Annotated in this window: 50 protein-coding genes, 5 tRNA genes and 1 pseudogene (1 of these 56 cut by a window edge); 28 read left to right on the top strand and 28 right to left on the bottom strand. The window is 56.0% G+C overall.

Annotated elements, in window-relative coordinates:
• The 7 genes from P349_RS03855 to yiaK all read right to left on the bottom strand — a co-directional run.
• Nucleotides 1-90, bottom strand: the start of a protein-coding gene (locus tag P349_RS03855; RefSeq protein ID WP_032650781.1) for an L-ribulose-5-phosphate 3-epimerase. Its footprint begins 771 nt before the window's first position; 90 of the gene's 861 nt are visible here — the first part of the coding sequence; it begins with the start codon at nucleotides 88-90; its stop codon lies off the left edge, out of view.
• A gap of 2 nt (nucleotides 91-92) precedes the next feature.
• A complete protein-coding gene (gene ulaD, locus P349_RS03860) occupies nucleotides 93-746 on the bottom strand; it encodes a 3-keto-L-gulonate-6-phosphate decarboxylase UlaD (RefSeq protein WP_032650782.1) in 654 nt (217 codons plus the stop codon).
• On the bottom strand, nucleotides 743-2248 hold the full coding sequence (locus P349_RS03865; protein WP_032650813.1) for an FGGY-family carbohydrate kinase: 1506 nt from the start codon (nucleotides 2246-2248) through the stop codon (nucleotides 743-745). The genes ulaD and P349_RS03865 overlap by 4 nt, the downstream gene beginning before the upstream one ends.
• A 95-nt stretch (nucleotides 2249-2343) precedes the next feature.
• Nucleotides 2344-3663 carry an MFS transporter gene (locus P349_RS03870; RefSeq protein ID WP_024909052.1) on the bottom strand — a complete coding sequence of 440 codons (1320 nt, stop codon included), beginning with the start codon at nucleotides 3661-3663 and terminating at the stop codon, nucleotides 2344-2346.
• 43 nt (nucleotides 3664-3706) lie between these two features.
• Nucleotides 3707-4633 (bottom strand): DUF4862 family protein, encoded by a 927-nt coding sequence (locus P349_RS03875; protein WP_032650783.1) that lies wholly within the window; start codon nucleotides 4631-4633, stop codon nucleotides 3707-3709.
• 26 nt (nucleotides 4634-4659) lie between these two features.
• Nucleotides 4660-5127 (bottom strand): YhcH/YjgK/YiaL family protein, encoded by a 468-nt coding sequence (locus tag P349_RS03880; protein ID WP_032650784.1) that lies wholly within the window; start codon nucleotides 5125-5127, stop codon nucleotides 4660-4662.
• 10 nt (nucleotides 5128-5137) lie between these two features.
• Entirely contained in the window at nucleotides 5138-6136 is a 999-nt protein-coding gene (yiaK, locus tag P349_RS03885) for a 3-dehydro-L-gulonate 2-dehydrogenase (protein ID WP_032650785.1), read from the bottom strand.
• Nucleotides 6137-6360: 224 nt separating this feature from the next.
• On the opposite strand from yiaK, the gene yiaJ reads away from it, so the two are divergent.
• The gene (yiaJ, locus tag P349_RS03890) at nucleotides 6361-7179 is read left to right on the top strand and encodes an IclR family transcriptional regulator YiaJ (RefSeq protein ID WP_021242452.1); all 819 of its coding nucleotides are present in this window, start codon (nucleotides 6361-6363) and stop codon (nucleotides 7177-7179) included.
• Between the two features lie 3 nt (nucleotides 7180-7182).
• Nucleotides 7183-7638, top strand: a complete 456-nt coding sequence (locus tag P349_RS03895) for a 4Fe-4S dicluster domain-containing protein (protein WP_032650786.1) — start codon at nucleotides 7183-7185, stop codon at nucleotides 7636-7638.
• Here P349_RS03895 and P349_RS03900 read toward each other — a convergent pair.
• From P349_RS03900 to P349_RS03915, 4 genes are all read right to left on the bottom strand, one after another.
• Nucleotides 7622-9340, bottom strand: a complete 1719-nt coding sequence (locus tag P349_RS03900; protein ID WP_032650787.1) for a ShlB/FhaC/HecB family hemolysin secretion/activation protein — start codon at nucleotides 9338-9340, stop codon at nucleotides 7622-7624. The two genes, P349_RS03895 and P349_RS03900, sit on opposite strands and share 17 nt — an antisense overlap.
• Before the next feature lie 90 nt (nucleotides 9341-9430).
• The gene (locus tag P349_RS25025) at nucleotides 9431-10645 is read right to left on the bottom strand and encodes a collagen-like triple helix repeat-containing protein (RefSeq protein ID WP_071995330.1); all 1215 of its coding nucleotides are present in this window, start codon (nucleotides 10643-10645) and stop codon (nucleotides 9431-9433) included.
• A 305-nt stretch (nucleotides 10646-10950) separates the two neighbouring features.
• The gene (gene avtA, locus P349_RS03910; RefSeq protein WP_032650788.1) at nucleotides 10951-12207 is read right to left on the bottom strand and encodes a valine--pyruvate transaminase; all 1257 of its coding nucleotides are present in this window, start codon (nucleotides 12205-12207) and stop codon (nucleotides 10951-10953) included.
• 241 nt (nucleotides 12208-12448) lie between these two features.
• Nucleotides 12449-14479: an alpha-amylase gene (locus tag P349_RS03915; protein ID WP_032650789.1), complete on the bottom strand. Its 2031-nt coding sequence runs from the start codon at nucleotides 14477-14479 to the stop codon at nucleotides 12449-12451.
• Nucleotides 14480-14793: 314 nt separating this feature from the next.
• On the opposite strand from P349_RS03915, the gene P349_RS0124625 reads away from it, so the two are divergent.
• Nucleotides 14794-15618: a protein bax gene (locus P349_RS0124625; RefSeq protein ID WP_032645431.1), complete on the top strand. Its 825-nt coding sequence runs from the start codon at nucleotides 14794-14796 to the stop codon at nucleotides 15616-15618.
• Between the two features lie 39 nt (nucleotides 15619-15657).
• Here P349_RS0124625 and xylR read toward each other — a convergent pair whose 3' ends face one another.
• The 4 genes from xylR to xylF form a co-directional block, all read right to left on the bottom strand.
• Nucleotides 15658-16836, bottom strand: coding sequence for a D-xylose utilization transcriptional activator XylR (xylR, locus tag P349_RS03920; RefSeq protein ID WP_021242460.1), 1179 nt, complete (start codon nucleotides 16834-16836; stop codon nucleotides 15658-15660).
• Between the two features lie 33 nt (nucleotides 16837-16869).
• A complete protein-coding gene (gene xylH, locus P349_RS03925; protein WP_024909063.1) occupies nucleotides 16870-18051 on the bottom strand; it encodes a xylose ABC transporter permease XylH in 1182 nt (393 codons plus the stop codon).
• Entirely contained in the window at nucleotides 18029-19570 is a 1542-nt protein-coding gene (locus P349_RS03930) for a xylose ABC transporter ATP-binding protein (RefSeq protein ID WP_032650790.1), read from the bottom strand. The genes xylH and P349_RS03930 overlap by 23 nt, the downstream gene beginning before the upstream one ends.
• 72 nt (nucleotides 19571-19642) lie before the next feature.
• Nucleotides 19643-20635 (bottom strand): D-xylose ABC transporter substrate-binding protein, encoded by a 993-nt coding sequence (gene xylF / locus P349_RS03935; protein WP_032650791.1) that lies wholly within the window; start codon nucleotides 20633-20635, stop codon nucleotides 19643-19645.
• Nucleotides 20636-21006: 371 nt separating this feature from the next.
• On the opposite strand from xylF, the gene xylA reads away from it, so the two are divergent.
• The 4 genes from xylA to P349_RS03955 all read left to right on the top strand — a co-directional run bounded on the left by xylA (nucleotide 21007) and on the right by P349_RS03955 (nucleotide 25407).
• Nucleotides 21007-22329: a xylose isomerase gene (xylA, locus tag P349_RS03940; protein ID WP_090420479.1), complete on the top strand. Its 1323-nt coding sequence runs from the start codon at nucleotides 21007-21009 to the stop codon at nucleotides 22327-22329.
• 60 nt (nucleotides 22330-22389) lie between these two features.
• Nucleotides 22390-23844, top strand: a complete 1455-nt coding sequence (gene xylB / locus P349_RS03945) for a xylulokinase (protein WP_032650792.1) — start codon at nucleotides 22390-22392, stop codon at nucleotides 23842-23844.
• Between the two features lie 103 nt (nucleotides 23845-23947).
• A complete protein-coding gene (locus P349_RS03950) occupies nucleotides 23948-24487 on the top strand; it encodes an isochorismatase family protein (protein ID WP_032650793.1) in 540 nt (179 codons plus the stop codon).
• Nucleotides 24487-25407 carry a GlxA family transcriptional regulator gene (locus P349_RS03955; protein ID WP_032650794.1) on the top strand — a complete coding sequence of 307 codons (921 nt, stop codon included), beginning with the start codon at nucleotides 24487-24489 and terminating at the stop codon, nucleotides 25405-25407. The genes P349_RS03950 and P349_RS03955 overlap by 1 nt, the downstream gene beginning before the upstream one ends.
• On the opposite strand, the gene P349_RS03960 is transcribed toward P349_RS03955, so the two are convergent.
• Nucleotides 25400-26395, bottom strand: coding sequence for an acyltransferase (locus P349_RS03960; RefSeq protein WP_032650796.1), 996 nt, complete (start codon nucleotides 26393-26395; stop codon nucleotides 25400-25402). The two genes, P349_RS03955 and P349_RS03960, sit on opposite strands and share 8 nt — an antisense overlap.
• A gap of 183 nt (nucleotides 26396-26578) precedes the next feature.
• Between P349_RS03960 and P349_RS03965 the strand changes: the two genes are divergently transcribed.
• The 3 genes from P349_RS03965 (at nucleotide 26579) to glyS (ending at nucleotide 30035) form a co-directional block, all read left to right on the top strand.
• Nucleotides 26579-26884: a YsaB family lipoprotein gene (locus P349_RS03965; protein WP_032650797.1), complete on the top strand. Its 306-nt coding sequence runs from the start codon at nucleotides 26579-26581 to the stop codon at nucleotides 26882-26884.
• A 160-nt stretch (nucleotides 26885-27044) separates the two neighbouring features.
• Entirely contained in the window at nucleotides 27045-27956 is a 912-nt protein-coding gene (gene glyQ / locus P349_RS03970) for a glycine--tRNA ligase subunit alpha (RefSeq protein WP_003860141.1), read from the top strand.
• Between the two features lie 9 nt (nucleotides 27957-27965).
• A complete protein-coding gene (gene glyS, locus P349_RS03975) occupies nucleotides 27966-30035 on the top strand; it encodes a glycine--tRNA ligase subunit beta (RefSeq protein WP_032650798.1) in 2070 nt (689 codons plus the stop codon).
• A gap of 93 nt (nucleotides 30036-30128) precedes the next feature.
• Here glyS and P349_RS03980 read toward each other — a convergent pair whose 3' ends face one another.
• Nucleotides 30129-30506: a hypothetical protein gene (locus P349_RS03980; protein WP_338010673.1), complete on the bottom strand. Its 378-nt coding sequence runs from the start codon at nucleotides 30504-30506 to the stop codon at nucleotides 30129-30131.
• Nucleotides 30467-30646: pseudogene (locus tag P349_RS26980) on the bottom strand (hypothetical protein); the annotation flags it as partial. The gene P349_RS03980 and the pseudogene P349_RS26980, both read right to left, overlap by 40 nt.
• An 842-nt stretch (nucleotides 30647-31488) precedes the next feature.
• Here P349_RS26980 and P349_RS03985 point away from each other — a divergent pair.
• Nucleotides 31489-33108 (top strand): ABC-F family ATP-binding cassette domain-containing protein, encoded by a 1620-nt coding sequence (locus P349_RS03985; RefSeq protein ID WP_032650799.1) that lies wholly within the window; start codon nucleotides 31489-31491, stop codon nucleotides 33106-33108.
• Nucleotides 33109-33147: 39 nt separating this feature from the next.
• Here P349_RS03985 and P349_RS03990 read toward each other — a convergent pair whose 3' ends face one another.
• Nucleotides 33148-33435 carry an HTH-type transcriptional regulator gene (locus P349_RS03990; RefSeq protein ID WP_008502755.1) on the bottom strand — a complete coding sequence of 96 codons (288 nt, stop codon included), beginning with the start codon at nucleotides 33433-33435 and terminating at the stop codon, nucleotides 33148-33150.
• Between the two features lie 331 nt (nucleotides 33436-33766).
• Here P349_RS03990 and P349_RS03995 point away from each other — a divergent pair, with 331 nt between their 5' ends.
• A complete protein-coding gene (locus tag P349_RS03995; protein ID WP_024909075.1) occupies nucleotides 33767-34477 on the top strand; it encodes a DUF3053 domain-containing protein in 711 nt (236 codons plus the stop codon).
• Between the two features lie 245 nt (nucleotides 34478-34722).
• The gene (gene cspE, locus P349_RS04000; RefSeq protein ID WP_003860775.1) at nucleotides 34723-34935 is read left to right on the top strand and encodes a transcription antiterminator/RNA stability regulator CspE; all 213 of its coding nucleotides are present in this window, start codon (nucleotides 34723-34725) and stop codon (nucleotides 34933-34935) included.
• 58 nt (nucleotides 34936-34993) lie between these two features.
• Here cspE and ghrB read toward each other — a convergent pair whose 3' ends face one another.
• From ghrB to P349_RS04030, 6 genes are all read right to left on the bottom strand, one after another.
• Nucleotides 34994-35968 (bottom strand): glyoxylate/hydroxypyruvate reductase GhrB, encoded by a 975-nt coding sequence (gene ghrB, locus P349_RS04005; RefSeq protein WP_032650800.1) that lies wholly within the window; start codon nucleotides 35966-35968, stop codon nucleotides 34994-34996.
• A 26-nt stretch (nucleotides 35969-35994) separates the two neighbouring features.
• Complete coding sequence (locus P349_RS04010; RefSeq protein ID WP_024909077.1) at nucleotides 35995-37275, bottom strand: MFS transporter; 1281 nt, start codon at nucleotides 37273-37275, stop codon at nucleotides 35995-35997.
• Nucleotides 37276-37392: 117 nt separating this feature from the next.
• Nucleotides 37393-38331, bottom strand: coding sequence for a sugar kinase (locus P349_RS04015; RefSeq protein ID WP_032650801.1), 939 nt, complete (start codon nucleotides 38329-38331; stop codon nucleotides 37393-37395).
• A gap of 3 nt (nucleotides 38332-38334) precedes the next feature.
• Nucleotides 38335-39084: a sugar phosphate isomerase/epimerase family protein gene (locus P349_RS04020; RefSeq protein ID WP_032650802.1), complete on the bottom strand. Its 750-nt coding sequence runs from the start codon at nucleotides 39082-39084 to the stop codon at nucleotides 38335-38337.
• Nucleotides 39085-39187: 103 nt separating this feature from the next.
• Nucleotides 39188-40204: a LacI family DNA-binding transcriptional regulator gene (locus tag P349_RS04025; RefSeq protein WP_008502761.1), complete on the bottom strand. Its 1017-nt coding sequence runs from the start codon at nucleotides 40202-40204 to the stop codon at nucleotides 39188-39190.
• A gap of 150 nt (nucleotides 40205-40354) precedes the next feature.
• On the bottom strand, nucleotides 40355-41017 hold the full coding sequence (locus tag P349_RS04030; protein ID WP_032650803.1) for an OmpA family lipoprotein: 663 nt from the start codon (nucleotides 41015-41017) through the stop codon (nucleotides 40355-40357).
• Between the two features lie 212 nt (nucleotides 41018-41229).
• Here P349_RS04030 and P349_RS04035 point away from each other — a divergent pair, with 212 nt between their 5' ends.
• Nucleotides 41230-43509, top strand: a complete 2280-nt coding sequence (locus P349_RS04035) for a molybdopterin guanine dinucleotide-containing S/N-oxide reductase (RefSeq protein WP_050597521.1) — start codon at nucleotides 41230-41232, stop codon at nucleotides 43507-43509.
• Here P349_RS04035 and P349_RS04040 read toward each other — a convergent pair.
• Both P349_RS04040 and tag read right to left on the bottom strand, forming a co-directional pair.
• Complete coding sequence (locus P349_RS04040; RefSeq protein ID WP_032650806.1) at nucleotides 43472-43918, bottom strand: N-acetyltransferase; 447 nt, start codon at nucleotides 43916-43918, stop codon at nucleotides 43472-43474. The two genes, P349_RS04035 and P349_RS04040, sit on opposite strands and share 38 nt — an antisense overlap.
• Nucleotides 43896-44477 carry a DNA-3-methyladenine glycosylase I gene (gene tag, locus P349_RS04045; RefSeq protein WP_032650807.1) on the bottom strand — a complete coding sequence of 194 codons (582 nt, stop codon included), beginning with the start codon at nucleotides 44475-44477 and terminating at the stop codon, nucleotides 43896-43898. The genes P349_RS04040 and tag overlap by 23 nt, the downstream gene beginning before the upstream one ends.
• A gap of 162 nt (nucleotides 44478-44639) precedes the next feature.
• Here tag and P349_RS04050 point away from each other — a divergent pair, with 162 nt between their 5' ends.
• The 9 genes from P349_RS04050 to dppF all read left to right on the top strand — a co-directional run bounded on the left by P349_RS04050 (nucleotide 44640) and on the right by dppF (nucleotide 55219).
• Nucleotides 44640-45338, top strand: a complete 699-nt coding sequence (locus P349_RS04050; protein WP_032650808.1) for an autotransporter domain-containing protein — start codon at nucleotides 44640-44642, stop codon at nucleotides 45336-45338.
• A 238-nt stretch (nucleotides 45339-45576) separates the two neighbouring features.
• A complete protein-coding gene (locus P349_RS04055; RefSeq protein WP_032650809.1) occupies nucleotides 45577-46779 on the top strand; it encodes an L-lactate MFS transporter in 1203 nt (400 codons plus the stop codon).
• A gap of 236 nt (nucleotides 46780-47015) precedes the next feature.
• Nucleotides 47016-48710: a kdo(2)-lipid A phosphoethanolamine 7''-transferase gene (gene eptB, locus P349_RS04060; protein WP_032650810.1), complete on the top strand. Its 1695-nt coding sequence runs from the start codon at nucleotides 47016-47018 to the stop codon at nucleotides 48708-48710.
• Between the two features lie 91 nt (nucleotides 48711-48801).
• Nucleotides 48802-48878 (top strand) — tRNA-Pro (locus tag P349_RS04065).
• 620 nt (nucleotides 48879-49498) lie between these two features.
• Nucleotides 49499-51106 (top strand): dipeptide ABC transporter periplasmic-binding protein DppA, encoded by a 1608-nt coding sequence (gene dppA / locus P349_RS04070; protein ID WP_023334096.1) that lies wholly within the window; start codon nucleotides 49499-49501, stop codon nucleotides 51104-51106.
• A gap of 177 nt (nucleotides 51107-51283) precedes the next feature.
• The gene (gene dppB / locus P349_RS04075; RefSeq protein ID WP_024909087.1) at nucleotides 51284-52303 is read left to right on the top strand and encodes a dipeptide ABC transporter permease DppB; all 1020 of its coding nucleotides are present in this window, start codon (nucleotides 51284-51286) and stop codon (nucleotides 52301-52303) included.
• 9 nt (nucleotides 52304-52312) lie between these two features.
• Entirely contained in the window at nucleotides 52313-53215 is a 903-nt protein-coding gene (dppC, locus tag P349_RS04080; protein WP_024909088.1) for a dipeptide ABC transporter permease DppC, read from the top strand.
• Nucleotides 53216-53225: 10 nt separating this feature from the next.
• Nucleotides 53226-54209, top strand: coding sequence for a dipeptide ABC transporter ATP-binding protein (gene dppD / locus P349_RS04085; protein WP_008502772.1), 984 nt, complete (start codon nucleotides 53226-53228; stop codon nucleotides 54207-54209).
• Complete coding sequence (gene dppF / locus P349_RS04090) at nucleotides 54206-55219, top strand: dipeptide ABC transporter ATP-binding subunit DppF (RefSeq protein WP_023309965.1); 1014 nt, start codon at nucleotides 54206-54208, stop codon at nucleotides 55217-55219. Before dppD ends, dppF begins: the two co-directional genes overlap by 4 nt.
• 42 nt (nucleotides 55220-55261) lie before the next feature.
• On the opposite strand, the gene coaA is transcribed toward dppF, so the two are convergent.
• Entirely contained in the window at nucleotides 55262-56212 is a 951-nt protein-coding gene (gene coaA, locus P349_RS04095; protein ID WP_021242480.1) for a type I pantothenate kinase, read from the bottom strand.
• 317 nt (nucleotides 56213-56529) lie between these two features.
• Here coaA and P349_RS04100 point away from each other — a divergent pair.
• From P349_RS04100 to P349_RS25015, 5 genes are all read left to right on the top strand, one after another.
• A tRNA-Thr gene (locus tag P349_RS04100) sits at nucleotides 56530-56605 on the top strand.
• A gap of 8 nt (nucleotides 56606-56613) precedes the next feature.
• Nucleotides 56614-56698 (top strand) — tRNA-Tyr (locus P349_RS04105).
• Between the two features lie 117 nt (nucleotides 56699-56815).
• Nucleotides 56816-56890, top strand: a tRNA-Gly gene (locus P349_RS04110).
• A 6-nt stretch (nucleotides 56891-56896) separates the two neighbouring features.
• Nucleotides 56897-56972: transfer RNA gene (locus P349_RS04115), tRNA-Thr, on the top strand.
• A 118-nt stretch (nucleotides 56973-57090) separates the two neighbouring features.
• The coding region (locus tag P349_RS25015) for a GTP-binding protein (RefSeq protein WP_019725119.1) at nucleotides 57091-57427 on the top strand (337 nt) is incomplete at its 3' end.

The following is a 57427-nucleotide window of genomic DNA, read 5'->3' as shown; positions in this document are numbered from 1 at the left end:
CCCGCAGCTTTTCGCCAGTACCAGCCGCTCGGGCCAGGAGAGATCTTTTGGCAGCGCTTTTTCGTAAATTCCTAACGGATGCTGACGCATGGTTACGCTCCCCAAATGTCGCGAATGTGCGAATGAAATGCCTGCGCCACCTGCGGCGGATTGACGGCGCCTGCCAGCGCGCGCCCGGCAATAAAGGCTTTAACGTTGATCTGCTTAAACAGCGGCAGGTCGGCGGGGGTGATACCGCCGGTAATCGAAAGTTGTAAACCGATGTCGGAGAGCGCTTTCATTTTCGCGAGATCCGCTTCACCCCACTGCTGACCGCTCGCCTGTGCGTCGCGCCCGCGGTGATAGATTGCCTGCTTCACGCCGACGCGATGCCACGCGCGCGCATCGTCCAGCGTCCAGTTGCCAAAGAGCTCCATCTGGATTTCACCGCCGCGGCGCAGGGCCACCTCGTGGCCTCGTTCAACAGTTGCCAGCGGGGCGGCGCAGATGATGGTCATCCAGTTCGCACCCGCGCCAAACGCCTGCTCTGCCAGCGTTTCTCCGGCGTCGGCCACTTTCCAGTCCGCAACGATGATTTTATCCGGGCACTGCTGACGCAGGGCGCGCACGGCGTTCAGTCCTTCGGTCAGGCACAAAATGGTGCCCGCTTCGACGATATCGACGTGATCGGCAAGCGTCGCGGCATCACGCTGCGCGGCCTGAAGAGAGGTATGGTCGAGCGCCAGCTGCAGTAATGGTCGGCTCATAGGTTGTTCTCCTTGACTCGGGCGTGATAGCCCTGTAGTGCTGAAATCAGTAGCTGATAGCGGTGATACTTGCGCTGATAGGCCGCATGGGCGCGCATGTCGGGCTCGATGACCCGGATGTCATGTTTGAGTGCGCGCTGCGCTGAGTGGAAGTCGGTGAACACACCGGTACCCACCATCGCCGCCAGCGCCGCGCCAGAACACCCTGTCTCTTCCACCTGCGGCAGCTCAATCGCCAGCCCGCTGACGTCCGCGAGCATTTGCATCCACACGTCCGAATGGGTTGGGCCACCCGTCACGCGCAGCGCCTGCACCTGAGTAAAGCGCTCAAGCATGCGGTTGAGGTGGGTCATGTGGCAGAACACCACGCCCTCATAAACCGCCTGTAGCAGGTGCGCGCGGGTGTGTAGCGCCTGCATCCCGTAGAAGCCGCTGGTCATCTCCAGCCCGGCGTTGCTGCCGTAGAGGAACGGCAGGAAGTACACATCGCTTTCGGCTTTCGGCAGGCTGGCGACGGCGTGGTTGATCTCGCTAAACGACATGTCGCCCCACTGTGCGGTGAGCCACTCAAGGTTGCCGGACGAGGTGGGGCTGGCTTCGTGAACGATATACTGCTGCGGGTGCACGTAGCGGCCATAGACGTACGGGAAGGGTTCGTTGTCGCGAAGCGCACTGGCGATCCCGCTGGTGACGGCCCAGGTGCCCAGCACGGCGTTCAGCGTGTGCTCGTCCTGCAGTCCGGCGCAGAGCGCGGTGGAAACCACATCAAACAGTCCACCCACGACGGGCGTGCCCGCCGCGAGACCGGTAAGGGCGGCTGCCTGAGCGGTGATTTCCCCGCAGATTTCTGCTGAACCGACAATCGGCGGCAGGGCGCCGTCAATCTCGCTGATACCGAGCCAGCGCGTAAGCTGTGGGTCGTATTTCCCGGTATTCATGTTGTAGAGATTGGACTCGGAGATGTTGCTCTCTTCACAGCCCTTCACGCCGGTCAGGCACCAGCGCAGATAGTCGTGCGCCATCATTACGCTACCAATCTGCTGATAGCGCTGCGGCTCATTCTCTTTGACCCAGCGCAGAAGCGAGGCCGGGTGCCCGGTCCACAGCGTCTGGCGCGTATGCGGGTAGAGTTTTTCGGGAATGCCATCCTGCTGCCAGCGCTGCACAATCTCCAGCGCACGGCGATCGGAGGAGAGTATGGCGTTACCCAGCGGTTGGTCCTGTTTATCGAGCAGAAACAGTCCCTTGCCTTGAGCAGAAATGCCGACGCCTTTAATCTGGTTGCCGTTTACGCCTGAATGTTTGAGCAACGCGGTGACGGTTGCATGGCAGTGCTGCCACAACTCATGCATATCCCGCTCGGCGTAGCCCGCTCGCGGGCTGAGCGTGGCAACGGAGCGACGTTCGATACAGACTTCCTTGCCCTGGCTGTTGTATAAACCGGCTTTCAGATAAGTACCGCCACAATCGATACCCAGCCAGAAGGGCTCTTTTTCACTCATCTTCATCTCACTTATTCGCCGGGCGACGCTTCGCTTACCCGGCCTACGGTTCGGTTTTCTCCCTCTCCCTGTGGGAGAGGGCTGGGGTGAGGGCATCAGGCCGCACGTTTATGCGGAGTCACCGTGGGATTAGGCTCTGCGCCGGCATCGCATTTCGCCGGTAACAGCAGAGCCAGCAGCGACGCCAGGGCGAGTGAAACGGCCAGGCAGTAGACGCCCGCATCTTTGCTGTACAGGGTGATAAGCACCCCAACCGCATACGGGCCACAGAAGCCACCGAGGTTGCCCAGGGCGTTGATCACGCCTCGCGCGCCGCCCGCCATCTCTGCGCTGAACAGTCGCGCCGGAATGGTCCAGAACACGCCCGCGGCGGATTGCAGGAAGAACCCGCAGCCCACCAGTGCGGCATAGGCCAGCCAGGTACTCTCTTTCAGCGCCACGGAGAGGAACATGCAGAGCGCGAAGCCAATCAACGGCAGGGAGACAAACAGCTTGCGCTTGCCGGTGCGGTCAGAGAGCGTGGAGAACAGGAACATGCCCGCAATGGCCCCGATGTAAGGCAGGATGGCGAGCATGCCCACCTGACCGATGCTGGTGTGCGTCAGCTCTTTCAGGATGGTCGGCAGCCAGAGCGTGTAGCCATAAATCCCGGTCTGATAGAAGAAGTTCAGGGCGATCAGTTGCCACATGGTTTTGTCGGACAGCACTGCGCCGAGCGACGCGTTTTTCACCTCTTTGCCAGCGATGGCCTGCTGCTCCGCCGCCAGCGTTTGCACCAGATAGTTTTTCTCCGCCTCTGAAATCCAGCGGGCTTCCTGCGGCCGGTCGTACACGGTGAACGCCCACAGCACCAGCACAACGACGGACATTAAACCTTCAATGATGAACAGCCAGCGCCAGTCGAGCGCGGTGATGATCCAGCCCGACAGCGGGGCGGTGATGATCCCGGCGATGGGCACGAACATGATCACAATCGCGTTGGCGCGACCGCGCTCGGCGTCCGGGAACCAGTTGCTGATCATGGTGAGCACAACGGGTAGCATCCCGCCTTCCGCCACGCCGAGTAAGAAGCGCAGCACCAGCAGCTGGTACTGATTCGTCACGAGACCCGTGAGCACCGAGATCACCGCCCAGGCGACCAGCGACCAGCCGATAAATTTCTTGCCGCTACCGTGCACCGCAATCTTGCCGCCGGGTACCTGCAGGAACAGATAGCCGATAAAGAATATACCGCCCGCGAGGCCTGCCATGGTGGCGGTAATACCTAATTCTTCGTCCATACCTCCCGGCATTGCAAACGCGATATTCACGCGGTCCATATATGAAATAATACAGGCGATAAGAATAGGAGGAATGATTCTTAGCCAGCGCTGGCGCGGAATGTCCGCATGTAGAGCATGAGTAGAAATATTCATAGTTAATCTCTCAGTAGGTAACCGGAATAAACTTTTCTTATTGTTATTGCGTTGCTTTATTCATTGCGCTAATACCGTCGCGTAAAATGGCGATGCGATGGCTGACATCAGCATTAGCATTTATTTCCAGTAATTTAATACCGGAGAATTTCAACGTTGCGGCGCTCGCCGCAGTAAAGAGTGATTTTGCGTGTTCAGTTGTCATCAAACTGTCGGCACAGAATGAGGAAAACGGCGCGTGCAGATCCTGCCATTCTCCGTACTCCCCGTGGGTGGTCGTGCCCGAAAACATCAATGCACCCAGTTTCCCGGCATTGAGCGCGGCCTGAACATGATCAAGCGGAAGGGTGGTGTTACGGCCTTCGATGGCCGAACGCGCCCAGTTGATGCAGACGCTGATATCCGTCTCTTTCACCACCTCTAGCACCTGCGCTAAGGGCAGGAAGCCTTTACGTGGTGCGGGGCCAGTCATGGCATCGCAGTGTTCCAGCACCAGATCGCAGTCCCAGTCCCAGCTCGCGATTTCCCGGATCGAGCGTGAAAACGCCTCGGTTGCCTGCTCGACGGAAGCATTACCCGCCTGCGGGGCTGCCTGCATCTCCAGGGCAATGACTTTCCCGGGAAAACGGGCGTGAACGGCAGCAATCTTCTGATGCAGATGGCGGTAAAATTCGACGCTGGCTTTACGCTGATCTTCATCGGCGGAGGCCAGGCCAAACGCACCGTTTGTGCCGCGGCGGCGCATGGTTTCCATCACGGCGGTCACCACGATTTGCCATTCACCCGGCGTATGGCTGAACAGCCATTCATCCCCATAAGGATGGAGATGCTCAAGGCAGGGTTGTTCCAGCCCGCGAATGTTGGGTGTGTCGGAAAGTTCCCGCCAGAAGGTTTGTTCTTCTTGTTCTCCTTTCTGGTGAAACGAGGGTGCGCAGGGGTACGCACCAATAATAAAACTGGTGTTGGACATTTTGCGTTCCTGTATTTATCAGTAAATTAATCTAATTCGCTGACGGCCACTTTCACCACAATTTTACGAATTGCGGCTTCCTTGTTCTTAATACAGGCAGGACGATGCACATCCTGCGGGAAAAATATGGCATAGCTGCCGGGTGTCATTTCGATAAAGGATTCATTTTCGCTGCCGTGATAAAAAATAATATCCCGCTGTTCCAGCAATGATTCGCTTATTTCGTTATTACCGGTATCAATGGCAATACCGATTTTTTCTTCACCCCATGCTAAAAACTGAATATCCAGATAGCGGCGGTGCACTTCCGGGCGGTTCTCGTGCTGTTCCCGGGTGGTGAGATCCAGCACCTGGGCAAAGATGTTGCGTCCCTCAATTTCAACCACACCCGGCTTTAGCATGCTGAAATCCGTGGTACGCAGAAAATCTAACGCTTTTTCAATCGCCCGCGGCAGGCGGCACGGATTTGGCTGAGAAATATGTCCGAATATCATGGCCCACTCCTTACAGAGACTGGATTTTCGCCCACACGCTGTCGTCGATGGTGATGCCGTCGCGGCGGTTCTCTTCCAGCAGGCGCGTGAATTCATGCCCCGGAAGGCGGACGGCAACGTTTTCATCTGACCGCTGCGCGGTGGTGATGAAGTCCATAATGCGCTGCAGTTTGGCATCGCGGGTTGGGCCGTCGATCAGGCGATCCACCTCAATGGCGATAAAGATCTGCGACACGCCATACTCGTCGCTGTTGTCCTGGGTCACTTCCGCGACGGAAGATCCGTTGGAGAGCAGGGTGGCGATCATGTCGAGCACGATGGATAAGCCGGACCCTTTCCAGTAGCCCATCGGCAGAATACGGCGGTTTTTCTCGATCACGCCCGGCTCTCGGGTGAGGTTACCTTCGTCGTCAAAGCCACCGTCGACCGGCAGCTCGCGCCCGGCCAGGCGATTCACCTCCAGCATGCCGTAGGAGAACATTGACATCGACATGTCGACCATGGTGATCGGGTTAGAGGGAATAGCCACGATCAGCGGGTTGGTGCCGATACAGCACTCTTTTGATCCCCACGCGGGCATCACGGCAATCGAGTTGGTCCAGCAAATGCCGATATAGCCCTTCTCCGCCGCCTGCCAGCCGTAGCTGCCGCCGCGCATCCAGTGGTTCGCGTTACGCAGTGCCACCAGACCAATGCCGTGATCGGACGCCAGCTCGGTGGCGCGATCCATCATCTTTTTCGCCGTCAGGTTGCCAATGGAGCGCTGGGCATCCCACTGTTCGATGGCGCCTAATGTCATCACCCGTTTGGGCTGGGCGTCGGGAATGATATCGCCTGCATCAAGCTGCTGAATAAAGCGCGGGAAGCGGTTCACACCATGCGAATAGACGCCGGACTCCGTGGTGCGAGCGAACATGTCGGCGCAGGCGTCTGCGGTTTCCGCTTTCACGCCGCGATCGAGCAGAACCCGATTAAACGCCGCTTTCAACTTTTCGAAGGTCACTTTCATCCCTGTTCTCCTGTTCTTTTAAGGGCAAGTGCGAGTGCTTTTTTATCGCTAAATTTCACTATGCGAAATCTGATTTCAAATATAGCGATCAAATTTTGTCAGATCAACGACATTCATGTTTTTCAAAATCGATTAAAATCAACTGGTTGTGTTTTTTCTGTTGAGATCGTGAACTGACCCACACTTTGCGCTACCATCAGGACGCGCTAAACAGGAGCCATGTAATGAGCATGAAAGAGAGCGAAATGACGCAAGAGAAAGAGAGGCCAGCAGGCAGCCAGAGCTTGTTTCGCGGCCTGATGCTGATTGAGATCCTCAGCAACTATCCGAACGGGTGTCCACTTGCGCATTTATCGGAACTGGCGGGGCTGAATAAGAGCACCGTGCACCGCTTGCTGCAGGGGCTACAGTCGTGCGGGTACGTGACCCCGGCACCCGCAGCGGGCAGCTATCGTCTGACCACCAAATTTATCGCCGTCGGGCAAAAGGCGCTGTCGTCGCTGAATATCATTCACGTGGCCGCTCCGCACCTCGAAGCGCTGAACATTGCCACCGGCGAGACGGTGAATTTCTCCAGCCGGGAAGACGACCACGCGATCCTGATTTACAAGCTCGAACCGACAACCGGTATGCTGCGCACGCGCGCCTATATCGGCCAGCATATGCCGCTCTACTGCTCCGCAATGGGCAAGATCTACATGGCGTTTGGCCATCAGGATTACGTGGCGAGCTACTGGGAAAGCCATCAGGAACAGATCCAACCTTTGACGCGCAACACCATCACTGAGCTGAGCGCGATGTATGATGAGCTGGCGGAAATTCGCGATCGCAGCATGGCGATGGACAAAGAAGAGAACGAGCTGGGCGTTTCCTGTATTGCCGTGCCGGTGTTTGATATCCACGGCCGTGTCCCGTATGCGATCTCTATCTCGCTGTCGACGTCGCGCATGAAGCAGGTGGGTGAGAAGAACTTGCTCAAGCCGCTGCGCGAAACGGCAGAGGCTATCTCAAAAGAGCTGGGTTTTAACGTGCGCGAGGCGTAACAGATGAACCGATTTATCATGGCGGATGCGGAAAAATGCATCGGGTGCCGCACCTGTGAAGTGGCCTGCGCGGTCGCGCATCAGGACGACTTCACCGCACAGGCTTTCACCTCCCGCCTTCGGGTGGTGAAAGGGGACGCCTGCACTACGGCGGTGGGGTGTCATCAGTGCGAGGACGCGCCCTGTGCTAACGTCTGCCCAACCCATGCCATCCGCCGTACGGCGGGCGCCTGGCTTGTTGATCAGACGCGCTGTATTGGCTGCAAAAGCTGTATGGTCGCCTGTCCGTTCGGGGCGATGCAGGTACGGCTGGTGGGAAACAGGGCACAAGCCCTGAAATGCGATTTATGTCTGCATCGCGAAGGCGGACCGGCCTGCGTGGAGGCCTGTCCAACCCACGCGCTGCGCTGCGTTGACCCTGTCAGTATTCGGGCTGAAAGGCTTACTGCATTTTATTGAAATTCCACGTGAACGTCAGACTGTAGCGCCAGTCTCTGTTGCGACTGTCTGTCGGAACATCCCCGACGGGTTTTGCCGCCTCCACCGTGACGCTATAGTGGCGCGTATCGCCTATCATCACCCCTGTCGCCACTGACCCGAGCCGTTGATGAGGCAAACCGGAGGTGTTAAACCAGGTTTGCGCGGTATCGGCCAGGATGTAGGGCTGGATTGTGGCAAGCCAGGTGCTCTCTTTTCGCATCTGGATATAGCGCAGTTCTACCTGCCCGCCATAGCCGTAATCACCGCTTGCCTCACTGTCCTGGTATCCACGGCCAAAGCGCTGGGCACCGAAGCTAACGCGTTCGGGCTCTGGCAAGGTGTTATTTGACCAGTCTCCCTCCCAGGATGTTGATAGCCGCCATTTGTCGGCAAACAGCCAGGCTGCGTCCAGATAGCTTTTCGTGAGCGTAAAATTCATATCGGGTTTAGGGGCTGAGACGATATCGGCACCCATCGCATCAATACCCTGACGGACGTTGAGTCGGCCGCTGATGCTGGCGGTTGTGAATTGATGTGCACCATTAATGCCCACTTCCAGCGCAGGATAACGCGCGTGTTGGTTGACGGAGTCCAGACGATAGGTTTTGCCCTGCAGTCTGGCCTGCAGGGCATAATCATCCTGGCGGTCGGTGTAATCAAAACCGCCGGTCAGATTGATTTGTGATTTTTGCGTCAGCAGCAGAGGATAGCCAAACGTCACGCCCCCGTTGTATTGCGTTGTTTTTTGCTTCGAATCGACGTTGATATTGTTCGGCAAAGAAAGCAGGGGAGAAAAATCTCGCGGATCTTCACGGTAATAGCTGCCTTTTAGCTGCATGGTCAGCCCTTCATCGTTTAAAAACTGCTGCCAGTTGAGACCGACATAGTTTTTTCGCGTGTTGCTATCTAACGGTACAAGCGTGGCCACACCAAGCTGATCGCCATAGCTTGTCATGTTGCTGAGCGTGCCGTTCAGCATCATTAAATCTTGCCCTTTACGGGTATCGATGGTGGAGGCGATATTCCAGCTCCGCTCCTGATTACCGGTAATCTGCATCGCCGCCGCGCCATAGATATTGGTTGGCAGCTGCGCGTTAGCCGTGACCGGAACGTTCGGGGTACGTGTCATCAGCTGGCTATAGCGATCGAACGTATCCTGAGACAGCGGTTTTTCCGCCATGATTTTTTCTGACAATCGTTTAAGACGTTCGGCGACGTGAGGGTTATTACTGGTGATGTCGCTGTGAGCGACATACCCTTCAACCAGAACAATTTTAATATTGCCCTGCTGGAAATTATTATCGGGCAGCCAGGCATAGGAGAGCGGAAAACCGTCGGCCTTATAGCGCGCCGTAATATCATTTACCAGCCCCGTAAGCGTTTTTAGCGGCACGGTTTTTCCGGCGTACGGCCTGAAGGGCTGAAGTAATTCCTGCAAGGGATAACGCGTGCCGCCAATAAACTGAATGTGATGAATGGTAATGGGCGTTTCAGGCGTCAGCGTTGACTGCGGTTTTTCTATTTTGACTTTCGGCTGTGGGACGGCCTCAGTTTGTTCTGGGGCAACGTTACGCGAAACTTGCGCCGGGTTATCAGGGTTAATAATAGAGGGCAGTGTATCGGCGCGGGCCATGCTCAGCACAACCAGCCCCGTCAGCGAAAAAAGGAAGTGGTGTTTCATCGCGCTATCCCTGTTCGTCATCCCCGGTTGGGGTAAGTGTCGCTGTATAAAGCGCCCCTGAACCAGGGGCGCAGAATGACAATAAGCAGGTTACTGTTTTGGCGTCAGCAGACCGCTGGTTAACGTGTTGAGACCGTTGACCGGGTTAGTTGTCGACGTGTTTTGACTTGATGTTGTTGCTGCGTTGGCCGTAACGCCCGCAGTCAGGGTATTGAGGGTCGTATTGACCGTTGCACCCAGATTGTTGTTCGTGGCCGCCACGTTTGCATTAGCTGTGAGAGCGCCTGATCCTCCTCCGGTCGTCGAGGTGGCGGGTTTAACCAGCGTGCCGCTATCCGTCACCGTCTGGCCGACGTTCTGGACGACCTGACCCGCGCCGTTAAGCCCGCTATTACTGTTGCTGACGTTGGCCCCCACGCCGCTCACGGTGTTACCCACCTGAGTCAGCAGACCGTTGACCGGTGTGCCGAGACCCGTCGTGGTGCCCACGCTTTGCGTCACGCCCTGTACTCCGCCCAGCGTCTTATTAGCCACGGTCGTGGTATCGGTTGTTACCTGAGTGACCGCAGGGCTGCTTACCGTGTTGGTGAGACCCGTGCCGGTGTTACTGACCAGTTGCCCGGTACTGTTGACCACGCTGCCCGTCAGGCCGGTTACGCCGCTGACCGGTGTTCCGGAAGTGGAACTCGCAAGGCCCGTGCCTACCGTTGAGACGGTATTGCCAAGGGAGGTGACCGACGTGGTCACGCCTTTAACGGTTGTACCCACACCGTTCGCGTTGTTTGGATCGCCAACGCCAGTCGTGACGCCTGTCCCCACGGTGGACACGGCACTGCCAACACCGCTGACGGTTGTTGAAACGGTTGACGTGACGGGATTATTTGTCGGAAGCTGGCTTCCAAGACCATCCACCGTAGAGCCGACGCTGGTTACTGTTTTACCGGCATCACCCAGTATGGTATTTGCGCCTGCGGTAGTGGTTCCGCCACCGCCCGTGTTGCCTGTTCCGGTTCCTCCGCTGCCATTGCCTCCTGAGCCCGATCCTGAACCAGAACCCGTTCCGCCGCCAGCGCCTGTCCCGGTACCTGAACCCGTCCCGGTACCCGAGCCGTTGCTGCCCGAACCGCCATTGCTCGCGGTCGAGCCACTTCCATCACCTGAGCCGCTGCTGCTTCCCGTCGCAGGGTTATTTTTGGCCGTTGAGTGATGAGAGCCGCCACCGCTTCCACTACAGGCAGAAAGAGAGAACGCGAGCAGTACCGCAACAGCAATAGCGCTGATGCGACTAACATTATTAGGTAGCATATGAATACTCCACGCAAAAGAACGCCGAGCGGCGTATTAGTGAGTATATGTCCTATTTTTAAATATGCATGAAAGTGACTCTGGAAGGTATTTCCCTGCGTTACGGAGGGTTATTTCAAAATAACAATAAGTTAAGATCTTTAATCGATGCTTAATTATTGAGGGGAAAGTTAGTGAGCGTAAATTAAAGGAATATTCCTAAGGAAACTCAAGGGAGATGATAAATTAAACGCTACAGGATATATCCTTAATATAAGATTCAGATCACGGAAAAATAAAGCTCTTCATTTGAAGAGCCTTATTATTTAACAATTGCCTTCGCGCCAGGCCTTTTCGATCTCTTCGGCGAGAATTTTAACACCCGCTTCGATTTTTTCCGGATCGGGGACATAGTTCATGCGCATGCACTGATGGGTATGCGGCCACGGCTTATCCAGACCTGGGAAGAAATAATCGCCCGGCACCATCAGTACGCCGCGCTTTTTCAGGCGCTGGTAAAGCAGTTCGGTGGTGATAGGCAAATCCTTAAACCAGAGCCAGAGAAAAATCGCTCCTTCCGGTTTGTGGATTAGGCAGCGTTCTTCCGGCAAATAGCGGCGAATTGTCGCAATCGTCTCCTGAACGCGCTGGTAATAGAAAGGCTTGATCACGTCATTCGACAGGCGCAGAAGGTCCTTGCGTTTGATCATTTCGCACATCATTGCCGGGCCAATGCCGCCCGGTGAAAGGCTGATAATGCCGTTCATATTGGTGATGGCGGTGATGATTTTCTCATTGGCAATGATGATGCCGCAGCGGCTGCCCGGCAGACCCAGCTTAGAAAGGCTCATGCACAGGACGATGTTCGGGTTCCACAGCGGGCGTGCTTCGCTGAAGATAATGCCCGGGAACGGTACGCCGTAGGCGTTATCGATCACCAGCGGGATGCCGTGCTGATTTGCCAGTACATCCAGCTTCATCAGTTCGTCGTCGGTGATCACGTTGCCCGTTGGGTTAGTCGGGCGCGATACGCAGATCATGCCCGTCTCTTCACCAATATGCAGGTGTTCAAAATCGACGTGATATTTGAACTGGCCTTCCGGCAGCAGCTCAATGTTCGGGCGCGCGGAGACGAACAGATCCTCTTCCAGGCCGGAATCAGCGTAGCCGATATACTCCGGTGCCAGCGGGAACAGCACTTTTTTGGTGGTGCCGTCGGCGCGACGCCCTGCGAACAGGTTAAACAAGTAGAAAAACGCGCTCTGGCTGCCGTTTGTCAGTGCAATATTCTGTGGTTCGATATCCCAACCCCGCTCGTCACGCAGCATTTCGGCGAGGAGTGCCAGCAGCTCGGTTTTACCCTGCGGGCCGTCGTAATTGCAAAGCGCATCGGTTGCTTTGCCGCTTTCCAGCATCTGAGCGAGCAGCGTCTGGAAATAGGTCGTCATCTCCGGGATTTGAGCCGGGTTTCCGCCGCCGAGCATGATTGCGCCCGGTGTGCGCAGCCCGTCGTTGAGGTCCTCCATCAGGCGAGTAATGCCTGAATGGCGGGTAAATTTGTCGCCGAAAAGTGAAAACGTCATAGCAGGTGATCTGTCGAGCTTATTTTGAAAGTGGGTAACCATAACGCTAGCACCGTGCTGGTGCAAATCGGGTGATGTGGTCGGATTTGTTGTTTTATAGGGCGGGAGTGGATTTGGGTAGTGAATAGTTCTGGTGGGTTTCCCCTCACCCCGGCCCTCTCCCCAAAGGGGCGAGGGGGAAAAGACGGCGCCGTACGGTTCCCTCTCCCCTGCGGGGAGAGGGTTAGGGTGAGGGGGATAATTATTGATTACCCGCCCATACCACCATCACCTTATCGCCCTTGTGCTCGCGCACGAAGCCGTACCCCTCTTTCAGCGACAGCGTGGTTTGTTTGCCTTCACCGATCGCCGGATGGCGGGCGCGGAACTGCCCCAGCGTTTGCCAGTGGGCGACGGTTAGGATCTGCTTGCCCGTGACGTCCTGCCAGTTCATATCTGACCGGGTACCCTGCAGCGGGTCGGAGCCTGTCGGCCCGAACGGACGTTCAGATTCATCGCCGTAGTAAATCTGCACGCTGCCCGGTGCCAGCAGGAGCAGCTCTGCCGCGCGCTGGCCTCCTTCGCGGAACAGACGCGTATCGTGGGATGAGAGATAGCTCAGCACGTTGAAGCTTTGCAGCTTCTCCGCCATCTGCTGCCACGTCATATCGATATCAGCCAGACAGTTCACTGCTTTCGCCGCCTGCTCCTGATAGTCAAAGTTAATCATCGCGTCAAAACCGTGGCGGTAATAATCGCTCTGCATGACGCCGTGGCCCCAGGATTCCCCGGTCATCCAGAACGGTGCGTTGTCGAGCTTTTTATTCGGGTTCGCGCCTTTCCAGGCGGCCAGCGCCTGGCTTGCCTGGTCTTTCAACTGTTGCCAGGCCGCAAGCTCAACGTGTTTCGCCGTATCCACCCTGAAACCGTCAATGCCATAGTCACGTACCCACTGGCTGAGCCAGTGGGTCAGGTAGTCGCGCGGGGTATAGCCCGGAATAGATTTCGCGTGGGTATCGGGTTTGTGTTGATAAAAGTTTGGCAATCCAGAAGGCGTCGTGGATTCCGTTTTCAGATCCGGCAGAAATGCCAGCGACATGGTTAAATCATCGAAGCCAGGGTTGTCGTAATCGCCAATATCGGTGCGGATCCACTTTTTACCCCACCATTTTTCCCATGCGGCTTTGTCGCTAAAGTTGATGTAGTCGTTAAAGCTGTGCCAGGTCTGGCCTGCGCCCGGCTTCCAGTCCGTCCAGCGTTCTCCCAGCGTCTTTTTCAGCTCATCACCCTGCAGGTACAGGGCACCAAACTGATATTCCTGCATGTCTGCCAGCGTGGCATAACCAACGTGGTTCATGACGATATCGAAAAGAACGCGGATCCCGCGCTTGTGCGCTTCGTCGACAAGCTGGCGTAAATCATCTTCAGTTCCCATATTGGCGTCGAGCGTTGTCCAGTCCTGGGTGTAGTAGCCGTGATAGGCGTAATGCGGGAAATCACCTTTGGTGCCACCGCCTACCCAGCCGTGGATCTGCTCAAGCGGGGAGCTTATCCAGAGCGCATTTACCCCCAGCTGCTGTAAATAATCGAGCTTGCCGGCGAGCCCCTTGAGATCGCCGCCGTGGAACGTGCCAATCTCCTGCATGCCGTCTTTATGGCGGCCGTAGCTGTTGTCGTTGCTCGGATCGCCATTCACATAGCGATCGGTTAGTACAAAATAGACGGTGGCATTTTGCCAGCTAAACGGTGCAGGCCTGTCGGTTTCGGCGCGCTCAAGCAGCAGCAGGCCGTTACTGTTGGCGGCTGGCTGCAGGGTGATTTTTCCATCTTGTACGGTCGCCGTCTGTTTACTGTAGTAGTCGCGCACGACGGAGCCTTCCGGGAAGGTATGGCTGACGTCCAGCGTCAGCGGCTTACCGTCCCACTTCGGACACTGGCGGATGACGTTGGCCACCGGCTGTTCTGCGGCACTCTGAATCGTCAGCAGCAGGGTGGGCGTGCCGGAGCGGGTATCAATCCGCATCTGGTAGTCACCGTCGCGGAAAAGTCGCCACTGCGGCGGTGTGCCGTCACAGGGCTTGAGCGACAGCATCTCATTGAGTTTTATCGCGCCTGTGGGCTGCCAGCACGTCTTGTCAAAACTCAGCGTAAGAGGACGCGTACCCTTCGCAAGCTTTGCCTGGCTGGTGAAGACTCCGGTGCCTTCGGCGCTAAATGCGCTAAACCCCGGCGATGACCAGTCGGCATGTGCCAGTGCGGGTAACATCAGAAAGGCTAATGCGGTGCGTTTCATTCCTTTTTCCTGTCGCGGCATTTTTGACCAGTGTGCCAGCAGGCAGAGGGGAAAAACTCATCCCCTGTCGCTTTCTGCCGGGAGGATGCGTGAGGATGAGTGATCTTGCGCAAAATTAGGCAGTTATCTGCGAGAACACACACATATTTTCGGAAATGATGTTTTTATGAGCAAGTTTCAGGTGACATAGTTTCGGAATTGGACTATTTCTATACGTGCTCTTGAAGTCTATTTTTGATATGATTTGAGATTCCGCTCTCAAATTTGTGAAAAAAATAAGGTGTTGGGATGATTACATCCGACCAGGAGACCTAATGATATCGACTCCCATTCGACGATATGGGGCTGCGATACTCATGTTACTCACCACGGCATTTTCGGGTGAGGTGCTTGCGAAGACGCACACGGATACAACGAGTAAGAAAGCCCACGTAATAAAGACGACAAGTAGTAAGGTTAGCAGTAAACAAGAGTATTCTCGCAATAGTGCAAAGAGTAGTTCACTTCCTGATTTGCGAAAATACCCTTCCGGAACACCAAGGAAAAAAGCGTTTCTCCGGACGGTAATGCCTTACATCACGAGTCAAAATGCCGCGATTACTGCGGATCGTAACTGGCTGATCTCCAAACAGTACGATAGCCGCTGGTCGCCGTCAGAGCGCGCGCGTCTGAAAGATATCACGCAGCGCTACAAGCTGAGCTGGAACGGTAACACGCGTCGTGTGCCGTGGAATGCTCTCCTTGAGCGTGTGGATATCATCCCGGGCAGCATGGTTGCGACCATGGCTGCTGCCGAAAGCGGCTGGGGGACTTCTAAGCTTGCGCGTAGCAACAACAACCTTTTCGGCATGAAGTGCGTGAAAGGTCGTTGTAACAATGCCCCTGGCAAGGTGAAAGGCTATTCGCAGTTTGAATCTGTGAAGGATTCCGTCAGCGCCTACGTGGTGAATCTGAATACGCACCCGGCCTACTCATCGTTCCGTAAATCACGCGCTCAGCTGCGTAAAGCGGACCAGGAAGTGACGGCCAGTACGATGATCCACAAGCTGAAAGGTTATTCGACGAAGGGACAGAGCTATAACAACTATCTGTTCGCCATGTACCAGGATAACCAGCGCTTAATCGCCGCCCATATGTAATCTCAAAAAAACGCCTTCCACTGGAAGGCGTTTTCTTTTCTAAATCAGCACCTCGCTGTGGCGATCCCGATACTCTTTCGGCGTGGTGTCATACTCTTTGCGGAACACCGAATAGAAATATTGCAGGGACGGGTAACCGCACATCTGCGAGATTTCGTTGATCGACAGTGACGTGGAGATGAGCAGGCTGCGTGCTTTCTCCAGCTTTTCAGCATGGATAACGGCATGAATGGTTTCGCCCACCTCTTCTTTGAACCGCTTCTCCAGATTCGAACGCGAAATGCCCACCGAATCCAGCACCTGATCGACTTTAATTCCTTTGCAGGCGTGGTTGCGAATATAGTGCATGGCCTGAATGACGGCCGGGTCGCTTAAGGAGCGATAATCGGTTGAGCGACGTTCTACGACGCGAACAGGAGGTACCAGCAGGCGCTGAAGCGGCAGAGATTCTTTATCCAGCAGGCGATGCAGAAGCTTCGCCGCCTGATAGCCCATCTGACGCGTGCCCTGGGCAACGGAGGAGAGCGCCACGCGGGACAGGTAGCGGGTCAGTTCTTCGTTATCAATGCCAATCACGCACAGTTTTTCGGGCACCGGAATGTGTAAATGTTCGCAGACCTGCAGCACGTGGCGGGCGCGGGCGTCCGTTACGGCAATGATACCGGTTTGCGGCGGCAGCGTTTGCAGCCAGTCCGCCAGGCGGTTTTGCGCGTGCTGCCAGTTTTCCGGCGCGGTCTCCAGCCCCTGATACACCACGCCGCGATACTTCTCCTGCGCGACCAGCTGGCAAAACGCGTGTTCGCGTTCAACGGCCCAGCGCTTGCCGCTGGTGGCGGGTAAACCATAAAACGCGAAGCGATGGACGCCTTTCTCTTTTAAATGGAGAAAGGCGGCCTCGACCAGGGCATGGTTATCGGTGGCAATATAGTGGACCGGCGGATAGTGTTCGGGCGAATGGTAGGAGCCGCCGACGCCCACTATCGGGACGTCGACGTCGGTCAGCAGCTGCTCGATGACGGGATCGTCATAGTCTGCGATGACGCCATCGCCCAGCCAGTCTTTGATGTTCTCCAGACGGGTGCGAAAATCTTCTTCAATAAAAATATCCCATTCGGATTGCGACGCCTGCAAATATTCACCCACGCCTTCCACCACCTGACGGTCGTAGGCTTTGTTGGCATTGAATAACAACGTAATGCGGTGACGCTTTTCAAACATGGCTCACTTCCCAATTAAGTCACAATACGGTTATCAGGCCCGTCGCTTGGTGGCCGAGTCCATCCAGACTGCCAGTAAAAGAATGGCCCCCTTGACGATATACTGCCAAAACGTCGGGACGTCCATCATACTCATCCCGTTATCCAACGACGCCATGATAAATGCCCCCATGACCGCACCTGCCACGCTACCGATACCCCCTGCGAGGCTGGTGCCGCCAATAACGCAGGCGGCGATAGCATCCAGCTCGGCGATGTTACCGGCGGAGGGAGAGCCGGCTCCGAGACGCGAGCTGAGGATCAATCCGGCGATAGCGACCATCAGGCCGTTAATGGCGAAGACCGCCAGCTTGGTGCGCTCGACATTGATACCCGAGAGGCGGGCCGCTTCAAGGTTGCCGCCAATGGCATAAATACGGCGGCCAAACGCGGTGCGCGTGGCCATAAACATGCCGCCCAGCAGTAAAAGCGCCAGCAGCAGGACAGGGGTCGGGACACCGCGATAGTCGTTTAAAAGCCAGATGGCGCCCAGCACAATGACCGCCGTGAGCGCCTGACGTCCCACTACCGACGTGGATGCTGGCGAAGCCAGCCCCAGCGCCTGACGGCGCATACGTCCACGCCACTGCCACGCGACAAAGGCCAGTAACCCAATCACACCGAGGGTAAAGCCCACGCTATCTGAGAGATAACTCTGGCCGATCTGCGACATGGCTGCACTGGTCGGGGAGACGGTAGTGCCGTTGGTGATGCCGATTAAGATCCCGCGGAAGGCCAGCATCCCTGCCAGGGTGACGATGAACGACGGCACTTTACGGTAGGCTACCCACCAGCCGTTCCAGGCTCCCAGTACCAGCCCCAATACCAGCGTGACCGCCACGGTCAGCGGCAGCGGCCAGCCTAGCCAGACGTCAAAAATCGCCGCCACGCCGCCGAGGAGCCCCATCATCGAACCAACCGACAGGTCGATTTCCGCGGAGATAATCACGAACACCATGCCCACGGCGAGAATGCCGGTGATGGCGGTCTGGCGGAGCAGGTTGGAGACGTTACGTGCGCTTAAGTACGAGCCATCGGTCATCCAGGTAAAGAACAGCATGATGACGATAATCGCCGCGATCATCACGAAAACCTGCAGGTTAAGCGCTTTTAGCCCCGCGAACGCACCGGGCGTCGGAACGGCGACTTTGATATCAGACGGATTGCTTTTCGACATGACGTTCGCTCCTTAAAGCGGCTTCCATCACCTGCTCCTGCGTCAGGTTCTGGTTAATCAGGTTGGCTTTCAGTTTTCCCTCGTGCATGACCAGCACGCGGTCGCTCAGGCCGAGCACTTCGGGTAACTCAGACGAAATGACAATGACGGCAATCCCTTGCTGTACAAGCTGATTAATCAGTTTGTAGATTTCATATTTGGCACCGATATCAATTCCGCGCGTGGGCTCATCAAGGATTAGAATGCGTGGATTGAGAAGCAGGCAGCGCGCCAGAATCGCCTTCTGCTGGTTGCCGCCGCTCAGACGGCCAATGGCCAGTTCTGGTGAGGAGGTTTTGACCTTCAGCCGGGCAAGTGACTGGAGAATGCACTGCTGCTCGGCGGCATCGTCCAGGCTGCTCAACGCGCCGGAGAACCGATCGAGCGCCGCAAGCGTAATATTTTTCCCCACCGCCATGACCGGCACGATACCGTCTTTTTTGCGGTCTTCAGGCACCATGGCAATGCCGCGGGCAATCGCCTGCTGGCAGTTGTCGATTTTCACCGGCTGGCCGTCGATATAAATCGTGCCCTCCCAGCGTCCCGGCCACACGCCAAACAGACACTGCACGGCCTCCGTGCGCCCGGCGCCGACTAACCCGGCAATACCGAGAATTTCGCCGCTGTGAAGGGAAAACGAGACGTTATTCACACGCTTGATGTGGCGGTTAACGGGATGCCACGCGGTCAGGTTTTCCACGCGCAGCACTTCATCGCCTGTTGCGTGGGGCTCATTCGGGTAGAGTGCCGTCAGCTCGCGGCCCACCATCATGGTGATGATGTCATCTTCGCTCATCCCGGCGGCTTCACGCGTGCCGATGTGCTGCCCGTCTCGGATTACGCAGATGGTGTCCGAAATGGCTTTAACCTCGTTCAGCTTGTGCGAAATATAGATGCAGGCGATGCCGTGATTTTGCAGGTCGCGGATGATATTGAGCAGAACCGCGGTTTCCTGTTCGGTGAGCGAGGCCGTTGGCTCATCAAGGATCAGCAGTCTGACCTGTTTATTGAGCGCTTTCGCGATTTCGACCAGCTGCTGTTGCCCGAGGCCCAGATCCCCCACGCGGGTATCCGGTGAAATGTTGAGGCTCACCTGCGCCAGCAGCTTTTCGCAGCGGAGCGTCATGGTGTCGTAATCCAGCACGCCGTGGCGGGAAATTTCGGCCCCGAGGAAAATGTTCTCCAGCACGGTGAGATGCTTCACCAGCGCCAGCTCCTGGTGGATGATGGCGATGCCTTTGCGTTCGGTATCGCGGATGTGTGTCGCCTGGATAACTTCACCGGCAAAGACGATTTCGCCTTCGTAGCTGCCGTGTGGGTAGATCCCGCACAACACTTTCATCAGCGTCGACTTGCCCGAACCGTTCTCACCGCACAGCGAAACCACTTCGCCGGGGTTCAACCGGAGGCTGACGTTGTCGACGGCTTTCACCGTGCCGAAGTGTTTGGTGATGCTTTTCATTTCAAGTAAATAAGGCATAACCGCTCCACATAACCCGAGGGAAGAACAGTACAACGTGATGCGCCCCCGCAGAGCAGGGGCCGCGCCGGATTACAGTTCGCTCTTCTTGTGGAAACCGTCTTTAACCACGGTGGCGTCAATGTTCTCTTTGTTGACTTCAATCGGTGTGAGCAGGCGAGCCGGAACGTCTTTCAGCCCGTTATTCAGCGTTGCGTCTGCTTTAGGCTGTTTGCCATTGCCCAGCTCTACGGCGATTTCCGCCGCCGTATTGGCCAACTGGGTAATCGGTTTGTAGACCGTCATGGTTTGGGTGCCTGCGATAATGCGTTTTACGCCAGCCAGATCGGCATCCTGTCCTGAAATGGCGACTTTACCGGCCAGCCCCTGTGCACTCAGGGCCTGGATAGCACCGCCTGCGGTGGCATCGTTGGAGGCCACAACCGCATCAATTTTGTTGTTGTTGGCCGTCAGCGCGTTTTCCATAATCTTCAGCGCGTTTTCTGGCAGCCAGCCGTCGGCCCACTGATCGCCGACCACTTTAATTTTCCCGTTGTCGATATACGGCTTAAGGACTTTCATTTGTCCTTCACGGAACAGTTTGGCGTTGTTATCCACCGGAGAGCCGCCCATCAGGAAATAATTGCCCTGAGGTACTTTGTCGATCAGGCTTTGCGCCTGTAATTCCCCGACTTTTTCATTGTCGAACGAAATATAATAATCAATGTCCGCATTATTAATCATGCGGTCATAGGCCAGCACTTTTATGCCTTCCTGTTTGGCTTCTTTCACCACGTTACTTAATACCTGGCCGTTATAGGGGATAATGACCAGCACATCGACGCCACGGTTGATCATATTCTCGATCTGCGACATTTGTGTTTCTTCGTTGCCGTTAGCCGACTGAACAAACACGCTGGCGCCGAGGGATTCTGCTTTTTTAACAAAAATATCGCGATCTTTTTGCCAGCGCTCCAGACGCAGGTCGTCAATCGCCATGCCAATTTTGACCTCTTTGGCATGTCCTGCAAAGCTTGCAAGGAGGAGCGTAGTGCAGAGCGTTAGAGTCAGGTTCTTTATCTTCATAATTATTAGGCCTTTTTGTAGGGGTATGTGTTGCTGAGATAAAAGAAACATTCACTGCTGAGACGCAGCAAATTTTTAACGCGGAAAGGCGGGCTGGCAATTACAGATTTTTATCTTCTCATTATGATATTTGGTTTATTTCTGAATTTATGACCGCGATCGGATTTTAAAATACGTAACGTCTTAATTACATGTGATTCAGGAATACGCGCCGAAAAATAGTTTGTCTGCGCATTATTTTGCGAGCCAGCGCACAGTTGTGCATTCTCTCAATAGCAGTGTGAAATAACGTAATTGAGCAACCCAAAATGTCTATTCACTATTACTCCTGTATCAACGACTCGCCGCATACCCTGATTATGGAGCTCAATATGCAAGCTTATTTCGACCAACTCGATCGTGTTCGTTACGAAGGCCCAAAAACGACCAATCCTTTAGCATTTCGTCACTACAATCCGGATGAGCTGGTGCTGGGTAAGCGCATGGAAGATCATCTGCGCTTTGCCGCCTGTTACTGGCATACCTTCTGCTGGAACGGCGCCGATATGTTCGGCGTGGGTTCCTTTGACCGCCCGTGGCAGCAGCCGGGTGAGGCCCTTGAACTGGCGAAACGCAAAGCCGATGTCGCGTTTGAGTTCTTCCACAAGCTGAACGTGCCGTACTACTGCTTCCATGACGTGGACGTGTCACCGGAAGGCGCATCGCTGAAAGAGTATCTGAACAACTTTGCGCAGATGGTGGATGTGCTGGCGGCGAAACAGCAGCAAAGCGGCGTGAAGCTGCTGTGGGGCACGGCAAACTGCTTTACCAACCCTCGCTACGGCGCGGGCGCGGCAACCAACCCGGATCCAGAAGTGTTTAGCTGGGCGGCCACGCAGGTGGTGACGGCAATGAACGCCACGCATCAGTTGGGTGGTGAAAACTATGTCCTGTGGGGCGGACGTGAAGGCTATGAAACCCTGCTCAACACCGATCTGCGTCAGGAGCGCGAGCAGATTGGCCGCTTTATGCAGATGGTTGTCGACCATAAGCACAAAATCGGCTTCCGCGGCACGCTGCTGATCGAGCCGAAACCGCAGGAACCGACGAAGCACCAGTATGACTACGACGTGGCGACGGTGTATGGCTTCCTGAAGCAGTTCGGTCTGGAAAAAGAGATCAAAGTTAACATTGAAGCCAACCACGCCACGCTGGCGGGCCACTCTTTCCACCACGAGATCGCGTCTGCGATTGCGCTGGGCATCTTCGGCTCGGTCGATGCTAACCGCGGCGACGCGCAGCTGGGCTGGGACACAGACCAGTTCCCGAACAGCGTGGAAGAGAATGCGCTGGTGATGTACGAAATCATCAAAGCGGGTGGTTTCACTACCGGCGGCCTGAACTTTGACGCCAAAGTGCGTCGCCAGAGCACCGACAAATACGATCTGTTCTACGGCCACATTGGCGCGATGGACACCATGGCGCTGGCGCTGAAAGTGGCGGCACGTATGATTGAAGACGGCGAGCTCGATAAACGCGTGGCGAAGCGTTACAGCGGCTGGAACAGTGAGCTGGGCCAGCAAATTTTGAAAGGTCAGTTATCACTTGCGGAGATCGCGAAGTACGCTGAACAACATCAGCTGGCGCCGCAGCACCAGAGCGGGCATCAGGAACTGCTGGAAAATCTGGTCAATCACTACCTGTTCGATAAATAACAGCACCCAGGCCCGGTAAGCGCAGCGCCACCGGGCATTTTCAGTTAAGGAATCCACTATATGTACATCGGGATCGATCTTGGCACATCGGGTGTGAAAGCCATCCTGTTGAGCGAGCAGGGCGACGTGTTAGCAACGCAGACGGAAACGCTGCAGGTTTCACGTCCGCATCCGCTGTGGTCGGAACAGGATCCGGAACAGTGGTGGCAGGCGACGGATCGCGCAATCAAAGCCTTAGGCGAGCAGCACAGCCTGCGCGATGTTAAAGCGCTGGGGATTGCCGGGCAAATGCACGGCGCGACGCTGCTCGATAGCCAGCATCGCGTGTTGCGTCCTGCGATCCTCTGGAACGATGGCCGCTGTGCGGAAGAGTGCGCGCTTCTTGAGACGCGCGTACCTGCCTCCCGCGAGATTACCGGCAACCTGATGATGCCCGGCTTTACCGCGCCCAAATTGCTGTGGGTGCAGCGCCACGAGCCGGAGGTTTTCCGTCAGGTGGCGAAAGTCCTGCTGCCGAAAGACTATCTGCGTTTTCGCATGACGGGTGATTTCGCCAGCGACATGTCCGATGCCGCCGGCACCATGTGGCTCGACGTGGCGAAGCGCGACTGGAGCGAGGCGATGCTGGATGCCTGCCATCTGACCCGTGAACACATGCCCGCGCTGTTCGAAGGCTGTGAGGTGACGGGCGCACTGCTGCCAGACGTTGCAGAACGCTGGAATATGCCTGCCGTACCGGTGGTGGCCGGGGGTGGCGACAATGCCGCGGGTGCTGTCGGTGTCGGCATGGTTGAGGCGGGCCAGGCGATGCTGTCGCTGGGAACGTCTGGCGTCTATTTTGCCGTCAGCGACGGCTATCGCAGTAATCCCGAAAGCGCTGTGCACAGTTTCTGTCATGCCCTTCCGGGTAAATGGCATTTGATGTCGGTGATGCTCAGCGCGGCGTCCTGCCTGGACTGGGCTGCAAAACTCACCGGCATGGCCGACGTTCCGGCGCTCATTTCTGCGGCGCAGCAGGCGGATGATGCTGCGGGTACCGTCTGGTTTTTACCGTATCTTTCCGGCGAACGTACGCCGCACAACAACCCGGAAGCGAAAGGGGTGTTCTTTGGCTTAACCCATCAGCATGGCCCGGCAGAACTGGCGCGTGCGGTTCTGGAAGGCGTGGGCTATGCCCTGGCCGACGGGATGGACGTGGTGCACGACTGCGGCCTGAAACCGACGAGCGTCACCCTGATTGGCGGCGGTGCGCGAAGCCCTTACTGGCGACAGATGCTCTCGGATATCAGCGGGTTGCAGCTGGATTTCCGCACGGGAGGAGATGTTGGCCCCGCGCTCGGCGCCGCGCGTCTGGCGCAGATATCCATTCATCCGGAACAACCGCTTTCGCAACTGCTGCCGCAGCTTACCCTTGAACAGGCGCATGTACCTGACGCGGTGCGCCATGCGCGGTACGCGGAAAGGCGCGACGTGTTCCGCAAAATCTACCAGCAGCTGCTGCCGCTGATGTCGTAAAAACGCTTGTCCGGGAGAGGCACGAGGATGTCCTTTTTTGGTCTGTGCGTGCCTTTATTTCCTTGCCAGTATGGTGTTACACCCACTGGCAAGGAGATCCATCATGTCACGCATTGCATTAATCAATATCGATACGCAGCAGTCATTTCACCACCGCAATTACTGGCAGGAAAGCGAGATCCCTGCCTTTCAGCAGGCGATGCTGGGGCTGATTGAAAGCTGCCAGGCGCGCAATATTCCGGTTGTTGATATTTTTCATGTGGATGAAGACGGTCCCTTTACCCTGGAGAGCGGGTTTGTCAAACCGATGGCCTTTTTACGTCATCAGCCGGATGTGGTTTTCCAGAAACACGTCCATAATGCCTTCACGGATACCGGGCTCGATCGCTGGCTGCGCGAGCGTGATATCAACCAGCTGATTATCTGCGGCATTCGCACTGAGCAATGCTGCGAAACCACCGCCCGGGTGGCATCCGATCTGGGTTATGCTGTGACCTTTGTCAGTGAGGCAACGCTGACGTTTCCGATGACGTACAGGGGCATTACCCTGAGTGCAGCGGAAATTCGCCATCGTACCGAGACGGTACTTTCGGGGCGTTTTGCCGAGATTAAAACGGTAGCGGAGACGCTGGAGTCCCTGTAATGAGCATCGACGTTTGGTTCGTGATGTTGCCCGGTGTGCTGTCATTAGACATGACCGGCCCGGCAGAGACCTTTGTGCTGGCTGGCGACGCGTTTCGTCTGCATTACATCGGCCCGCAACCGGAGGTTCCGACGTCGATAGGCCTGACGATGAGCGGCATCCAACCGTTACCGGAAAGGCTTCCTGAGGGGAGCCTGCTGGTATTGCCCGGCGTGAGCGACTCCCGAACTCAGTTTTCGACACCACAGGCGTTACAGATCCAGCACTGGCTGATGCGCCTGCAGCCGGTCATTCAGCGCCGGGATATCACGGTGATGTGCGTCTGTTCCGGAGCCTTACTGGCGGCGAAGTCGGGCCTGCTGAACAATCGGCAGTGCACCACCCACCATGACGTTATCAGCCGTTTACGCACCGCAGCTCCCACGGCGACGATTAAAGAAAACCGCATCTTTGTGCAGGACGAGAACATCTGGACCAGCGCGGGGATCACGTCGGGCATCGATCTGGCGCTGCATATGATTAACCGCCTGTGCGGCCCAGAAAAGGCGCTGACCGTGGCGCGTGAGATGGTGGTCTGGTTCCGCCGTTCCGGTGACGATCCCCAGCTATCTCCGTGGCTACGCTACCGCAATCATCTTCATCCGGCGATTCATCGGGCGCAGGATGCGCTCACCGCCGAGCCGCAAAAAACGTGGAGCTTGCCTGACATTGCCGCACTGGCGCACGTTAGCCCGCGTCATCTCACCCGGCTTTTCCAGTCACATTTAGGCATTAGCGTTCGCGATTATCTGGAGCAGCTGCGTCTGGCGGTGGCGGAGCAATGGCTATTGCAGGGGCGCGGCGTGGAGCAGGCTTCACTGGCGGCAGGGTTTTCCTCCCCGCGGCAGTACCATCGCGCCCGACAGCGAAGCATTAGCTGACGAAGCGGCGAGCGTCGATTTTTTGCAGCAGCATCGACAGCAACAGGCTGATCGCCAGCGTGGCGGCAAAAATCCAGACGATATCCAGCACCGGCCAGCTTTTTAGCTCAATGCCTCTCGTTCGCAGCGCGTGGATCACCAGCGCGTGAAAACCGTAAATCCCGAGAGAGTGCCGGGAGATAAGACTCAGCACGGGCAGGGGACGCGCGTTCAGGGTGTTTTTGGCGAGCGTGAGCAGCGAGACGGCACAGATAAAGACCATCGGCCCGCAATACAGATACCAGGTATCGGCAAAATTGCCGCGCCACTGCAGCTCGTGCAGCGTCCCGCGTGAAATCACCGCCACCCCAGCGATAAACAGCGCCCCGCAGAGCCAGTTCAGACCGCGTTTTTGCGTATCCATCATCCCAATGGCACGCCCCAGCATGCCGTAAAGCACGTAGTAAAAAGTATCTCCGTTGATATAGAGATTGACCGGCAGCCACTCAAATCCGTCGATTTTCTGTGAGAGCGTATTCGGGTTGGCAATAATGCCAGCCACCACCATCAGAGCCAGCAGCATTTTACCGCTGACGTTTTTTACCTGGATGAGCGGGGAGACCAGATAGATAACGATAATGGCGAAGAAGAACCACAGGTGGTAAAACACCGGTTTTTGCAGCACGTATTTCAGCGATAGTCCGGCGTTTATTGAGGTGAACAGAGTGATATAGAGCAAGGCAACGGCACTGTAGAACCCCAGGCAGGCCGCGATGCGGATGAAGTGCCTCGGCTGCGCGCTGCGCTCGCCAAAAAAGAGAAAGCCGGAAATCATAAAGAACAGCGGGACGCTGACGCGCGACGCAGAGTTGAGAATATTGGCGATATCCCAGTTAACGGGGCTGATGCTGTGCGCATTCGTGACATACCAGGTCGTCGTGTGGATCATGACCACCATCAGACAGGCTATTCCTCGCAGGTTATCAATCCAGTTAATTTTTGACTGCATCAGTTCCTCGTATTCCCTGTAAATTGAGTGTGACTCCCATTGTCCAAATGTCTTCGTTTGGAAAATTCTGAGTTTTATTCCGCAGGCTTGTCGGGAGGCCACGAGATTCGCAGAATGCCGGACCATAATCTATAAAAGCGTTGATACTAAAAATAACAGCCACTGACCAGGGCGGTAATAAAAATGATGATGAAGCGTGTGGCGTCACTCTTTCTGCTGTTGATCCTGGCGGGATGCAGTGCGCCACAGGAAGCCCCTGTGCAAAAAGCGCAGCAGGGTAAAATGAGCCCGGAACGTTCACTGAATATGGAAGCGCTCTGTAAAGATCGGGCTGCTCGCCGCTATAACTCGGACGTGCAGAAAATTGACGTTAACGGCTTTGAACGTTTTCAGGGCAGCTATGAGCTGCGGGGCCATACGTCGCGCAAAGAGGGCTTTGTCTGCTCGTTTGATGCGGACGGTCAGTTTTTACACCTCTCCATGCGCTAGGCTGCTCGTATAATCAACAGCCAGACGCCGTCAGCGTTCTGGCTGCAAGGCTTATTTCCCAATTTTCCCTAAACAACCCCGTTTCGTACTGTATATCTTGCAGCCAGCGGGTATACTGGTCCCTTCCATTTAAAACCACACGTATCCAGCACGAAATACTATGCAAAAGTTTGATACCAAGACCTTCCAGGGCCTGATCCTGACCTTACAGGATTACTGGGCTCGTCAGGGCTGTACCATTGTTCAACCTTTGGACATGGAAGTCGGCGCCGGCACTTCACACCCGATGACCAGCTTACGCGCGTTGGGTCCAGAGCCAATGGCGACTGCTTATGTGCAGCCTTCCCGTCGTCCGACCGATGGTCGTTACGGTGAGAACCCGAACCGTCTGCAGCATTACTATCAGTTCCAGGTGGTGATTAAGCCATCACCCGACAACATTCAGGAACTGTACCTCGGGTCGCTGAAAGAGCTGGGTATGGATCCAACCATCCACGACATCCGTTTCGTGGAAGATAACTGGGAAAACCCAACGCTGGGTGCCTGGGGTCTGGGTTGGGAAGTGTGGCTGAATGGCATGGAAGTGACCCAGTTCACCTACTTCCAGCAGGTGGGTGGTCTGGAATGTAAGCCGATCACCGGTGAAATCACCTACGGTCTGGAACGTCTGGCGATGTACATTCAGGGCGTAGACAGCGTTTACGACCTGGTCTGGAGCGACGGCCCGCTGGGTAAAACCACCTACGGCGATGTGTTCCATCAGAACGAAGTGGAGCAATCCACCTATAACTTCGAATACGCGGACGTGGACTTCCTGTTCACCTGCTTCGAGCAGTACGAGAAAGAAGCGCAGCAGCTGCTGGCGCTGGAGACTCCGCTGCCGCTGCCTGCCTACGAGCGTATTCTGAAGGCCGCCCACAGCTTCAACCTGCTGGACGCCCGCAAAGCCATCTCCGTGACTGAACGTCAGCGCTACATCCTGCGTATTCGTACCCTGACCAAAGCCGTTGCAGAAGCTTACTACGCGTCCCGTGAAGCCCTTGGCTTCCCGATGTGCAACCGAAACAAATAAGAGGCGGCCATGTCTGAGAAAACTTTCCTGGTGGAAATCGGCACCGAAGAGCTGCCACCAAAAGCCCTGCGCAGCCTGGCTGAATCTTTCGCTGCGAACGTGACTGCCGAGCTGGATAACGCTGGCCTGGCACACGGTAACATTGAGTGGTTTGCTGCACCGCGCCGTCTGGCGCTGAAAGTGGCAAATCTGGCGGCGTCCCAGCCAGATCGCGAAGTCGAAAAACGTGGCCCGGCGATTGCCCAGGCCTTTGACGCGGAAGGCAAACCGAGCAAAGCGGCTGAAGGCTGGGCGCGCGGCTGCGGCATCACCGTTGATCAGGCCGAGCGTCTGACCACGGATAAAGGCGAGTGGCTGCTGTACCGTGCGCACGTGAAGGGCGAAAGCGCGGAAGCGCTGCTGCCGGACATGATTGCCACGTCTCTGGCGAAGCTGCCGGTTCCTAAGCTGATGCGCTGGGGCGCGTCTGACGTGCACTTCGTGCGTCCGGTTCACACCGTGACCTTGCTGCTGGGCGACACCGTTATTCCGGCCACCATTCTGGGCGTGGCGTCCGATCGCGTGATCCGCGGCCACCGCTTTATGGGCGAGCCTGAGTTCACTATCGACAATGCCGACCAGTATCCGCAAATCCTGCTGGAGCGCGGTAAAGTTATTGCCGACTACGAACAGCGTAAAGCCAAAATCAAAGCGGACGCCGAAGAAGCGGCGCGCCAGATTGGCGGTAACGCCGACCTGAGCGAAAGCCTGCTGGAAGAAGTGACCTCTCTGGTTGAATGGCCGGTTGTGCTGACCGCGAAGTTTGAAGAGAAATTCCTGGCCGTACCGGCTGAAGCGCTGGTGTACACCATGAAGGGTGACCAGAAGTACTTCCCGGTCTACGCCAACGACGGCAAACTGCTGCCAAACTTCATCTTCGTGGCAAACATCGAATCGAAAGATCCGATCCAGATTATCTCTGGTAACGAGAAGGTCGTGCGTCCACGTCTGGCGGATGCCGAGTTCTTCTTCAATACCGACCGTAAAAAACGTCTGGAAGATAACCTGCCGCGCCTGCAGACCGTGCTGTTCCAGCAGCTACTGGGTACGCTGCGCGACAAGACCGACCGTATCGCGGAGCTGTCCGGCTGGATTGCCCGTGAAATCGGTGCGGACGTCAACCACGCAACGCGTGCGGGTCTGCTGTCCAAGTGCGACCTGATGACCAACATGGTGTTCGAATTTACCGACACCCAGGGCGTCATGGGCATGCACTACGCGCGTCACGATGGCGAAGCGGAAGACGTGGCTGTGGCCCTGAACGAGCAGTATCAGCCGCGCTTTGCGGGTGACGAACTGCCGTCCAACCCGGTTGCCTGTGCCGTAGCGATTGCCGATAAGATGGACACCCTGGCGGGTATCTTTGGTATCGGTCAGCATCCGAAAGGCGACAAAGACCCGTTTGCGCTGCGCCGTGCTGCGCTGGGCGTGCTGCGTATTATCGTTGAGAAGAACCTGAACCTGGATCTGCAGACCCTGACCGAAGAAGCGGTGCGTCTGTACGGCGACAAGCTGACCAACGCGAACGTGGTGGATGACGTGATCGACTTCATGCTCGGTCGTTTCCGCGCCTGGTATCAGGACGAAGGTTACACCGTTGACACCATTCAGGCGGTGCTGGCGCGTCGTCCGACCCGTCCGGCTGATTTCGATGCGCGTATGAAGGCGGTTTCCCACTTCCGTACGCTGGAAGCGGCATCTGCCCTGGCCGCGGCCAACAAGCGTGTATCCAACATTCTGGCGAAATCCGACGAGACGCTGAACGAGCGCGTAAACGCTGCGACGCTGAAAGAGCCGGAAGAGATCGCCCTGGCGATGCAGGTTGTGGTGCTGCGCGACAAGCTCGAGCCATACTTCGCGGAAGGTCGCTACCAGGAAGCGCTGGTGGAGCTGGCCGAGCTGCGTGACGTTATCGACGCCTTCTTCGAGAAAGTGATGGTGAACGTAGAAGATAAAGAGCTGCGCGTTAACCGTCTCTCCATGCTCGAAAAACTGCGCGAGCTGTTCCTGCGCGTGGCGGATATTTCGCTGCTGCAGTAATGTATCCGCTGTTACACATGCTAAAAACCCGCTTCGGCGGGTTTTTTTATGGGTCTTTTGTAGGCCGGATAAGCGCAGCGCCATCCGGCAGGTTTAGCCGATCGCGATTGTGCCTTCGTCTGTCTGCAGCCAGCGCGGTGCCTTCAGCGTATCAGCAAAGTAGCTGACCAGCTCGCACAGCAAATCTTCCATCACGATTTCAGATTGTCGCGGCAGTGAGCCGTTCATCAGCATCTGCGTAAGCTCCTGACAGTAGCGCCCCAGCTGATCGCATTCGGGTTCGAAAGCCGGAACGCGTGACGGGAGTTCCTTCACGGTCAGGCTGGCTTTTAAAGCGTCCGGAATAGGTTCCAGAAGCGTGGGTTGCAGAAGATTCAGACATGCATAAAGTCTGCCGTAAAGCGCCATTTTTGGGGCGGGTTCTTCGCAATCTACCAGTGCGTCGGTAAAACGTTCGCAGTTATCCGCCAGTTCGGTGAAGTCGGTGGCGTGGTTGAAGGGCAGGGTGAATAAAGAATGAGCTTGGGTTGGGGTAGTAGCCATATTGGCAGCCTCCGATAAGTGATAAAGCTTCCACCACCGGAAATGCTAACTTCGCTGGTGGTGGACTGAACAGAGTTAGCATTACCGGCCTTATCGGATACCGGCGCATCTTTCGATGCCCCTGCTCAGCCCACCATTGAGATGTAGCAAAGCATGCTGCACATAATGTGCCGCCGATAAGATAAGCCAGGATGCTAAACCCGGCACCTGATTTTGCAGGTGCAAAGAGAACTTACTGCTCATCAAGACAGGCGGCAATAGATTTGAGCTATGCCACTGAGGATATTACCATTTCTGGAAAGAGACTCGCAAAATTACCGCAATGAAAAGCATACTACGGGCAGAGGTCTTACAGCGACGCTATGGTCCGGCTGTAAATCGCTGAGGCGTTTCCTGCAGGCCGGGGCGAGGCGCATGGATGCGCCGAGAGGGCGGGCTTTACAGGGATGTTACCTCCGCCCGTCCCCGATAAGCCGGAAGGAATAAGCCGAAGGTACCGCGTAGCGGCGATTTACCGCCGGGAGCCCGGGTAGCCAGGGTGGTGGCGACTGAGCCACCCTGGCACGTTCACGGGTATTGTCGTTACAGAGTAGCAAGGAACATAAAGTGAACGGAATGACCACCAGAGCCGTATGCTCCCCCTCACCCTAACCCTCTCCCCAAAGGGGCGAGGGGATTGTTCACTGCTCGCATTAATTTGTGGGGATCCCTCAGCCCAAAGGGAGAGGGAGTATAAGTCGCCCAAAATTTAACCTTGAAATGGTCAACCCATTACCGCTATCCTTATCCCGTTAACTTTCTCGCGCTGGAGCGCCCCCCCAAAAATGAACAAACACGACTGATGAATTTCGATCCTTGCTAAACGCTACCGCGTCGGCAGGGGATGTTTTGATTTCATTCAGGAGTGCTTATGGCTCATTTTGCGCAGTCCCCTTCTTTTATTTTGCATCAGGTCACCTGTCAGTTTCCGACGGGCGATATTCTTTTTGGTCCGCTGAATCTCACGCTGGAACCCTCCCTGTGCGCGCTGGTTGGCCGCAACGGCAGCGGGAAAACGCGTCTGCTGCGTCTGCTGGCGGGGATGGACGAACCGGCTACCGGTCATATTGAACGCTTTGGCTCACATTTCTATGTGGCGCAGCAGCACGTTATTTCGCCGCAGACGACGCTGGCGGAACTGCTCGGATATGACGCGATGTTTACGGCGCGTAAGCGCATCGACAGCGGCGATTACCAGCCTGACGATCTGGCGTTGCTCGACGGCCACTGGGATGTCGCCGAGCGCCTGAGCGAGGCGTTTATGAATGCGCAGCTCCCACCGTTTGATCCGGATAAGCCCGCCATTGAACTCAGCGGCGGTGAGCGCATTCGCGCCCTACTGTGTGGGGCGTTTACAGCGAAAGCGGATTTCCTGCTGCTGGACGAACCCACTAACCATCTGGATCGACAAGGCCGGGTGTGGTTCTACGACCAGTTGAGTCGGTATCAGAGTGGCGTGCTGGTGGCCTCCCATGACCGCGAACTTCTGAAGCAGGTGCCGCGTATCCTTGAACTGAGCGCCTCGGGTCTGCGCAGCTACGGCGGGAATTATGCGGATTATCAAACCCAGCGCGATGCCGAACAGCAGGCGGCCCGCTCGGCGCTGGAACATGCGGCAACCGAGCGCAAACGTACACGGGCACGGATGCAAAAAGAGCATGACGACAGCCAGCGGCGGTCGGCAAAGACATTGCGCACCGTCGATACCCTGAATATCGCATCGTTCGAGCGGGTCAAATATAAAGGCGCGGCAAAGGAACGTATCGGCTCCTGGAAAAAACAGCACAGCGAGCAAAACGAAGCGCTGAACGCCGCGGTTAACAAGGCGCGTGAACGCGTTGAAGACGATAACCCGGTGATGTTCACTCTGCCGGGGAGTCAGGTTCCGGAGGGCAAGCAGGTGCTGGTGCTGGAGGATCTGGTGCTGCCGCATGTGCCTGTTCCTCCGCTCAACTGGCGGATGGATGGACCGATGCGCGTGGCGTTAAAGGGGCCGAACGGCTGCGGAAAATCGACGCTGTTAAAAACCCTCCTCGGCGAGATTGTCCCCCATTCGGGTACCTGTAAGGTATCCGTCAGCTGCGCTTATCTCGACCAACATCTGTCCCGGCTCGATCTTTCGCAGTCGGTCATGACGCATCTCAACCTGAGTCATACGCCTCTGGAAGAGGGGGTATTGCGAACCCGTCTGGCGCAGCTTCAACTGGGGGCTGACAAAGTGATGCTCCCGCTGGCGGAGCTCAGCGGCGGCGAGCGTCTTAAGGCCGCCCTGGCCTGCGTGCTGTGGCGCGCGGAGTCCACGCAGCTTCTGCTGCTGGATGAACCGACCAACCATCTGGATCTGGCCTCAGTCCAGGCCATTGAAGCCGCGCTGGCCGGTTTCCCCGGGGCTCTGCTGGTAGTATCACACGATGAGGCTTTTCTAAGAGGATTAACATTAACGCATGAGCTGGTGTGGGAAGAGGCGGGCTGGCGTTGTGATAGCCTTTAAAACACAAGCCCCCGCAAAGGCGGGGGCATTCAATCTTCACTACGCTATCTGTTTGCTGAGTGCAGGGTTGGCCTGAATCAGGCGCATCAGCCTTAACTCGGTTGGAGTGGGTTTCTCACGTTTTGACTCCCACTCCTGCACCATAGCCACGCTGACACCCATCGCTCTGGCGAATTCTTCCGTTTTCAGTCCTGTCCCTTTGCGCAATTGCTCATATTCTGTAAAGGGATTGGATTTTTGTTGCAGGGTAATCGTCTGCGGTACATCTTTAAAAATGATCTGTTCCAGACTGCTCAGCAGTTCAAACTCAGGATCTTTATATTCCATTGAGGACTCCTCTTAAATCTCACATCGTGATCAAGAACATCAGAGAGCCAATTAAGAATAGTCCCTAATACCAACCCAGGATCGTCACGGGTGTGATTAATCGTGCGGTAACGATCGCTGTATCCGATTCAGCAATATGGATAGTTATGCTAATTCCCTGATTAGTCATATGTCGGCTTCGCCAGGTATTTTTTTGTAAATGGTAAGAAATAAATCGGCAATAGCCGTTTTGCATGAAAAGAGTATCTTGCAAGGCTGACCTGGACTATCCTTGTCAGCGTCGGGCACGCGTGTGCCGGTGTGCGCTTTTTTGGGTGAAAGGAGTAATAAAATGGCGACAGGAAAGTCCTGCTCTCGCTGGTTTGCGCCTATTGCGGCGTTGTTGATGGTTGTTAGCCTGAGTGGGTGTTTTGATAAAGAAGGCGATCAGCGCAAAGCGTTTATCGATTTTCTGCAGAATACAGTGATGCGCAGCGGCGAACGGTTGCCGACGCTGACTGCGGATCAGAAAAAACAGTTTGGCCCCTTCGTGTCCGATTACGCCATTCTATATGGTTATTCACAGCAGGTGAGCCAGGCGATGGATTCCGGTATCCGTCCCGTGGTGGATAGCGTGAACGCCATTCGCGTTCCGCAGGATTACATGACGCAGCGTGAACCACTGCGCCAGTCCAACGGTGCGCTTGGCGTGCTGAGCCAGCAGTTGCAGAATGCGAAAATGCAGGCTGACGCGTCACGTTCTGCGCTGAAGCAGGGCGACGATCTCAAACCGGTCTTCGACAAAGTGTATGAGAAAGTGGTGACCAAGCCGTCTGAAGCGCTGCAACCGCTGATCCCGGCCGCGCAAATCTTCACGCAGCAGCTGGTCCAGGTGGGTGACTTTATCGCCCAGCAGAATACGCAGGTGAGCTTTGTTGCCAACGGTATTCAGTTCCCGACCTCGCAGCAGGCAAGCCAGTACAATACGCTGATTGGGCCGCTGGCCTCCCAGCATCAGGCCTTTAGCCAGGCCTGGAGTGCCGCAGTCACTGCCACAGAATAAACCGAAAAACCCCGCTTCCGGCGGGGTTTTTTATGCATATCGAAAATAACGCTTGTCATTCCTCTACCACATCGGTATAACTATCCCCGTCGGTTTGTTACACAGACCTAAAGCAGTTTAGTAAAGCAGTCCAGATTGTTATCCATAGATACCCTTCGTTGTGACCCTTCCTTCATCGCTTAAAAATCTGTAACGCAATCCATCAAGCCGGAAGGCACAATATATTTGTTAATAAGGTAATTTCTATGTCTGCTAAAATGACTGGTCTGGTAAAATGGTTCAACGCTGATAAAGGTTTCGGCTTCATCACTCCTGACGATGGCTCTAAAGACGTGTTCGTACACTTCTCTGCTATCCAGAACGATGGCTACAAATCTCTGGACGAAGGTCAGAAAGTGTCCTTCACCATCGAAAGCGGCGCTAAAGGCCCAGCAGCTGGTAACGTTGTAAGCCTGTAAGCTTCCAACCCAGTAGCACAAAATTCAAAAACCCGCCTTCTGGCGGGTTTTTTCGTTTCTATCGTTGCACCTGCGGGTTCACGCAGTTTATCTCCACCTTTCCGCTAAGGGCGGCGATGAGATTATCGACCGCAGTGGCCGCCATGTTGTAGCGCGTCTCATGGGTAGCTGAGCCGATGTGCGGCAGCGCAACCACGTTAGGCAGCGAAAGCAGTGGCGAATCCACCGGCAGCGGCTCCTGCTCAAAGACGTCCAGACCTGCTGCATGGATCTCACCGTTCTGCAGGGCCTCAATCAGCGCCTTCTCATCTACCACCGGGCCACGACCCGCGTTGATGAAAATGGCTGACGTCTTCATCTTTTCAAAAGCCTCTTTGCCAATCAGATGACGGGTTTCGTCCGTCAGCGGCAGGACAAGGCAGACAAAATCGGCCTCCTGCAGCAGGGTATCCAGCTCGCAGTAACGGGCGTTGAAGCGTTCTTCGGCTTCACTGTGGTGGCGACGCGCGTTATACAGAATCGGCATGTTAAAACCAAAATGCGCGCGCTGCGCCAGTGCCAGCCCGATACGCCCCATACCGACAATGCCCAGCGTTTTACCGTGAACGTCCACGCCGAACCAGTCCGGACCAATGCTTTTTGTCCACTCGCCCGCTTTGACGCGCTCGGCGACTTCCACTACGCGACGGGCCGTAGTGAGCATCAGCGCCATCAGCGTGTCGGCCACGGTTTCCGTCAGGGCATGCGGCGTATGCATCAGCAGGATCTTGCGGGCGTTTAGGGCATCCACGTCGAAGTTGTCGTAACCCACGGAAACGGTTGAGGTAGCACGAAGCTTCGGCATTTTCTCCAGCAGGGCGACATCCACTTTCTCGCTTGAACCCAGCAGGCCTTCGGCGCTGGCGAACGCGTCGGCGTGCTGTGCCACGGTTTCCGGGCGCAGGTTCTTCACCTGGGTGACGGTGAAGTGTTCTTCAAGACGTTTCTGCAGATCTTCCGGCAGTGCTTTATACAAAATGACGGACGGCTTCATGCTAATCTCCGTTGATTTTTAAGGATTCAGGCGTGTCGAGCGCCGACAGGGTGTTGTTGATTATTAGCAGGCTTAACAACCAGAGTAAGCCACACAGAGGCGAAAAGCGCCACCCCCATAAAGATGTACGATGCGGACGGACTGCCGGTGGCACCGTTCAGGTAACCGACGAACCAGGAGCCGCAGAACGAGCCCAGTGCACCCATGCTGTTAATCAATGCCATTGCACCACCCGCGACGTTACGCGGGAGCATTTCCGGGATGATGGCAAAGAACGGTCCGTACGGGGCGTACATGGCGGCACCGGCAATCACCAGCAGGGTATAAGAGGCCCAGAAATGATTTGCGCCCACGGCCCAGGAGCCAATAAAGGCGAAGGCAGCAATCAGCAGCAGCGGCCAGACAAACAGCTTGCGGTTCTGCAGCTTGTCCGACGCCCAGGAGACGATAATCATCGCGATGGTTGCCGCCAGATACGGTACGGATGACAGCCAGCCTACTTCGACCATGCCGAGGTTTTCACCGCCGCTGCGGATAATGGACGGCAGCCACAGCACAAAACCGTACACGCCAATGCTCCAGGTAAAGTACTGCGCGCAGAGCAGGATTACGTTACGCGAGCGGAAGGCTTCACCATAGTTACGTACCGCCTTCAGACCTTGCTGTTCTTTGTCCAGCTGCGCCTGCAGCGCCGCTTTTTCATCTTCGGAAAGCCATTTCGCCTGGGCAGGTTTATCTTTCACCAGCACCCACCAGCAGAAGGCCCAGATAATCGCCGGCACCCCTTCGATGATAAACATTTCGCGCCAGCCGAAGGACTGGATCAGGTAGCCGGACACCACCGACATCCACAGTACCGTGACCGGGTTACCGAGGATCAGGAAGGTATTCGCGCGCGAGCGTTCAGATTTGGTAAACCAGTTGCTGATGTAGATCAGCATCGCGGGCATAACCGCCGCCTCAACGACGCCGAGGATAAAGCGAATGGCGGCCAGGGCAGGAATATTGTTCACCATGCCGGTCAGTGACGCGCAGGCGCCCCACAGGATCAGACAGATGAAGATCAGCTTACGCACGCTGCGGCGTTCCGCATAAATCGCGCCGGGGATCTGGAAGAAGAAGTAGCCCAGGAAGAAAAGGGCACCCAGCAGGGAGGAGATACCTTTTGTGATGCCAAGGTCCTCTGTGATCCCCGCCGCGGACGCGAAGCTGAAGTTGGCACGGTCAAGGTACGCCAGGCTGTACGTGATAAACACGATTGGCATGATGTACCACCAGCGTTTTACTGCATTGGTCGAACTGTTCATAGGCTTGCCTCTGTTGTTGAGGTTGTTACCGCCGTTGTCTGTAGGGTACACGGTGGCTTAATTATCTGGTGCGGCTTGTTGCCCTCACCCTGGCCCTCTCCCACCGGGAGAGGGAATTCATACTCCGAGCTGTGCTCGGGTGGGTAATCCTTCGCTGTCGCCCTGCACCTGAATGGCCAGTGAGCCAATCTTGTTGCCCCGCGCGACGGCCTGCTGCAGCGTTTTGCCTTCCAGCAGGGCGCTAATTACGCCAACGGCAAAACCGTCGCCCGCGCCGACCGTGTCGACAACGTTCTCAACCTTCACCGCCGCGACCGCGCCCTGTTCGCCGTTGGCCGTCTTGAACCATGCGCCATCGGCACCCGTCTTCAGCACTACCGCTTTTACCCCTTTATTCAGATAGAAATCAGCAATGCCTTCCGGCGTATTTTCACCCGTCAGGATCATCCCTTCTTTCAGCCCCGGCAGAACCCAGTCCGCTCTGAACGCCAGACGGTTCAGTTTCTCGACCATTTCCGCTTCGCTTTTCCAGAGCACCGGACGCAGGTTAGGATCGAACGAGATCGTTTTTCCCTGGGCTTTCAGAGTGGCTGCCGCATGATCCAGCAGTTCATACGAGCTGGCAGAGAGCGCTGCCGCCACGCCGCTCAGGTGCAGGTGGCGCGCGGAGGCGAAATAGTCGGCGTGGTAATCCGCAACAGAGAGGTGGCTTGCGGCCGATCCTTTGCGGAAATACTCCACAATGGGATCGGTTCCATTTTCGACCTTGGATTTAAGCTGAAACCCGGTAGGGAAGCGTCCGTCGAGGGTGACGCCTGCGGCATCGATACCCTCTTTTTTCAGCGAATCGAGAACGAAATGGCCAAAGCTGTCATCCCCCACGCGGCTGACCCAGCCCACGTTCAGGCCGAGACGTGCCAGGCCGGTCGCGACGTTCAGTTCTGCGCCTGCGACACGCTTGATAAAGTGCTCTACCGCGCTCAGTTCGCCCGTTTCAGTGGCGACAAACATCGCCATGGCTTCGCCGATCGTGATGACATCCAGCGTCTTGTGCATGATTTACTCCTCGCGCAGCAGGTTGACGTAATGGCGGGTAACGGCGGTTAAATCCGTCCCTTCCAGCGGGAACTCGATCCCGCGTGGGGCATCGGCAGGCAGCTGGCCGAGCAGATCCAGCCAGCGCGCATCGGCGTGGTCCGGTGCCACGGCGCGGAAGTTATCTTTATGCGGCACGGCGGCTTTAACGTGGATATAGCTCACCGCAGGGGCCAGATGACGTGCGGCTTCTTCAGGCGAATCGCCAACCCACAGCCAGTTGCCCATGTCGAAGGTCAGCGTGACAGGGAGCGCCATTTCCCGGCAGGCGGCCTGGAAGCGCTGCATGGGGGCGAGCTGTCCGCAGTCGGTCTGATCGTTCTCCACGACCAGCACCATGCCGCTTGCGTTCAGCAGGCTACGCAGGGCGTCGAGAGGCTGCGCGTCGCGGAAATGGCCCAGGGAAACCTTCAGCCACAGGGCGTTCAGGGTGCTGGCCTCAGAGAGATAGTGGGTCAGGTCCGGGTTGAGGGTGCCGTCGGGCATAAACAGGGCGGCAGGGGCGGAGTAGCACGCCAGCAGGCCGAGCAGCTCAATGGATTCGCCCAGCGCCGGCAGCGCCAGCAGCTCGTCGCTGCTGAACAGTTCCCGGCGGATCTCCACGCCGTCTGCCCCTGCGCCTGCAATAACGGGCAGCATCGCCCGCTGACCGCCCGCCTGTCGCACCTGTTCCGCACCGTACGCGGCGGTGACCACCATAATTTTCCTGCCCATCTTCGGACTCCATCGCAACATATCAATACTATTACGCTAGATGGAACCGGTTCCAAAGAAAAGGTCAGGATGTTGAATTTATGATCGCTATCACAAGGGAAATTTAACGTGCGGTGGAGCCGCGAACGATCAGCTCGCCGGAGAAGACCTGCTCGCGAACGGCATCGCTGGTGCCTTCAATACGACGAACCACTTGTTCAACAGCAGCATAGCCAATCTGCCAGGTGGGTTGTTTGAGTGTCGTAATGCCGACGCCGGCCAGCTCCGCCCACTCCAGCTCATCAAACCCCAGCAGACCGATATCGCTGCCCCAGTGCAGGCCAATACGCTTGAGCGAGCGGGCGACCTGGAGCGTCAGCGCCCCGTTGGCGGAGATAACGGCTTTGCGCATCCCGCGATGGCGCGTGTGGAACTGACGCAGGGTGTTGTCGAGCTGCCCCGCCTCGTGAAGCGGCGTTTCGGCATTTTCGGCGATCACGCCGGGATATCGCTCCAGCGTGGCGCGAAATGCGCTCAGGCGCTCGCGACGGGTGTTGACCATCCCCAGCGGTTCACTCAGAAACAGAATGGCCTCGAAGCCCTGCTCAATCAGATGTTCGGTGGCGGTCGTGGCGGCCTGGGTGTTATCCAGCCCGACCACATCGCAGGCAAATTCCGGGATTTTACGGTCGATAAGGACCATGGGCAGGGAGGATTGCTGCAGGCGGTTTAACCCCTCTTCGCGCATGCCCACCGCGTTAACCACGATCCCTTCCACCTGATAGCTGCGCAGCAGGTCGAGGTAATGCAGCTCCTGATCGACTTCGTTGTTGGTATTACAGACCAGCGGCGTGAAACCCTTCTCGCGACAGGCGGCTTCAATACCGCTAAGCACGTTCACGGAATAGGGGTTGGTGATATCGGCGATGATAAGCCCGATAAGGCGGGTGCGACCGCGTTTAAGCCCGCGCGCCATGAGGCTGGGACGATAGTCGAGATCGGCAATGGCTTGTTCAATACGCGCCAGCAATGCGTCGGACAACAGGTGTTTCTCGCCATTGAGGTAGCGCGAAATGCTGGTTTTACCGGTTTTGGCGGCTTTCGCCACGTCGCTGATGGTGGCCCGGGCTGGTTTGCTCATCGCTGATTTCCCTGAATTTAGTGAGAATACCTTAGCGGGAAAATTGGACGAATCAAGTAATTTGCCTGGTGGCGCTGCGCTTACCTTACCTGGGGTGCGGTCTGGTGCCCTCACCCCAACCCTCTCCCACGGGGAGAGGGGAAAATGCGATTACTGAATTGGGCTTAACGTAATCTCAACGCGGCGGTTCTGCGCTTTGCCTTCCGCCGTGCTGTTGCTGGCGATAGGGTTGGCAGGGCCCATGCCGCTGGTGCGGATGCGGTTCGCTTCAACGCCCTGGGTAATCAGCGAGCTGGCCACGGCGTCGGCGCGCTGCTGGGACAGACGCATGTTCAGCTCCTGGCTGCCGGTGCTGTCGGTGTAGCCCATCACGTTTACAGCGGTCTTATTGTACTCTTTCAGCACCATCGCCACGCCGGTCAGGGTATTCGCACCCGCCGGTTTCAGCGTTGCGCTGCTGCTGTCGAAGGTCACGTTGTTCGGCATGTTCAGGATGATGTTATCGCCGCTGCGCGTCACGCTCACGCCGGTTCCCTTCATTTTGTCGCGCAGCTTCGCTTCCTGCACGTCCATGTAATAGCCTACGCCGCCGCCAAGCGCTGCGCCTGCCGCTGCGCCAATCAGCGCGCCTTTGCCGCGGTCTTTCTTAGAGGAGGAGAGCGCCCCAACGCCTGCGCCGACCAGCGAGCCGATACCCGCGCCAATGCCGGATTTACCCGCTTCGCGTTCACCGGTGTAAGGGTTGGTTGTGCAGCCAGAAACAGCCAGGGCACCGCTCACCAGAGCGGCAATAACGAGTACGCGTTTTTTCATCTTCTTTCCTTAATCCTTTTTATTCTTTGCCACGGCGAGCGTGGCAGTTGATTATGACGTCCAGATACGGAGAAAATTCCGGGTATAACTCTGAAATTTGTGACAAACCATAAACTGCCTCAGCAAGAAGGCCGTAAAACCTGCACGCAACCAGGAGCGCACGCTTGAGCACCTCAACGAAAACCATTCTGACCGCCGCCCACTGGGGACCGATGCTGGTCGAAACTGATGGCGAAAATGTTCTGTCGTCCCGCGGGGCACTGCCAACCCAACATCCCAACTCGTTACAGACCGTCGTTCGCGATCAGGTGCATAGCAAAACGCGTGTGCGCTGGCCGATGGTGCGTAAAGGTTTTCTGGCCTCGCCGGACAAGCCGCAGGGAGTTCGCGGTCAGGATGAGTTTGTTCGCGTGAGCTGGGATGACGCGCTGGCGCTTATCCACGCCCAGCACAAGCGCATTCGCGACAGTTACGGTTCGTCGTCCATTTTCGCCGGGTCCTACGGCTGGCGTTCTAACGGGGTTCTGCATAAGGCTTCAACGCTGCTACAGCGCTATATGAGCCTGGCAGGAGGCTATACCGGTCATCTCGGAGATTACTCCACCGGTGCGGCGCAGGCGATCATGCCGTACGTCGTGGGGGGGAACGAAGTGTACCAGCAGCAGACCAGCTGGCCGCTGGTGCTGGAGCATACCGATGTGGTCGTGCTCTGGAGCGCTAACCCCCTTAACACATTGAAAATTGCCTGGAATGCCAGCGACGAGCAGGGCATTGGGTATTTCGACGCGCTGCGCAAAAGCGGCAAGCGCATCATCTGCATTGACCCTATGCGCTCTGAAACCATGGATTTCTTCGGCGACAGCGCCGAGTGGATTGCCCCCCATATGGGCACCGACGTGGCAATGATGCTGGGTATCGCCCATACGCTGGTCGAAAACGGCTGGCACGATGTCGAATTCCTGACGCGCTGTACCACCGGCTTCGATAAATTCGCCGACTACCTGACGGGCCAGTCCGATGGGGTGGCGAAAACGGCAGAGTGGGCGGCCAGGATTTGCGGCGTTCCAGCGGAAAAACTCCGCGAACTGGCGGCGTTGTTCCATAAAAACACCACGATGTTAATGTCCGGCTGGGGGATGCAGCGCCAGCAGTTTGGCGAGCAAAAACACTGGATGCTGGTGACCCTTGCCGCGATGCTTGGGCAGATCGGTACGCCGGGCGGCGGTTTTGGTCTCTCCTATCATTTTGCCAATGGCGGTAACCCCACGCGTAAAGCGGCGGTGCTGGCGTCTCTGCAAGGCTCGGTGCAGGGCGGCGTGGATGCTGTGGATAAAATCCCGGTGGCGCGTATTGTTGAAGCCCTGGAGAATCCGGGCGGTTTTTATCAGCACAACGGTCTGGACCGCCACTTCCCGGATATTAAATTTGTCTGGTGGGCGGGCGGGTCGAACTTCACGCACCATCAGGATACCAACCGCCTGATCCGCGCCTGGCAAAAGCCGGAGCTGGTGGTGATTTCAGAGTGCTTCTGGACCGGCTCGGCTAAGCATGCAGATATTGTGCTGCCGGCGACCACCTCGTTTGAGCGTAACGATCTCACCATGACCGGCGACTACAGCAACCAGCATATGGTCCCGATGAAGCGCGTAGTGGCCCCGCGAGATGAAGCACGTGATGATTTTGACGTGTTTGCTGAACTGAGCGAGCTGTGGGAAGAGGGCGGTCGCGCGCGTTTTACCGAAGGGAAAAGCGATCTGCAATGGCTGGAGACCTTCTACCAGATTGCCGGACAGCGCGGCGCGGCGCAGGGCGTGACGCTTCCGCCCTTTGCTGAGTTCTGGGAGGCGAACCAGATCGTCGAGATGCCGGAGAGTGAACAGAACGCGAAATTTGTCCGTTTTGCCGATTTCCGCCGCGACCCCGAGAACCACCCGCTGAAAACCGAGAGCGGAAAGATTGTGATCCACAGCGAGCGCATCGCCAGCTTTGGTTATGCCGACTGCCCACCACACCCTATGTGGCTTGAGCCGGACGAGTGGCACGGTAACGCCCAGCCGCAGCAGCTACAGGTGTTGTCAGCGCATCCCGCGCACCGTTTGCACAGCCAGCTTAACTATACCTCTCTGCGCGAGCAGTATGCGGTCGCCGGGCGAGAGCCGATCACGCTGAATACCCTCGATGCGCAGGCCCGCGGGATTGCGGACGGCGATGTGGTGCGCGTCTGGAACTCGCGCGGGCAGGTGCTGGCAGGGGCGGTGGTGAGCGACGGGATTAAACAGGGCGTGATCTGCATTCATCAGGGCGCATGGCCTGACCTTGAGCTTGCCGAAGGCGGTATCTGTAAAAACGGGGCGGTTAACGTGCTGACCAAAGATCTCCCCAGCTCGAAGCTGGGGAACGGTTGCGCAGGGAATACGGCCCTGGCCTGGGTCGAGAAATATCAGGGGCCCGCGCTTACCTTAACGGCGTTTGATCCGCCTGCCAGCTCATGATCCACGTCGGGTGCTGGGTGTCATCCTGCCAGGCGCTGTCTTCAATGCGAAAGCCCTGCGCATGGTAGAAGTTCACCGCCCGGACATTTTTCTGGTACACCTCCAGGCTTAAGTGCGGGAAGCGCTGTTGAACATAGTTCAGCAGCGCGCGCCCGATCCCTTTCCCGATGCATGACGGCGCCACAAACAGGGCGCCGACAAACTGAGACTGCATCACGCTGATAAATCCGCAAGGTTTGCCATCCTGTTCCCAGACCCAGGTTTCGGCTGACGGCAGGTAAACATCCCGCACCATGGCCTCGTTCTCTTTCCAGTAATCCGGCTCGATAAACGGATGTGCTTCCGTGGTGCTTTCAAGCCACAGGCTCAGAAGCGGCGCGGTATTTTCACTTTGCCATTTGCGGATCATGATGGCCTCCCGGATGACAGAAGCAGCCGGTAACGTGGTCGTTGACCAGGCCACAGGCCTGCATAAAGGCGTAGCAGATGGTGGAGCCGACAAACTTAAAGCCGCGTTTTTTCAGGGCCTTCGAGAGCGCATCCGAGGCCGGGGTGGAGGCCGGGATGTCCGCGAGCGTGGCGGCCTGGGTAACCTGCGGATCGTTGTTCACAAACGTCCAGACAAAATCTGAAAATGATTCGCCGTTTTGCTCCATCGCCAGATAAGCGCGTGCGTTACCGATGATGGCCTGGATCTTACCGCGATGGCGGATGATGCCGGCATCCTGCACCAGTCGCTCAACGTCCTCATCGGTCATCGCAGCGACGGCGACAGGATCGAACTGGTGAAAGGCGTTGCGATAGTTTTCGCGTTTTTTCAATACCGTAATCCATGATAACCCCGCCTGCTGGCCCTCCAGGCAGATCATCTCAAAGAGTTTTTTGCCATCCGTTTCCGGCACGCCCCATTCCCGATCGTGATAGTCGATATAAAGCTGATCCTGGCTCACCCAACCGCAACGTTCCATCCGTCATCTCCCTTATTGATACTGATTTCGCAAAAATTTCATTCCGTCTGTCTTGACGTGCCTGGTATAAAGACAATAGTTAATACAGGGCCAAATGCCTTCTAAAGTCTTCCTGAATAACGACAAATATCGCCGAATTCGGCTCTCTCTGGGGTCGCGTTGATGATGATAAAAAAAATCAGTGGTCGCCATGCTGCTTCTGGCCTGGTGGGAATTTCAGCCTGCCTGTTTTTTTGTAATACAGCGTCTGCCTGGCAACAGGAATATATCGTTTCAGACGCCCAAAATAATATGGCGGAACGCTATACATGGGACGCGGATCACCAACCGCGTTATGAGGATATTCTGGCGGAGCGTATCCAGTCTTCGCAAAATACGCCAGGTCTTGCCTTGAATATTCCGTCAGGCAGCACCACGGAGGGGGCGATGAGCGTGGGGTGGAATTTTCCGGTTTCAGCGCGTATCACCACCGGGCCGGTAGTGGCGTGGCGGTACGATGGCACGGCTCCCATGATGATCAACGAGTTTGGTGATAGTGCGTCGACGCAGGCTCTCACCGACCCGCTCTGGCATGCCAGCGTCAGCACGCTGGGGTGGCGTGTGAATACCCAGTACGGCGATCTCCGTCCCTGGGCGCAGATCAGCTACAACCAGCAGTTTGGTGAAAATCAGTGGAAATCGCAGTTTGGCATGCCGCAAACGCCAGCTCCTGCCCAAAACGGTAGCTGGATGGATGTCACCGTGGGAACGGATATTCCCTTTAATACGCACATGGCGGCGTATGCGTCGCTGGCTCAGGGGGAACACACCTCCACCGGTGAGGAGTTTTTATACACCCTTGGCGTCAGCGCAAATTTCTAGAGTTGTTACTTTTTTAAATGTTACGATAACATCTCGAATACAACAACCACGGGCTTTACAGCGATAGCAGATACTAACACGCTATCGCTTTATTCCCGTGCCAGGCCATTCATTCCCGATTCCAGGCATTTCATTCCGTTCCGCCTGCATTTCATGCCGTTTTACCCCAGGTGTATTAAGGTTTTGTTTATCGTTGTCCTCAGCGAACTTCCTTAATTTCTCTTGCAGGACAACTGCCATGAACACATCAACCTATAACCGCACGCGCTGGCTCACGCTCTTTGGTACCATCGTCACCCAGTTTGCGCTGGGCTCGGTCTATACCTGGAGCCTGTTTAACAGCGCGCTTTCCGACAAGCTCGGCGCCCCGGTCAGCCAGGTCGCGTTCTCCTTTGGTTTGCTGAGCCTGGGTCTGGCGATTTCATCTTCCGTCGCGGGCAAGCTGCAGGAGCGTTTTGGCGTGAAGCGAGTGACCATGGCGTCCGGAATTCTGCTGGGGCTGGGCTTTTTCCTGACGGCGCATTCCAGCAACCTGATGATGCTGTGGCTGAGTGCCGGCGTGCTGGTGGGGCTGGCCGATGGCGCGGGGTACCTGCTGACGCTGTCAAACTGCGTGAAGTGGTTCCCGGAACGTAAAGGCTTAATCTCCGCGTTTGCCATTGGTTCTTACGGTTTGGGCAGCCTCGGGTTCAAATTTATCGACTCCCACCTGCTGGCGTCCGTTGGCCTCGAAAAAACCTTTATGATCTGGGGCGCAATTGTTCTGGTGATGATTCTGTTCGGCTCCACGCTGATGAAAGATGCGCCGCAGCAGGAGGTTAAATCCGTGAACGGCGTGGTGGAGAACGACTTTACCCTCGCGCAGTCCATGCGTAAGCCACAGTACTGGATGCTGGCGGTGATGTTCCTGACGGCCTGCATGAGCGGTCTGTATGTCATCGGCGTGGCGAAAGATATCGCGCAGGGGATGGTGAAACTGGATGCCGCCACGGCGGCCAACGCGGTGACCGTGATTTCTATTGCTAACCTCTCTGGTCGTCTGGTCCTCGGTATTCTGTCTGACAAAATTGCCCGCATCCGCGTGATTACGATTGGGCAGGTGGTCTCGCTGGTCGGTATGGCGGCGCTGCTATTCGCTCCGCTGAATGAAGCCACCTTCTTCGCGGCGATTGCCTGCGTGGCCTTTAACTTCGGCGGCACCATCACCGTCTTCCCGTCACTGGTAAGCGAGTTCTTTGGCCTGAATAATCTGGCGAAAAACTACGGCGTTATCTATCTGGGCTTCGGGATCGGCAGTATCTGCGGCTCGCTGATTGCCTCCCTGTTCGGCGGGTTCTACGTGACCTTCTGCGTGATATTCGCCTTGCTGATTATCTCGCTGGCACTCTCGACCACGATTCGTCAGCCGCAGCGCGAAGTGTTCAAAGAGGTTCATGCTTAAGATGAATGAAAGAGGCCTCTGCGGCCTCTTTTTTTATTTGGGACGCTTCCCGTCTCGATATTTTGTAAAAATTTACACCGATCACACTCTCTGCTGCCACTTTTCTCTCCCGCTGTGGTCTACTTACCGCGCTTGTAGACGTTTCTCATAACGCTTCCTTACGCATTTACTTACTCTGTCCGCTTTCTCTTTGAAATTCGGCGGGTCTTTATACCCCTTTCCCCAGGGTTGTTTGCATGAAATATATCAGGTCTCTTACCCAGCAAAGATTGTGTCTGATGCTGGCTGTCTATATCGGTTTGTTTCTGAATGGCGCGGTGCTGTTCAGAAGAGTGGAAGGTTATTTTGAGCACCTCACCGTAAGAAATGGAATTTTTGCCGCGATTGAAGTGTTCGGCTCGATCCTCGCCACATTCTTCCTGTTACGCCTGCTCTCTCTTTTTGGCCGACGTACCTGGCAAATTTTGGCCTCGCTGGTGGTGATTATCTCCGCCGCCGCAAGCTATTACATGACATTTATGAACGTGGTCATTGGCTACGGTATCGTTGCCTCAGTGATGACCACGGATATCGACCTCTCGAAAGAGGTTGTGGGGAAAGGCTTTATTGTCTGGACGATTTTGACCTGTCTGATACCGCTGTTCTTTATCTGGAGTAATACGTGCCGCTATACGCTGTTACGCCAGCTGCGCACACGCGGGCAGCGGGTTCGCAATATCCTTGTCGTTCTGCTGGCCGGTCTGCTGGTGTGGGCACCTATTCGCCTGATGGAACAACAGCAAAAACGGATTGAAAAAGCGACGGGCGTAGATATGCCAAGCTATGGCGGCGTGGTAGCAAACTCCTATTTGCCGTCTAACTGGCTGTCAGCATTAGGCCTTTATGCCTGGGCGCAGGCGGATGAATCCAGTGATGTGAAGTCTCTGATCAATCCACTGAAAAAATTCACCTACCAGCCGCCAGCCGACGGGATTGATGATACGTACGTCGTCTTTGTCATTGGCGAAACGACGCGCTGGGATCATATGGGCATTCTCGGTTATGACCGGAATACCACGCCTAAGCTGGCGCAGGAAAAGAACCTGGTGGCTTACCGTGGCTACTCCTGCGATACCGCAACCAAGCTCTCGCTGCGCTGTATGTTTGTGCGCGAAGGTGGCGCTAGCGATAATCCGCAACGTACCCTTAAAGAGCAAAACGTGTTTGCCGTGCTGAAGCAGCTTGGATTTAGCTCAGACCTGTTCGCCATGCAAAGCGAGATGTGGTTCTACACCAACACGCTGGCAGATAACATCGCGTACCGCGAGCAGATTGGCGCCGAGCCGCGTAACCGCGGTAAAAATGTGGACGATATGCTGCTGCTGGAAGAGATGTCGGAGTCCCTTAAAGGCCATCCCAAAGGCAAGCACATGATCATTCTGCATACCAAAGGGTCGCATTACAGCTATTACCAGCGCTACACGCGCGATTTCGCGAAGTGGCAGCCTGAGTGTGTGGGCATTAATAAAGACTGCAGCAAGCAGGAGCTGATCAACGCCTACGACAACTCGGTTCTGTATGTGGATACCTTCCTGAGCCGGGTGATCGACCAGCTGCGCGATAAGAAAGCGATTGTGATTTACGCGGCAGACCACGGTGAGTCCATCAACGAGAAAGAGCATCTGCACGGTACGCCGCGCAAGCTGGCACCACCGGAGCAGTTCCGCGTGCCGATGATCATGTGGATGTCGGATAAGTATCTGGAAACCCCGGAGAAGGCGAAGATGTTTGCTCAGCTGAAGAAAGAGGCGGAGATGAAGGTGCCGCGTCGTCACGTTGAGCTGTACGACACCATTATGGGTTGTCTCGGCTATACCTCACCGAATGGTGGGATTAACGAAAACAACAACTGGTGCAAACTCCCGGATAACACCGCAAAAGCCGCGCAGTAGCTGCTCTGGCGAGAATATCGCCAGTTGAATGGCTTTTTGAAAATAAGGGATTGACGGGGGCGCACCTCAGCAGTAAGATGCGCTCCGCATTCGGCGAGTAGCGCAGCTTGGTAGCGCAACTGGTTTGGGACCAGTGGGTCGGAGGTTCGAATCCTCTCTCGCCGACCACATTCTGAAAAGGGCTAACCGCAAGGTTAGCCCTTTTTGCATTATGGCCTTATCTCGTCAGAGTCTCCAAAACGCCCCTTAGACCTGCTTCCACCTGCCTGTTAACGATTTTGTGACATAATCCATTGTATTTTTTTATATATAGATTGATCTTTTTTCGCGTTGCTTATGGATAACCTCAGCATTTTTCGCTGTGCGTTTTAACGTTCGCGGTATTTAGTGCTCAGATAATCACCATTCTGCAAGAAAATTTACCCATTCTGAATAAAAGTTAATCACTGATTGTTGCGAAATATGAAGAGGCTTGTGCTGCCAGATGGCGAGTAGCATAAATTTCCCTGCTGAAAACTGGCGTACATAGTTTTTTTAATCTTTGTTTGCGGTTTCTCACACTCAGCGTAAATCCCCGTCACCTGTATTGACGTTTTCACATTCTGTTGACAGATTGTAGGGCATGAGGGGCATTTCAGGGACGATCTGCGCTGCAACTCAAACGCTCTTCTGAAAGGATTCTCCATCCCTTTAAAGCCTTCGGGCATCACCGACCGGACCGGGTAAAAAATAAATAAAGGTCTGGCGGCGTAACACAACAAAGCAAAACATCACATTGGAGCAGAATAATGAGTATTTCCTTGAAGAAGTCAGGGATGCTGAAGCTTGGTCTGAGCCTGGTGGCTATGACCGTGGCAGCAAGCGTACAGGCAAAAACCCTGGTTTACTGTTCTGAAGGCTCGCCGGAAGGCTTTAACCCACAGCTCTTTACCTCTGGTACGACTTACGACGCAAGCTCTGTACCGATCTATAACCGTCTGGTTGAATTCAAAACCGGTACTACGGAAGTGATTCCGGGTCTGGCCGAGAAGTGGGACGTCAGCGAAGACGGTAAAACCTATACCTTCCACCTGCGCCAGGGCGTGAAGTGGCAGGACAGCAAAGAGTTCAAACCAACGCGTGACTTTAACGCCGACGACGTGGTGTTCTCCTTCGACCGTCAGAAAAACGCCCAGAACCCGTACCACAAAGTGTCTGGCGGCAGCTATGAATACTTCGAAGGGATGGGTCTGCCGGACCTGATCTCTGAAGTGAAAAAAGTGGACGATAATACCGTTCAGTTCGTGCTGACGCGTCCGGAAGCACCGTTCCTGGCTGACCTGGCCATGGACTTCGCCTCAATCCTCTCCAAAGAGTACGCGGACAACATGCTGAAAGCCGGTACGCCGGAGAAAGTCGACCTGAACCCAATCGGTACCGGTCCATTCCAGCTGCTGCAGTACCAGAAAGACTCCCGCATTCTGTATAAAGCGTTCGAAGGCTACTGGGGCACCAAGCCGAAGATCGACCGCCTGGTCTTCTCCATCACGCCTGATGCGTCAGTGCGTTACGCAAAACTGCAGAAAAATGAATGCCAGGTGATGCCGTACCCGAACCCGGCTGACATCGCCCGCATGAAGCAGGACAAGAACATCAACCTGCTGGAGCAGGCTGGCCTGAACGTGGGCTATCTCTCCTTCAACACCGAGAAGAAACCGTTTGATGACGTGAAAGTGCGTCAGGCGCTGACCTACGCGGTGAACAAAGAAGCGATCATCAAGGCGGTTTACCAGGGTGCAGGCGTTGCAGCCAAAAACCTGATTCCACCAACCATGTGGGGCTATAACGACGACGTTAAAGACTACAGCTACGATCCTGAGAAAGCGAAAGCGCTGCTGAAAGAAGCGGGCCAGGATAAAGGCTTTACCGTTGAGCTGTGGGCGATGCCGGTACAGCGTCCGTACAACCCGAACGCACGCCGTATGGCAGAAATGGTTCAGGCAGACTGGGCTAAGATTGGCGTTCAGGCCAAGATTGTGACCTACGAGTGGGGCGAGTACCTGAAGCGCGCCAAAGCGGGTGAGCACCAGGCAGTCATGATGGGCTGGACTGGTGATAACGGGGATCCGGACAACTTCTTCGCCACCTTGTTCAGCTGCGCGGCGGCAAAAGACGGTTCTAACTACTCTCGCTGGTGCTACAAGCCGTTTGAAGACCTGATCCAGCCGGCGCGTGCGACCGACGATCACAACAAACGTATTGAACTGTACAAGCAGGCGCAGGTTGTTATGCACGATCAGGCTCCGGCGCTGATTGTTGCTCACTCCACCGTGTACGAGCCAGTGCGTAAAGAAGTGAAGGGCTACGTGGTTGATCCACTGGGCAAACACCACTTCGAAAACGTATCTGTTGAATAATTAAAAGCAACGCCAGGCGGCGCTGCGCTTGCACTGGCCTACGGTCTGTAGGTCGGGTAAGCGTAGCGCCACCCGGCAGCAGTGCTTAATTCTCTCTCTGAAAGGAGAGGGAATAAGATTTGTGAGCAATACAGACGTCACGCCACTGGTCGTGCGTCATCAGAGAGAATCCGGGTTATGTTGCAGTTCATCCTCCGACGTCTGGGACTTGTTATCCCCACGTTTATCGGTATCACCCTTCTCACTTTTGCCTTCGTCCATATGATCCCCGGCGACCCGGTAATGATTATGGCGGGCGAGCGTGGTATTTCCCCTGAGCGCCATGCACAGCTGCTGGCGGAACTCGGTCTCGATAAGCCGATGTGGCAGCAGTACCTCCACTATATCTGGGGCGTGTTGCACGGTGATTTAGGGATTTCGCTGAAAAGCCGTCTTCCGGTGTGGGACGAGTTCGTGCCGCGTTTTAAAGCGACACTGGAGCTTGGCGTCTGCGCCATGATTTTCGCCACTGCGGTGGGTATTCCTGTCGGGGTACTGGCTGCCGTCAAGCGTGGCTCTATTTTCGACCATACCGCCGTGGGCCTGGCGCTGACCGGCTACTCCATGCCTATCTTCTGGTGGGGCATGATGCTGATCATGCTGGTCTCGGTGCAGCTTAACCTGACACCGGTCTCCGGGCGCGTCAGCGATATGGTCTTCCTGGATGACACCAACCCGCTCACCGGCTTTATGCTGATTGATACGGCTATCTGGGGTGAAGAGGGCAACTTCATGGATGCCGTCGCGCATATGATCCTGCCTGCCATGGTGCTGGGCACCATTCCTCTGGCGGTGATCGTACGTATGACCCGTTCATCGATGCTGGAAGTGCTGGGCGAGGATTACATCCGCACCGCCCGCGCCAAGGGCCTGACGCGTATGCGCGTCATTATCGTCCATGCGCTGCGTAACGCCATGCTGCCGGTTGTGACCGTTATCGGTCTCCAGGTGGGGACGTTGCTGGCGGGGGCGATCCTGACCGAAACCATCTTCTCCTGGCCGGGCCTGGGACGCTGGCTGATTGACGCGCTGCAACGCCGTGATTATCCGGTAGTGCAGGGCGGTGTACTGCTGGTCGCGACGATGATTATCCTCGTCAACCTGCTGGTCGATTTGCTGTACGGCGTGGTGAACCCGCGTATTCGTCATAAGAAGTAAGGGGCCATCATGTCACAGGTTTCTGAAAACAAAGTTGTTGCTGCTCCGGTTCCGATGACGCCGATGCAGGAGTTCTGGCACTACTTCAAGCGCAACAAAGGCGCGGTAGTGGGGCTGGTGTATGTCGCAATCATGATCCTGATTGCGGTGTTTGCAAACGTGCTTGCGCCGTATAACCCGGCGGATCAGTTCCGCGATGCGCTGCTCGCGCCGCCTGCGTGGCAGGATGGCGGCAGCCTGGCGCACCTGCTGGGTACCGATGATGTGGGCCGCGACGTGCTGTCGCGTCTGATGTATGGCGCGCGTCTGTCGCTGCTGGTTGGCTGCCTGGTTGTTGTGCTGTCGCTGATCATGGGCGTCGTACTCGGCCTGGTTGCCGGCTACTTCGGCGGCATCGTTGATAACATCATCATGCGTATCGTCGACATCATGCTGGCGCTGCCAAGCCTGCTGCTGGCGCTGGTGCTGGTGGCGATCTTCGGCCCGTCGATCGGTAACGCCGCGCTGGCGCTGACCTTCGTGGCGCTTCCTCACTACGTGCGTTTAACCCGCGCGGCGGTGCTGGTGGAAGTGAACCGCGACTACGTCACGGCGTCTCGCGTAGCGGGTGCCGGTGCGATGCGCCAGATGTTCGTTAATATTTTCCCTAACTGCCTTGCGCCGCTGATTGTTCAGGCGTCGCTCGGTTTCTCTAACGCCATTCTTGATATGGCCGCTCTTGGCTTCCTGGGCATGGGTGCGCAGCCGCCAACACCGGAGTGGGGCACCATGCTCTCCGACGTGTTGCAGTTCGCACAAAGCGCCTGGTGGGTTGTCACCTTCCCGGGTCTGGCAATCCTGCTGACGGTGCTGGCATTTAACCTGATGGGTGATGGCCTGCGTGATGCGCTTGATCCCAAACTGAAGCAGTAAGAGGCACGAGATGGCGTTATTAAATGTAGATAAATTATCGGTGCACTTTGGCGACGAAGGCACCCCGTTTCGCGCCGTGGACCGCATCAGCTACAGCGTAAATCAGGGCGAAGTGGTTGGTATCGTCGGGGAGTCCGGTTCCGGTAAGTCAGTGAGCTCACTGGCGATCATGGGGCTGATTGATTACCCGGGCCGCGTAATGGCGGAAAACCTGCAGTTCAACGGTCAGGACCTGAAGCGCATTTCTGAAAAACAGCGCCGCCAGCTGGTGGGCGCGGAAGTGGCGATGATTTTCCAGGATCCGATGACCAGCCTGAACCCGTGCTACACCGTCGGTTTCCAGATTATGGAAGCGATTAAGGTGCATCAGGGCGGGAATAAGAAAACCCGTCGTCAGCGCGCGATCGATCTGCTCAACCAGGTAGGTATTCCTGACCCGGCATCACGTCTGGACGTTTACCCGCACCAGCTCTCAGGCGGGATGAGCCAGCGCGTGATGATCGCGATGGCGATTGCCTGTCGACCAAAACTGCTGATTGCGGATGAACCGACGACGGCGCTGGATGTGACCATCCAGGCACAAATCATCGAGCTGCTGCTGGAGCTGCAGCAGAAAGAGAATATGGCGCTGGTGCTGATTACGCACGATCTGGCGCTGGTGGCCGAAGCCGCGCACAAAATCATCGTGATGTATGCCGGCCAGGTGGTCGAGACCGGAAATTCACACGATATTTTCCGCGCGCCGCGTCACCCGTATACCCAGGCGCTTTTACGCGCGCTGCCGGAGTTTGCCCAGGACAAAGCGCGTCTGGCGTCGCTGCCGGGTGTGGTACCGGGTAAATATGACCGTCCGCAGGGCTGTCTGCTCAATCCGCGCTGCCCGTATGCGACGGACAAATGCCGGGCAGAAGAGCCAGAGCTGAACCAGCTGGCTGACGGTCGTCAGTCGAAATGCCACTACCCACTCGATGATGCCGGGAGGCCAACACTATGAGTACGCAACAGGCCACCACGCAACAACCGCTGTTGCAGGCCATCGACCTGAAAAAATACTACCCGGTGAAGAAGGGATTGTTTGCCCCTGAACGCCTGGTGAAAGCGCTGGACGGCGTCTCTTTTAACCTCGAACGCGGTAAAACGCTGGCGGTGGTGGGGGAGTCAGGCTGCGGCAAATCCACGCTGGGCCGTCTGCTGACGATGATTGAAGTGCCGACCGGCGGGGAGCTCTATTATCAGGGGCAGGATCTGCTCAAGCACGATCCGCAGGCGCAGAAGCTGCGCCGCCAGAAAATCCAGATTGTGTTCCAGAACCCGTATGGTTCTTTGAACCCGCGTAAAAAAGTCGGACAGATTCTGGAAGAGCCGCTGCTGATCAACAGTAATCTGAGCAAGGAGCAGCGCCGCGAAAAAGCGCTGGCGATGATGGCGAAGGTTGGCCTCAAAACCGAGCATTACGATCGCTATCCGCACATGTTCTCCGGCGGCCAGCGTCAGCGTATCGCGATTGCTCGCGGGCTGATGCTCGATCCGGACGTGGTGATTGCCGATGAGCCGGTCTCCGCGCTCGACGTATCCGTACGTGCGCAGGTGCTGAACCTGATGATGGATCTCCAGCAGGAGCTGGGGCTATCTTACGTGTTCATCTCCCACGACCTTTCGGTGGTGGAGCATATTGCTGATGAGGTAATGGTGATGTACCTGGGGCGCTGCGTGGAGAAGGGGACCAAAGACCAGATCTTTAATAACCCTCGCCATCCGTACACCCAGGCGCTACTGTCTGCGACGCCGCGTCTCAACCCGGACGATCGTCGCGAGCGTATTAAGCTGACGGGCGAACTGCCAAGTCCGCTGAATCCACCGCCGGGATGTGCATTCAACGCCCGCTGCAGTCGCCGCTTCGGCCCGTGCACCCAGCTCCAGCCGCAGCTGAAGGATTATGGCGGCCAATTGGTTGCCTGCTTCGCGGTCGATCAGGATGAAAATGGCGAGAAGCCACAGGCATAACGAAAAAACCGGCGCTAAGCCGGTTTTTTTATGTCTGCTTGATTATTTCCGCAGGCGAATCTGGTCGACGGCGTGCTTCTCACTCTTGGTGAGGATCAGGCTCGCACGCTCGCGCGTCGGCAGGATGTTCTCTTTGAGGTTCACGTAGTTGATCTCATTCCACAGCCCCGTCGCCACATTGATCGCTTCTTCTTCAGAAAGCTGAGCGTAATGGTGGAAATAGGAGTCCGGGTCGGTGAACGCCCCTTCGCGGAACTTCAGGAAGCGGTTGATGTACCAGTTCTGCAGCAGGTCTTCCGGCGCATCGACATAGATAGAGAAATCGACGAAATCCGAGACAAAAACGTGATGCGGGTCGTGAGGATAGTCCATCCCGCTTTGCAGCACGTTCAGACCTTCCAGAATCAGGATGTCCGGCTGGACCACCGTTTTATCCCCACCCGGGATGCGATCGTAGATCAGATGCGAATAGACTGGCGCAGTCACGTGCGGCACGCCGGATTTCAGGTCAGAGACAAATTTCACCAGACGGTGCATATCATAAGAGAGCGGGAAGCCCTTCTTCTTCATCAGCCCGCGTTCTTTTAACACTTCGTTCGGGTGCAGGAAGCCGTCGGTGGTGATCAGCTCCACGCTGCGGTGTTCCGGCCAGCGGCTCAACAGCGCCTGCAGGACACGCGCGGTGGTACTTTTACCCACGGCCACGCTGCCTGCGATACTAATGATATAAGGAATGCGTTGACCGTTCGTCCCGAGAAACTGCTCCAGCACAGCCTGGCGGCGCAGGTTCGAGCTGATATAGAAGTTAAGCAAGCGAGAGAGGGGGAGATAAATTTCTGCCACCTCTTCCAGGGACAGATCTTCGTTTATCCCTTTTAACCGTGCGATTTCACCTTCCGTCAGCGTCATAGGGACGGAATCACGCAGGGCAGCCCACTGGCTGCGGTTAAAGTGAAGATAAGGCGTCATTAACGTTTGCTCTTTTTTGCTCATAAGCATGCTTCAGTGAGCCAGCGCTACACTGCCGGATCGTGGCTCATCACACAGTTAATTTTGGACAATGGGCAGGAGGTTAACACCAGATGGCAGGAATAATAAGAAAAAAGATGGATAGCGCTGCGTTACGCGGAAGCCGTCACGCTATGGTGTATACGGTGTAAATCAGGCGTGCATGTTGATTATTTGACCCGTAATGTCTACTTTTACAGCGCTTAGCGCTTCGTTCGCATAAAATGTGAGCGAAAGAACGTTTTATGCAAATTTTTAGTTGCATGACCGCGCAGGTATCCATAGAATGCGCGCTACTTGATGCCGACTTAGCTCAGTAGGTAGAGCAACTGACTTGTAATCAGTAGGTCACCAGTTCGATTCCGGTAGTCGGCACCATCAAGTCCGGTGGGGTTCCCGAGCGGCCAAAGGGAGCAGACTGTAAATCTGCCGTCACAGACTTCGAAGGTTCGAATCCTTCCCCCACCACCACTTTCTGGCAGCGTAAATGCCGCCGGAGCTGGTTGGAAAAATTAGCCAGCTCAAACTGAAAAAGAGAGAAATCTCTTTTTTTGTTACAGAAAGAACTGGGTAGCCGAGTTTCAGGATGCGGGCATCGTATAATGGCTATTACCTCAGCCTTCCAAGCTGATGATGCGGGTTCGATTCCCGCTGCCCGCTCCAATACGTGCTGATATGGCTCAGTTGGTAGAGCGCACCCTTGGTAAGGGTGAGGTCCCCAGTTCGACTCTGGGTATCAGCACCACTTCACTTCTCCTTCCCGTTTCTCTCTGTTTCAATTTTACTGTATTCAACAATTCAGGCATTTCGCCTGGTTGATGTGGTGATATCACCGATTTATCCGTGTCTTAGAGGGACAATCGATGTCTAAAGAAAAGTTTGAACGTACAAAACCGCACGTTAACGTCGGTACTATCGGCCACGTTGACCATGGTAAAACAACGCTGACCGCTGCAATCACTACCGTTCTGGCAAAAACCTACGGTGGTTCTGCTCGCGCATTCGACCAGATCGATAACGCACCAGAAGAAAAAGCTCGTGGTATCACCATCAACACTTCCCACGTTGAATATGACACCCCGACTCGCCACTACGCACACGTAGACTGCCCAGGCCACGCCGACTATGTTAAAAACATGATCACCGGTGCTGCGCAGATGGACGGCGCGATCCTGGTTGTTGCTGCGACTGACGGCCCAA

Source organism: Enterobacter sp. DC4 (assembly GCF_000568095.1).
GTDB lineage: Bacteria > Pseudomonadota > Gammaproteobacteria > Enterobacterales > Enterobacteriaceae > Enterobacter > Enterobacter pseudoroggenkampii.
The sequence above is the reverse complement of the archived record's forward strand: the minus strand, read 5'-3'. Positions and strand labels throughout refer to the sequence as shown.

What these genes read in the sequence shown, in the direction of transcription:
- ulaD (WP_032650782.1), bottom strand. Translation starts at nt 746, where the DNA reads ATGAGCCGACCATTACTGCAGCTGGCGCTCGACCATACCTCTCTTCAG.
- P349_RS03865 (WP_032650813.1), bottom strand. Translation starts at nt 2,248, where the DNA reads ATGAGTGAAAAAGAGCCCTTCTGGCTGGGTATCGATTGTGGCGGTACT.
- P349_RS03870 (WP_024909052.1), bottom strand. Translation starts at nt 3,663, where the DNA reads ATGAATATTTCTACTCATGCTCTACATGCGGACATTCCGCGCCAGCGC.
- P349_RS03875 (WP_032650783.1), bottom strand. Translation starts at nt 4,633, where the DNA reads ATGTCCAACACCAGTTTTATTATTGGTGCGTACCCCTGCGCACCCTCG.
- P349_RS03880 (WP_032650784.1), bottom strand. Translation starts at nt 5,127, where the DNA reads ATGATATTCGGACATATTTCTCAGCCAAATCCGTGCCGCCTGCCGCGG.
- yiaK (WP_032650785.1), bottom strand. Translation starts at nt 6,136, where the DNA reads ATGAAAGTGACCTTCGAAAAGTTGAAAGCGGCGTTTAATCGGGTTCTG.
- yiaJ (WP_021242452.1), top strand. Translation starts at nt 6,361, where the DNA reads ATGAGCATGAAAGAGAGCGAAATGACGCAAGAGAAAGAGAGGCCAGCA.
- P349_RS03895 (WP_032650786.1), top strand. Translation starts at nt 7,183, where the DNA reads ATGAACCGATTTATCATGGCGGATGCGGAAAAATGCATCGGGTGCCGC.
- P349_RS03900 (WP_032650787.1), bottom strand. Translation starts at nt 9,340, where the DNA reads ATGAAACACCACTTCCTTTTTTCGCTGACGGGGCTGGTTGTGCTGAGC.
- P349_RS25025 (WP_071995330.1), bottom strand. Translation starts at nt 10,645, where the DNA reads ATGCTACCTAATAATGTTAGTCGCATCAGCGCTATTGCTGTTGCGGTA.
- avtA (WP_032650788.1), bottom strand. Translation starts at nt 12,207, where the DNA reads ATGACGTTTTCACTTTTCGGCGACAAATTTACCCGCCATTCAGGCATT.
- P349_RS03915 (WP_032650789.1), bottom strand. Translation starts at nt 14,479, where the DNA reads ATGAAACGCACCGCATTAGCCTTTCTGATGTTACCCGCACTGGCACAT.
- P349_RS0124625 (WP_032645431.1), top strand. Translation starts at nt 14,794, where the DNA reads ATGATATCGACTCCCATTCGACGATATGGGGCTGCGATACTCATGTTA.
- xylR (WP_021242460.1), bottom strand. Translation starts at nt 16,836, where the DNA reads ATGTTTGAAAAGCGTCACCGCATTACGTTGTTATTCAATGCCAACAAA.
- xylH (WP_024909063.1), bottom strand. Translation starts at nt 18,051, where the DNA reads ATGTCGAAAAGCAATCCGTCTGATATCAAAGTCGCCGTTCCGACGCCC.
- P349_RS03930 (WP_032650790.1), bottom strand. Translation starts at nt 19,570, where the DNA reads ATGCCTTATTTACTTGAAATGAAAAGCATCACCAAACACTTCGGCACG.
- xylF (WP_032650791.1), bottom strand. Translation starts at nt 20,635, where the DNA reads ATGAAGATAAAGAACCTGACTCTAACGCTCTGCACTACGCTCCTCCTT.
- xylA (WP_090420479.1), top strand. Translation starts at nt 21,007, where the DNA reads ATGCAAGCTTATTTCGACCAACTCGATCGTGTTCGTTACGAAGGCCCA.
- xylB (WP_032650792.1), top strand. Translation starts at nt 22,390, where the DNA reads ATGTACATCGGGATCGATCTTGGCACATCGGGTGTGAAAGCCATCCTG.
- P349_RS03950 (WP_032650793.1), top strand. Translation starts at nt 23,948, where the DNA reads ATGTCACGCATTGCATTAATCAATATCGATACGCAGCAGTCATTTCAC.
- P349_RS03955 (WP_032650794.1), top strand. Translation starts at nt 24,487, where the DNA reads ATGAGCATCGACGTTTGGTTCGTGATGTTGCCCGGTGTGCTGTCATTA.
- P349_RS03960 (WP_032650796.1), bottom strand. Translation starts at nt 26,395, where the DNA reads ATGCAGTCAAAAATTAACTGGATTGATAACCTGCGAGGAATAGCCTGT.
- P349_RS03965 (WP_032650797.1), top strand. Translation starts at nt 26,579, where the DNA reads ATGATGATGAAGCGTGTGGCGTCACTCTTTCTGCTGTTGATCCTGGCG.
- glyQ (WP_003860141.1), top strand. Translation starts at nt 27,045, where the DNA reads ATGCAAAAGTTTGATACCAAGACCTTCCAGGGCCTGATCCTGACCTTA.
- glyS (WP_032650798.1), top strand. Translation starts at nt 27,966, where the DNA reads ATGTCTGAGAAAACTTTCCTGGTGGAAATCGGCACCGAAGAGCTGCCA.
- P349_RS03985 (WP_032650799.1), top strand. Translation starts at nt 31,489, where the DNA reads ATGGCTCATTTTGCGCAGTCCCCTTCTTTTATTTTGCATCAGGTCACC.
- P349_RS03990 (WP_008502755.1), bottom strand. Translation starts at nt 33,435, where the DNA reads ATGGAATATAAAGATCCTGAGTTTGAACTGCTGAGCAGTCTGGAACAG.
- P349_RS03995 (WP_024909075.1), top strand. Translation starts at nt 33,767, where the DNA reads ATGGCGACAGGAAAGTCCTGCTCTCGCTGGTTTGCGCCTATTGCGGCG.
- cspE (WP_003860775.1), top strand. Translation starts at nt 34,723, where the DNA reads ATGTCTGCTAAAATGACTGGTCTGGTAAAATGGTTCAACGCTGATAAA.
- ghrB (WP_032650800.1), bottom strand. Translation starts at nt 35,968, where the DNA reads ATGAAGCCGTCCGTCATTTTGTATAAAGCACTGCCGGAAGATCTGCAG.
- P349_RS04010 (WP_024909077.1), bottom strand. Translation starts at nt 37,275, where the DNA reads ATGAACAGTTCGACCAATGCAGTAAAACGCTGGTGGTACATCATGCCA.
- P349_RS04015 (WP_032650801.1), bottom strand. Translation starts at nt 38,331, where the DNA reads ATGCACAAGACGCTGGATGTCATCACGATCGGCGAAGCCATGGCGATG.
- P349_RS04020 (WP_032650802.1), bottom strand. Translation starts at nt 39,084, where the DNA reads ATGGGCAGGAAAATTATGGTGGTCACCGCCGCGTACGGTGCGGAACAG.
- P349_RS04025 (WP_008502761.1), bottom strand. Translation starts at nt 40,204, where the DNA reads ATGAGCAAACCAGCCCGGGCCACCATCAGCGACGTGGCGAAAGCCGCC.
- P349_RS04030 (WP_032650803.1), bottom strand. Translation starts at nt 41,017, where the DNA reads ATGAAAAAACGCGTACTCGTTATTGCCGCTCTGGTGAGCGGTGCCCTG.
- P349_RS04035 (WP_050597521.1), top strand. Translation starts at nt 41,230, where the DNA reads ATGCTGGTCGAAACTGATGGCGAAAATGTTCTGTCGTCCCGCGGGGCA.
- P349_RS04040 (WP_032650806.1), bottom strand. Translation starts at nt 43,918, where the DNA reads ATGATCCGCAAATGGCAAAGTGAAAATACCGCGCCGCTTCTGAGCCTG.
- tag (WP_032650807.1), bottom strand. Translation starts at nt 44,477, where the DNA reads ATGGAACGTTGCGGTTGGGTGAGCCAGGATCAGCTTTATATCGACTAT.
- P349_RS04050 (WP_032650808.1), top strand. Translation starts at nt 44,640, where the DNA reads ATGATGATAAAAAAAATCAGTGGTCGCCATGCTGCTTCTGGCCTGGTG.
- P349_RS04055 (WP_032650809.1), top strand. Translation starts at nt 45,577, where the DNA reads ATGAACACATCAACCTATAACCGCACGCGCTGGCTCACGCTCTTTGGT.
- eptB (WP_032650810.1), top strand. Translation starts at nt 47,016, where the DNA reads ATGAAATATATCAGGTCTCTTACCCAGCAAAGATTGTGTCTGATGCTG.
- dppA (WP_023334096.1), top strand. Translation starts at nt 49,499, where the DNA reads ATGAGTATTTCCTTGAAGAAGTCAGGGATGCTGAAGCTTGGTCTGAGC.
- dppB (WP_024909087.1), top strand. Translation starts at nt 51,284, where the DNA reads ATGTTGCAGTTCATCCTCCGACGTCTGGGACTTGTTATCCCCACGTTT.
- dppC (WP_024909088.1), top strand. Translation starts at nt 52,313, where the DNA reads ATGTCACAGGTTTCTGAAAACAAAGTTGTTGCTGCTCCGGTTCCGATG.
- dppD (WP_008502772.1), top strand. Translation starts at nt 53,226, where the DNA reads ATGGCGTTATTAAATGTAGATAAATTATCGGTGCACTTTGGCGACGAA.
- dppF (WP_023309965.1), top strand. Translation starts at nt 54,206, where the DNA reads ATGAGTACGCAACAGGCCACCACGCAACAACCGCTGTTGCAGGCCATC.
- coaA (WP_021242480.1), bottom strand. Translation starts at nt 56,212, where the DNA reads ATGAGCAAAAAAGAGCAAACGTTAATGACGCCTTATCTTCACTTTAAC.